The 43678-nt window shown below is 72.3% G+C and carries 37 protein-coding genes; 8 read left to right on the top strand and 29 right to left on the bottom strand.

Going from position 1 to position 43678, the window contains the following annotated elements:
• Nucleotides 1–133 precede the first annotated feature (133 nt).
• From fabG to ACFWRT_RS35735, 4 genes are all read left to right on the top strand, one after another.
• A complete protein-coding gene (fabG, locus tag ACFWRT_RS35750; protein ID WP_380955317.1) occupies nucleotides 134–916 on the top strand; it encodes a 3-oxoacyl-ACP reductase FabG in 783 nt (260 codons plus the stop codon).
• A gap of 20 nt (nucleotides 917–936) precedes the next feature.
• Complete coding sequence (locus tag ACFWRT_RS35745; protein ID WP_380955316.1) at nucleotides 937–1872, top strand: aromatase/cyclase; 936 nt, start codon at nucleotides 937–939, stop codon at nucleotides 1870–1872.
• Nucleotides 1873–1874: 2 nt separating this feature from the next.
• Nucleotides 1875–4232 (top strand): SDR family oxidoreductase, encoded by a 2358-nt coding sequence (locus ACFWRT_RS35740; RefSeq protein ID WP_380955314.1) that lies wholly within the window; start codon nucleotides 1875–1877, stop codon nucleotides 4230–4232.
• A 280-nt stretch (nucleotides 4233–4512) separates the two neighbouring features.
• Complete coding sequence (locus ACFWRT_RS35735; RefSeq protein WP_380955313.1) at nucleotides 4513–5424, top strand: alpha/beta hydrolase; 912 nt, start codon at nucleotides 4513–4515, stop codon at nucleotides 5422–5424.
• A gap of 66 nt (nucleotides 5425–5490) precedes the next feature.
• Here ACFWRT_RS35735 and metF read toward each other — a convergent pair whose 3' ends face one another.
• The 26 genes from metF to ACFWRT_RS35605 form a co-directional block, all read right to left on the bottom strand.
• Nucleotides 5491–6360 carry a methylenetetrahydrofolate reductase [NAD(P)H] gene (gene metF / locus ACFWRT_RS35730; RefSeq protein ID WP_380955312.1) on the bottom strand — a complete coding sequence of 290 codons (870 nt, stop codon included), beginning with the start codon at nucleotides 6358–6360 and terminating at the stop codon, nucleotides 5491–5493.
• Entirely contained in the window at nucleotides 6357–7340 is a 984-nt protein-coding gene (locus ACFWRT_RS35725; protein WP_380955311.1) for a carbohydrate kinase family protein, read from the bottom strand. The genes metF and ACFWRT_RS35725 overlap by 4 nt, the downstream gene beginning before the upstream one ends.
• Nucleotide 7341: 1 nt before the next feature.
• On the bottom strand, nucleotides 7342–8583 hold the full coding sequence (gene metK / locus ACFWRT_RS35720; RefSeq protein WP_380955309.1) for a methionine adenosyltransferase: 1242 nt from the start codon (nucleotides 8581–8583) through the stop codon (nucleotides 7342–7344).
• 57 nt (nucleotides 8584–8640) lie between these two features.
• Nucleotides 8641–9600 carry a Gfo/Idh/MocA family protein gene (locus ACFWRT_RS35715; protein WP_380955307.1) on the bottom strand — a complete coding sequence of 320 codons (960 nt, stop codon included), beginning with the start codon at nucleotides 9598–9600 and terminating at the stop codon, nucleotides 8641–8643.
• Nucleotides 9600–10982, bottom strand: coding sequence for an NDP-hexose 2,3-dehydratase family protein (locus ACFWRT_RS35710; RefSeq protein WP_380955306.1), 1383 nt, complete (start codon nucleotides 10980–10982; stop codon nucleotides 9600–9602). Before ACFWRT_RS35710 ends, ACFWRT_RS35715 begins: the two co-directional genes overlap by 1 nt.
• Entirely contained in the window at nucleotides 10979–12283 is a 1305-nt protein-coding gene (gene rfbH / locus ACFWRT_RS35705; RefSeq protein WP_380955305.1) for a lipopolysaccharide biosynthesis protein RfbH, read from the bottom strand. The genes ACFWRT_RS35710 and rfbH overlap by 4 nt, the downstream gene beginning before the upstream one ends.
• A complete protein-coding gene (rfbB, locus tag ACFWRT_RS35700; RefSeq protein ID WP_380955304.1) occupies nucleotides 12280–13296 on the bottom strand; it encodes a dTDP-glucose 4,6-dehydratase in 1017 nt (338 codons plus the stop codon). The genes rfbH and rfbB overlap by 4 nt, the downstream gene beginning before the upstream one ends.
• Complete coding sequence (locus ACFWRT_RS35695; protein WP_380955303.1) at nucleotides 13293–14360, bottom strand: glucose-1-phosphate thymidylyltransferase; 1068 nt, start codon at nucleotides 14358–14360, stop codon at nucleotides 13293–13295. Before ACFWRT_RS35695 ends, rfbB begins: the two co-directional genes overlap by 4 nt.
• Before the next feature lie 13 nt (nucleotides 14361–14373).
• A complete protein-coding gene (locus ACFWRT_RS35690; protein ID WP_380955302.1) occupies nucleotides 14374–14964 on the bottom strand; it encodes a dTDP-4-dehydrorhamnose 3,5-epimerase family protein in 591 nt (196 codons plus the stop codon).
• 3 nt (nucleotides 14965–14967) lie between these two features.
• Nucleotides 14968–16125: a DegT/DnrJ/EryC1/StrS aminotransferase family protein gene (locus ACFWRT_RS35685; RefSeq protein WP_380955301.1), complete on the bottom strand. Its 1158-nt coding sequence runs from the start codon at nucleotides 16123–16125 to the stop codon at nucleotides 14968–14970.
• Nucleotides 16126–16194: 69 nt separating this feature from the next.
• Entirely contained in the window at nucleotides 16195–16935 is a 741-nt protein-coding gene (locus tag ACFWRT_RS35680) for a class I SAM-dependent methyltransferase (protein WP_380955300.1), read from the bottom strand.
• A gap of 225 nt (nucleotides 16936–17160) precedes the next feature.
• A complete protein-coding gene (locus ACFWRT_RS35675; RefSeq protein WP_380955299.1) occupies nucleotides 17161–17427 on the bottom strand; it encodes a hypothetical protein in 267 nt (88 codons plus the stop codon).
• 127 nt (nucleotides 17428–17554) lie between these two features.
• Nucleotides 17555–19234, bottom strand: coding sequence for an MFS transporter (locus ACFWRT_RS35670; protein WP_380955298.1), 1680 nt, complete (start codon nucleotides 19232–19234; stop codon nucleotides 17555–17557).
• A 132-nt stretch (nucleotides 19235–19366) separates the two neighbouring features.
• Nucleotides 19367–20500 (bottom strand): nucleotide disphospho-sugar-binding domain-containing protein, encoded by a 1134-nt coding sequence (locus ACFWRT_RS35665; RefSeq protein ID WP_380955297.1) that lies wholly within the window; start codon nucleotides 20498–20500, stop codon nucleotides 19367–19369.
• Nucleotides 20501–20595: 95 nt separating this feature from the next.
• The gene (locus ACFWRT_RS35660; protein WP_380955295.1) at nucleotides 20596–21372 is read right to left on the bottom strand and encodes a class I SAM-dependent methyltransferase; all 777 of its coding nucleotides are present in this window, start codon (nucleotides 21370–21372) and stop codon (nucleotides 20596–20598) included.
• Nucleotides 21369–22685: a nucleotide disphospho-sugar-binding domain-containing protein gene (locus ACFWRT_RS35655; protein ID WP_380955294.1), complete on the bottom strand. Its 1317-nt coding sequence runs from the start codon at nucleotides 22683–22685 to the stop codon at nucleotides 21369–21371. Before ACFWRT_RS35655 ends, ACFWRT_RS35660 begins: the two co-directional genes overlap by 4 nt.
• 52 nt (nucleotides 22686–22737) lie before the next feature.
• Complete coding sequence (locus ACFWRT_RS35650) at nucleotides 22738–23451, bottom strand: putative quinol monooxygenase (protein ID WP_380955292.1); 714 nt, start codon at nucleotides 23449–23451, stop codon at nucleotides 22738–22740.
• A 22-nt stretch (nucleotides 23452–23473) separates the two neighbouring features.
• Nucleotides 23474–24340: an NAD(P)H-binding protein gene (locus ACFWRT_RS35645; RefSeq protein ID WP_380955291.1), complete on the bottom strand. Its 867-nt coding sequence runs from the start codon at nucleotides 24338–24340 to the stop codon at nucleotides 23474–23476.
• A 145-nt stretch (nucleotides 24341–24485) separates the two neighbouring features.
• Nucleotides 24486–25079 (bottom strand): NADPH-dependent FMN reductase, encoded by a 594-nt coding sequence (locus ACFWRT_RS35640; protein ID WP_380955289.1) that lies wholly within the window; start codon nucleotides 25077–25079, stop codon nucleotides 24486–24488.
• A 218-nt stretch (nucleotides 25080–25297) separates the two neighbouring features.
• A complete protein-coding gene (locus ACFWRT_RS35635; protein ID WP_380955288.1) occupies nucleotides 25298–26554 on the bottom strand; it encodes a nucleotide disphospho-sugar-binding domain-containing protein in 1257 nt (418 codons plus the stop codon).
• 44 nt (nucleotides 26555–26598) lie between these two features.
• Nucleotides 26599–27912, bottom strand: coding sequence for a nucleotide disphospho-sugar-binding domain-containing protein (locus tag ACFWRT_RS35630; protein ID WP_380955287.1), 1314 nt, complete (start codon nucleotides 27910–27912; stop codon nucleotides 26599–26601).
• A 22-nt stretch (nucleotides 27913–27934) separates the two neighbouring features.
• Nucleotides 27935–29254 carry a nucleotide disphospho-sugar-binding domain-containing protein gene (locus ACFWRT_RS35625; RefSeq protein WP_380955285.1) on the bottom strand — a complete coding sequence of 440 codons (1320 nt, stop codon included), beginning with the start codon at nucleotides 29252–29254 and terminating at the stop codon, nucleotides 27935–27937.
• 44 nt (nucleotides 29255–29298) lie between these two features.
• Nucleotides 29299–30198, bottom strand: coding sequence for an SCO6745 family protein (locus tag ACFWRT_RS35620; protein ID WP_380955319.1), 900 nt, complete (start codon nucleotides 30196–30198; stop codon nucleotides 29299–29301).
• A 118-nt stretch (nucleotides 30199–30316) separates the two neighbouring features.
• Complete coding sequence (locus ACFWRT_RS35615; protein WP_380955284.1) at nucleotides 30317–30532, bottom strand: acyl-CoA carboxylase epsilon subunit; 216 nt, start codon at nucleotides 30530–30532, stop codon at nucleotides 30317–30319.
• Between the two features lie 81 nt (nucleotides 30533–30613).
• A complete protein-coding gene (locus tag ACFWRT_RS35610) occupies nucleotides 30614–32158 on the bottom strand; it encodes an acyl-CoA carboxylase subunit beta (RefSeq protein WP_380955283.1) in 1545 nt (514 codons plus the stop codon).
• Nucleotides 32159–32509: 351 nt separating this feature from the next.
• Nucleotides 32510–33943 (bottom strand): MFS transporter, encoded by a 1434-nt coding sequence (locus ACFWRT_RS35605; protein ID WP_380955282.1) that lies wholly within the window; start codon nucleotides 33941–33943, stop codon nucleotides 32510–32512.
• An 887-nt stretch (nucleotides 33944–34830) separates the two neighbouring features.
• Between ACFWRT_RS35605 and ACFWRT_RS35600 the strand changes: the two genes are divergently transcribed.
• Genes ACFWRT_RS35600 through tpg form a run of 3 tightly spaced genes read left to right on the top strand, consistent with a single transcriptional unit; the run spans nucleotide 34831 to nucleotide 37896 of the window.
• Nucleotides 34831–35214, top strand: coding sequence for a hypothetical protein (locus ACFWRT_RS35600; protein WP_380955281.1), 384 nt, complete (start codon nucleotides 34831–34833; stop codon nucleotides 35212–35214).
• Between the two features lie 17 nt (nucleotides 35215–35231).
• Entirely contained in the window at nucleotides 35232–37337 is a 2106-nt protein-coding gene (tap, locus tag ACFWRT_RS35595; protein WP_380955279.1) for a telomere-associated protein Tap, read from the top strand.
• Between the two features lie 4 nt (nucleotides 37338–37341).
• Nucleotides 37342–37896 (top strand): telomere-protecting terminal protein Tpg, encoded by a 555-nt coding sequence (tpg, locus tag ACFWRT_RS35590; RefSeq protein ID WP_380955278.1) that lies wholly within the window; start codon nucleotides 37342–37344, stop codon nucleotides 37894–37896.
• Between the two features lie 203 nt (nucleotides 37897–38099).
• Here tpg and ACFWRT_RS35585 read toward each other — a convergent pair whose 3' ends face one another.
• Together ACFWRT_RS35585 and ACFWRT_RS35580 are read right to left on the bottom strand one after the other, a co-directional pair.
• Nucleotides 38100–39056, bottom strand: coding sequence for a hypothetical protein (locus ACFWRT_RS35585; RefSeq protein WP_380955276.1), 957 nt, complete (start codon nucleotides 39054–39056; stop codon nucleotides 38100–38102).
• Between the two features lie 266 nt (nucleotides 39057–39322).
• Nucleotides 39323–40969, bottom strand: a complete 1647-nt coding sequence (locus tag ACFWRT_RS35580; RefSeq protein ID WP_380955275.1) for a hypothetical protein — start codon at nucleotides 40967–40969, stop codon at nucleotides 39323–39325.
• 687 nt (nucleotides 40970–41656) lie between these two features.
• Between ACFWRT_RS35580 and ACFWRT_RS35575 the strand changes: the two genes are divergently transcribed.
• The gene (locus ACFWRT_RS35575) at nucleotides 41657–41788 is read left to right on the top strand and encodes a hypothetical protein (protein WP_380955273.1); all 132 of its coding nucleotides are present in this window, start codon (nucleotides 41657–41659) and stop codon (nucleotides 41786–41788) included.
• Nucleotides 41789–42709: 921 nt separating this feature from the next.
• Here the strand turns inward: ACFWRT_RS35575 and ACFWRT_RS35570 are convergent.
• The coding region (locus ACFWRT_RS35570) for a helicase associated domain-containing protein (RefSeq protein WP_380955272.1) at nucleotides 42710–43678 on the bottom strand (969 nt) is incomplete at its 5' end.

Below are 43678 nucleotides of genomic sequence, written 5' to 3'. Positions count from 1 at the left end.
CACTTCCTAAGTCCTTTTGTGTCCTCTTGGTGTGGGTTTTTTTTGTTTTATACCCCCCCCCCCCCCCCCCGCCCCCCCCCCCCCCCCCCCCCCCCCCCGCCCCTCCCACCGCCCCTTGTTTGGAGTAACCGTCATGCAGCAGGACAAGCCCGTCGCGCTCGTCACCGGCGCGACCAGCGGAATCGGCCTGGCAGTCGCCCGGCTGCTCGCCGGGCAGGGCCACCGGGTCTTCCTCGGCGCCCGCACCGAGGAGAACGTGGCCGCCACCGTCAAGGAGCTGCGGGAAGAAGGGCTGGAGGTCGACGGAACGGCCGTGGACGTGAGGTCCGGCGACGCGGTGGAGGCCTTCGTCCAGGCCGCCGTGGACCGCTTCGGACCCGTCGACGTCCTGGTCAACAACGCGGGCCGCAGCGGGGGAGGGGTGACCGCGGACCTCACCGACGAACTGTGGGACGACGTCATCGACACCAACCTCAACAGCGTCTTCCGGGTGACCCGGGCCGTGCTCAACACCGGCGGGATGCGGGCCAAGGACCGCGGCCGGATCATCAACATCGCCTCCACCGCGGGCAAGCAGGGCGTGGTCCTCGGCGCCCCCTACTCCGCCTCCAAACACGGCGTCGTCGGGTTCACCAAAGCCCTGGGCAACGAACTGGCACCCACCGGCGTCACCGTGAACGCCGTCTGCCCCGGCTACGTCGAAACCCCCATGGCCCAGCGCGTCCGCGAAGGCTACGCGGCCGCCTACCAGACCTCCGAGACCGCGATCCTGGAGAAGTTCCAGGCGAAGATCCCGCTCGGCCGCTACTCCACCCCGCAGGAGGTCGCCGGACTGGTCGGCTACCTCGCCTCGGACACCGCCGCCTCCATCACCGCACAGGCGCTGAACGTCTGCGGCGGCCTGGGCAACTTCTGACCACTCCAAGGAGGTTCACCATGACGACCCATCAGGTCGAGCACGAGATCACGGTGGCGGCCCCGCCCCCCACCGTCTACCGGCTCCTGGCCGACGTACAGAACTGGCCGCGCATCTTCCCCCCGACCATCCACGTCGACCAGGTCGAGCACGACGGCGACAACGAGCGCATCCGGATCTGGGCGACCGCCAACGGCGCAGCCAAGAACTGGACCTCCCGCCGCACGCTCGACCCGCAGGGCCTGCGCATCGACTTCCGGCAGGAGGTCTCCACCCCGCCGGTCGCCTCCATGGCAGGCACCTGGGTCATCGAGCCGCTGCCCGGGGCCGGCTGCCGGGTGCGGCTGCTGCACGACTACCGGGCGATCGACGACGACCCGGCCGGCCTGGCGTGGATCGACGAGGCCGTCGACCGCAACTCACGCTCCGAACTCGCCGCCCTCAAGGAGAACGTGGAACGGGCCCACGCCGCACAGGCACTGACCTTCTCCTTCGAGGACAGCGTCCAGGTCCACGGCAGCGCCGAGCACGTCTACGACTTCATCAACGAAGCCGGCCTGTGGTCCCAGCGCCTGCCCCACGTGGCGACCGTGCGCCTGACCGAGGACGAACCGGGTCTGCAGACCCTGGAGATGGACACCCGCGCCAAGGACGGCTCCGTGCACACCACCAAGTCCTACCGCGTGTGCCTCCCGCACGAGAAGATCGCCTACAAACAGGTCACCCTGCCCGCCCTGATGACCCTGCACACCGGCTACTGGACCTTCACCGAGGACGACCACGGCACCACCACCGCCTCCTCGCAGCACACCGTCGTCATCAACGAGGAGAACATCGCCCGGATCCTGGGCACCGACGCCACCGTCACCGACGCCCGCGAATACGTCCAGGGCGCACTGTCGGCCAACAGCCGCATCACCCTGGGCCACGCCAAGGACTACGCCGAGAAGCGCTGACGATGACGGCCCACCGACTCGACACCCACGCCATCGTCGTGGGCGCAGGCCCCGTCGGGCTGATGCTCGCCGGGGAACTGCGCCTGGGCGGGGCCGACACCGTCGTGCTGGACAAGCTCCCCAGCCCCACGACGGAATCCAGGGCCTCGACGCTCCACGCCCGCACCATGGAGATCCTCGAAACCCGCAACCTGCTCGCCCCGCTCGGCGACCTGCCCAACGAGCCGATGGGCCACTTCGGAGGCATCCCTCTCGACCTGTCCCTGCCCAGCCGCTACCCGGGACAGTGGAAAGTCCCCCAGACCCGCGTCGAGGAACTCCTCGCACACCGGGCCACCAGCCTCGGCGCCGACCTCCGGCGCGGCCACGAACTCACCGCCCTGACCGTCACCACCGACGCCGTCGAGGCACAGATACGCCTCACCGACGGGCGCACCACCCGCCTGCGCGCCAAGTGCGTCGTGGGCTGCGACGGCGAGAACAGCACCGTGCGGCACCTGGGCGGCTTCGCCTTCCCCGGCACCGACGCCCGGCGCCACCTGCTGCGCGCGGACATCGACGGCATCGACATCCCAGGCCGGCGCTTCGAGAGACTGCCCCACGGCCTGGCCATCGCCGCCCGCCGCCCGGACGGCGTCACCCGGGTGATGGTCCACGAATACGGGGCCCGGCCCCGCACCGCACCGCCCGGGTTCACCGAGGTCACCGACGCGTGGAAACGCGTGACCGGAGAAGACATCAGCGGCGGCCGCCCCCTGTGGGTCAACACCTTCGGCGACGCCTCCCGCCACGCCGCGCGCTACCGCGACCACCGCCTCCTCCTCGCCGGGGACGCCGCACACCAGCAGATGCCCATCGGCGGACAGGCCCTCAACCTCGGCCTGCAGGACGCCGCCAACCTCGGCTGGAAACTCGCCGCCCAGCTCACCGGACGCGGCCCCGACGGACTGCTGGACAGCTACCACAGCGAACGGCACGCGGTCGGCCGCAGAGTCCTGGACAACATCCGCGCCCAGGCACTCCTGCTGCTGGGAACCACCGAGGCCGACCCCGCACGCCAGGTCCTGGCCGAACTGCTCCGGCACGAGGACGCACGCCGCCACCTGGCAGGAATGATCTCCGGCCTGGACACCCGCTACGACGTCGGGCCCGGCACCCACCCCCTGCTCGGCGCCCGCCTGCCGCACCAGGAACTGACCACCCGCACCCCGGGGCCCGCCACCGCGGCCGAACTGATGCACGACGGCCGCGGCGTCCTGCTCCTGCCGCCCGGCGACACCGCACACCACCACACGCTGCGCACCGCCGCCCTCCCCTGGAAGGGCCTGGTCCACACGGCCACCACCGCCCCGCCCACCGGCCCCGCCGCCCCGGAACCCGGAGCCGCCGGCCCTGGCGCCCCGGCCCTGCTGGTACGGCCCGACGGACACGTCGCCTGGGCGGGAGAGGACCCCACCGGCCTCACCACGGCCCTGCACCGCTGGTTCGGCACCGCCGCGGCACCCGCCGCCCCACCCACCACGCAGACCTCTCCACCCCGGCCCCTCACACCGGTGAAGTCCCCTGCGACGCCACCACGGAAGAAGCGGAGTACAGACATGGGCAGGCTCAGCGCAAAGACCGCGCTCGTCACCGGCGCGAGCCGGGGGATGGGCCGGGCCACAGCACTCCGGCTCGCCCAGGAAGGAGCACTCGTCGCGGTGCACTACGCATCGAACGAGGAGGCGGCCGCCGACGTCCTGGAACGGATCGAGAAGGACGGCGGCCGCGGCTTCACCGTACGGGCGGAACTCGGCCCGGCCGGCGATGTCCACGAGCTCTTCCTGGGCCTGGAGAACGGCCTGCGGGAGCGCACGGGCAGCACCGGTCTGGACATCCTCGTCAACAACGCCGGCGTCATGGGCAACGTGAAACCCCAGGACACCACGCCCGAAGCGTTCGACCGGATTTTCGCGGTCAACGCCAAGGCCCCGTTCTTCCTCATCCAGCGCGCGCTGAAGAACATGCCCGACGGCGGCCGCATCATCAACATCTCCACCGGCCTCACCCGCTTCGCGAACCCCGACGAGATCGCCTACGCGATGAGCAAGGGCGCCGTCGAACAACTCGCCCTGCACTACGCCAAACTCCTCGGCCCCCGCGGTATCACCATCAACTCCGTGGCCCCGGGCATCACCCGCAACGACAACCCGGTCTTCGCCATCCCCGAAGCCGTGGAGCAGATGGCACAGCTGTCCACCTTCAACCGCGTCGGCGAACCCGGGGACGTCGCCGACGTCGTGGCCTTCCTCGCCACCGACGAAGCACGCTGGATCACCGGCTCGTTCGTCGACGCCACCGGAGGAACACTCCTCGGCTGACACACCCCCCGCCCACCGGCCGGCCGGACGACACCCCCCTGCCGCCCACGCCCCCCGCCGCGGCACCCGCCCGGCCGGCCGACCCACACCACCCGGTCCAGCGGCACGACAGACCGGGCACCGAGCCCCCGGCACCACCCCCTGGCCCCCCCGGTATCCCGGCACGCCCCCCGGGCACCCCGGGCCCCGGCCCCCCGGCACACCCCGCCCCGCTCGGCCCCTCCACCCCGCCCCCCGGGACGGTCCCGCACGCCCGACGATCCACCCTGGAGCGACCCGCATGGCCGAGCCCGCACCCCGCACACCCCCACCCACCCACCGCATCACCCTCGACGCGGACGGGCTGCCCCTGTCGGCACTGCTCGCCCTGCCCGAGCACCGGCCACCGCGCGCCGTGGTGGTCGCGGTGCACGGCGGCGGAATGCGCGCCGGCTACTTCGACAGCCGGGCCAGACCCGGCCACTCCCTGCTCACCCTGGGCGCCGAACTCGGCTACACCGTCCTGGCGGTGGACCGCCCCGGCTACGGGGCATCCGCCGCCCACCTGCCCCAAGGACAGAGCCTGGCCGACCAGGCGGCGACCCTGCACGCGGCCCTGGCCGGCTTCGCCCGCACCCGGGAACAGGGCGCCGGACACTTCGTCGTGGCGCACTCCAACGGCGGCAAACTCGCCCTGGCACTCGCCGCGGGCCACGAACCCGGCACCGGCACCGGCCTCGTCGGCCTGGACATCTCCGGCCTCGGCACCCGCCCGGCCGTCGAACCGCACGACCTGCCCGGCCCCGGCCGGCCGGGCACCTGGCGCCGGCACTGGGGCCCGCTGCGCCTGTATCCGCCCGAAGCGTTCGGCCAGTGCCGCGGCGTCGTCGCCCCCGTGCCCGCACGCGAAGCCCGGGAAGCGGCGCGCTGGCCGCAGATGTACCCCGCCATCGCCGCCCGGGTGAGCGTTCCCGTCCGGTTCACCTTCGCCGAGCAGGAACAGTGGTGGCACCAGGACGAACAGGCGCTTTCGGCGCTGCGCGCACCGCTGGCCGCCCCCCACGTCGTGATCGACCGTCAGCCCGACGCCGGGCACAACATCAGCCTGGGCTGGGCCTCCCGCACCTACCACCTGAAGGCACTGGCCTTCCTGGAGCAGTGCCTCCTGGCCCGGGAGACCGCGGCGCCCACCGCGCCGCGGACACCCTGCTGACCCGCAGGCGCCCTGCTGCCCCGCGGGCATCCTGCTGACAGACCGGGCGCCGGGCCGCCCGGTCTGTCAGGCGTGGGCGGAACCTGCCGGCGCACCGTGCGAGGCGGTCACGTTGCGGTGCACCTCCAGGGCCGCCGCGCAGCGGTTCAGGGTGATGTAGTGCAGGCCCGGTGCCCCCTCCGCGAGGAGCCGGCCGGCCAGGGCCGTGGCGTGCTCGACCCCGATCCGGTGGCCCTCGGCGGGATTCTCCCGGGCCGCCTCCAGCCGGCCGGCGAGATCCTGCGGGAAGGAGGCTCTGGACAGTTCGGCGAAGCGGCGGATCTGCCGGACGTCGGTGGCGGGCATGATCTCGGGGATGATCGGGGTGTCGCACCCCGCCGAGGCCACCCGGTCGCGCAGCCGCAGATAGTCCTCCGCACGGAAGAACATCTGCGTGATGGCGTAGTCCGCACCGGCCCGGCACTTGGCGACGAAGTGCCGGATGTCGCTGTCCCAGTCCGGCGAGCGCGGGTGCCGCTCGGGGAAAGCGGCCACCCCGATGGTGAAATCGCCCAGGGAACGCACCAGTTCCACGAGCTGGTAGGCGTGGGTGAAACCGTCCGGGTGCGGCACCCACGGCCCTGTGGGGTCACCGGGCGGGTCCCCGCGCAGCACCAGGACATCGCGGATACCGGCATCGGCGTACCGGCCGATGATGCGACGCAGCTCGGCGACGGAGTGACCCACCGCGGTCAGATGGGCGACCGGGCGCAGCGTGGTCTCGGTGGCGATCCGGTGGGTGACCTCCACGGTGCGCTCCCGTGAGGAACCGCCCGCACCGTAGGTGACGGAGACGAAATCGGGCCGCAGCGCCTCGACCCGGCGCACCGTCCTCCACAGGGCGGCGGCACCCGTGGCGGTCTTGGGCGGGAAGAACTCGAAGGAGTACGTCGTCATCGCACCCGCTCCAGCACCGCGCCGGCCTCCGCCGCGGCCGCGTCCCCGTAACGGGACGCCAGGGCCCGGGAAAGGTCCCGCGCCGTCACCGTGTACTCCTGCGGGCCGGTGGAGCCGAGCGCCGTCGTCGCCAGTGCGCAGCCGAGCCGGGCCGCGGCACCGGGGCGGAGCCGCTGGGCCAGTCCCGCGAGGAAACCGGCACGGAAGGCGTCGCCGACCCCGGTCGGATCGACCGGAGCCGCGCACGGGACGGCGGGCACCACCTCGTCCCCGGTGTCCCTGCGGGCGATCCGCACGCCCTGGGCGCCGAGCGTGGTGACCCAGGCCCCGACCCGCTCCAGGACCTGCCGCTCGCTCCAGCCGGTGCGTTCGCGCACCAGAGCCGCCTCGTACTCGTTGGTGAACAGCCACGCCGCGCCCTCCACCAGGCCGCGGGTCTGCTCCCGGGACAGCGAGGCGAGCTGCTGGGAGGGGTCCGCGGCGAAGGGGATGCCCAGCTCGCGGCACTCCTGCGTGTGCCCCGTCATCGCTTTCGGGTCGTTGGGGGAGACCAGCACCAGGTCGAGGCCGCCGGCGGCCTCGGCGACGGCACCCAGCCGGATGTCCGCGGCCTCCGCCATCGCCCCGGGGTAGAACGCGGCGATCTGGTTCATGTCCTGGTCGGTGAGGCACAGGAACCGGGCCGTCTGGCGGGTGGCGGACACCAGCACCGCGTCGGTGTCGACGCCGTGCTCCTTCAGCCGCGGGCGGTGGCCGTCGAAGTCGGCGCCCGCCCCGCCGACGAGCACCGGGTCCTGGCCCAGCACCCCCAGCCCGTAGGCGATGTTGGCCGCGACGCCGCCTTGGCGTACGTCCATCCCGTCCACCAGGAAGGACAGCGAGACCTTGTCGAGCTGGTCGGCCAGGAGCTGGTCGGTGAACCTGCCGGGGAAGGTCATCAGATGGTCGATGGCGATGGAACCGGTGACGGCGATCCGCATCTCAGACCCCGGCCGCCCGTGCGAGGGAGCCGGCCCGGTCGGTGCGCTCCCAGGTGAAGTCGGGGTGTTCGCGGCCGAAGTGGCCGTAGGCGGCGGTCTGCGCGTAGATCGGGCGCAGCAGGTCGAGGTCGCGGATGATCGCGGCCGGGCGGAGGTCGAAGACCTCACCGATCGCGTTCTCGATCGCCCGCCGGGGCACCGTCGCGGTGCCGAAGGTCTCCACGAACAGGCCGACCGGGTCGGCCTTGCCGATCGCGTAGGCGACCTGGACCTCGCAGCGGGTGGCGAGACCGGCGGCCACCACGTTCTTGGCGACCCAGCGCATCGCGTACGCCGCCGACCGGTCGACCTTGGAGGGGTCCTTGCCGGAGAAGGCGCCGCCGCCGTGGCGGGCCATGCCGCCGTAGGTGTCGATGATGATCTTGCGGCCGGTGAGGCCGGCGTCGCCCATCGGGCCGCCGATCTCGAAGCGGCCGGTCGGGTTGACCAGGAGCCGGTGGCCCTCGGTCTCCAGCTTGATGCCGTCGGCGGCCAGGGCGGCCAGGACCGGGCCGACCACCTGCTCCCGTACGTCCCGGGTGAGCTGCCCCTCCAGGCTGATGCCGGGGGCGTGCTGGGAGGAGACGACGACCGTGTCGAGCCGGACCGGGCGGCTGCCCCGGTACTCGATGGTGACCTGGGTCTTGCCGTCCGGGCGCAGGTAGCCGAGCGTGCCGTCCTTGCGGATCTGGGACAGGCGGCGCGAGAGCCGGTGTGCGAGGTGGATGGGCAGCGGCATCAGCTCGGGGGTCTCGTCGCAGGCGTAGCCGAACATCAGGCCCTGGTCGCCGGCGCCCTGCCGGCCGAGCCCGTCGTCCTGCGGGCCGGCGGCGGTGCCCGTGCCGGTGGTGGTGTCTCCGGCGCGCTGTTCGTAGGAGGTGTCCACGCCCTGGGCGATGTCCGGGGACTGCGCGCCGATGGAGACCGAGACACCGCAGGAGGCGCCGTCGAAGCCTTTGGCGGACGAGTCGTAGCCGATCTCCAGGATCTTCTCCCGCACCAGCTGCGCGATCGGCGCGTACGCGGTGGTGGTCACCTCTCCGGCGATGTGGACCTGCCCGGTGGTGATGAGCGTCTCCACCGCGACCCGGGAGGCGGGGTCGGCGCGCAGCAGTGCGTCCAGGACGGTGTCACTGATCTGGTCGGCGATCTTGTCGGGGTGGCCCTCGGTCACGGATTCCGAGGTGAACAGGCGGCTCGTCATGTCAGGGTCCTGTCGTCGGGTGGGGCAGCGGCGGCGGCGTACGGCGGTGGCCGTCCTTCACCGGGCGGCCTGCCGGATGTCCGCGAGCAGTTCGGCCTGGCGCCGGATGGTGGGGCTGTCCGGCACGGTCCCGGCCCGGGCGGCGGCGGCGAAGGCGCGGACGGCCGCGGCGACCTGGTCGTGGGCGGGCAGGGTGAGTTCCCTCGTCCCGTCGCCGTTCTCCAGACGGACGACGGGCACGTGGCCGGCGGGCGGGGTGAAGGCGTGGTCGAGGGTGATGCGGCCGTGGCTGCCGACGAGCTCGTACAGCGAGCGGTAGCCGTGGTCGAGGCCGAAGGAGAGCTGGGCGGTGACACCCTCGGGTGTCCGCAGCAGTGCGGCGCCCGCCGTGTCGACGTGCCGTCCGGGGCCGTTGGACAGCGCGGCTCCGGTGACCGACAGGTGCGGCCCGAGGAAGTGCAGGGCCGCGCGCAGCGGGTAGACGCCGGTGTCCCACAGGGCGCCGCCGGCCAGGTCGGGGCGGTGGCGGATGTCGTCGTCGGGCCGGGCCGGCACGGTGAACTCGGCGCGCATCGCCCGCACTGCGCCGACGGCGCCGTCGGCGAGGAGTTCGCCGACCGCCGTGTGCTGGCCGTGATGGACGAACATGACGTTCTCCATCAGGGCCAGGGACCGCTGTGCGGCGAGGGCGGTCAGTTCGGCGGTCCGGCCGGGGTCGGTGGCCAGCGGCTTCTCCACCAGGACGTGCTTGCCCGCCCGCAGGGCCGCCTCGGCCCAGTGGGCGTGCAGGGCCGCGGGCACCGGCACGTACACCGCGTCGACGGCGGGGTCGCCGAGGACGCTCTCGTACCCCTGGACGGCGCGGCACCCGTAGGGGTGTGCGGTCTCCCGGGCCCGGAGAAGGTCGCGGCTGGCCACGACGGAGATCTCCGTCTCCGCGCAGGCCGCCATGGCCGGCAGCATCCGCCGCCGGGCGATCCCGGCGCAGCCCAGGATCCCGATCCGGACCGGTGCCATCAGCAGGCCACCGCCCCGGTGTTGAGGCAGGCGAGCAGCGTGCGGGCCTGCACGTTGACGTAATGGCCGTGCTGGGCCAGGGAGTTGAGCTGGCCGGGGGTCACCCAGGCGTAGCCGGCCGGCAGGTCCGTGCCGAGGTCGTCGGCCGTCACGAAGAGGTAGCGGGACTCGGCGTTGAGGAAGCGGCCGCCCTCCTCGGAGTGCACGGCCTCGTACCGGATCCGGGAGGGGTCCGCGCCGAGCACCAGGTCCAGGAAGGGCGGCCGGGCGGCGGCGTCGAGGTGGGCGTAGTTGTGCGGGGTGTACTGGACCGTCGGCCCCAGTTCCACCGTGTCCAGGAATCCGCCTTCGACACGGGCGTGTGCCAGCAGGTGCGGGACGCCGTCGAAGTGCCGGGTCAGGAACGCGGTGACGCCCTGGGCGACCGGTTCGAACAGCGGCTGGCTCCAGCCGCCCACCTCCCGGTTGCTGGCCTCCACCGCCAGGGCCACGACACGGAAGTAGCGGCCCTCCTCGTGGCTGATGCTCCAGTCGTCGCGCTGCCAGCCGTTCACCTCACCCAGCGCGGTCCGCTCCGCGGTGATCTCGTGCCGGGCCCGTTCGCCGGTGAACCAGGACAGCAGCTCGGTGTCCGAGTGCACCGCCCGGCTGTCCTGGCAGCAGCCGGGCAGGGACGCCAGGACGGTGCGCGCGTCCATGTTGACCACGTTGTCCCGGGCGAGCAGTTCACCGAGCTGGCCCAGGGTCAGCCAGCAGAACTCGTCGTCCACGGGGACGTCCTCGTCCGTCTGGACGACCATGTTCCGGTTGGACTTGCGGTAGAACCAGGAGCCGTGCTCGGACTGCAGGACATCGGCGAGCACCTGGTTCCCGCCGGGCCGGGTGAAGTACTCGATGTACTTCACGTCCGCGCCCCGGTGCACCTTGGTGTAGTTGCTGCGGGTCGCCTGCACCGTCGGGGAGAGCTGCAGCAGGTTCGGGTTGCCGGGCTCCATCTTGGCCTGCATGAGGAAGTGCAGCACCCCGTCGAACTCCTTGGCGAGGATGCCGAGGATGCCCACCTCGGGCTGGAGGATCGTGGGCTGCTGCCACGGGGCCGCCGACCCGTCGCGCGTGTGTACCTGCAGCCCTTCCACGGTGAAGAACCGCCCGCTGCGGTGGACCAGGTTCCCGGTGTCCCGGGCGAAGGACCAGCCCTCCAGTGCGGAGAACGCGATCCGCTGGACCGCGAACCGGTTCGTCTCCCCGCGCCAGGCGAGCCAGGGGGCGAACCGCTCCGTGCTCAGCTGGACGCCCTCCCCGCGGCGGGCCCGCGACCGGGCGAGACGGTCCGCGCGCCCGCTGTCGTGGCGCGGGCGGAGCAGCCCGGCGGTGGTCGTCATCGGTGCCCTCCGGCGAACTCGCGCACCGAGGACACCACGTAGTCGATCATCTCGTCGGTGAGGCCCGGGTAGACCCCGACCCAGAAGGTGTGCTCGGTGACGAAGTCGCTGTTGGCCAGGGACCCCACCACCCGGTGCGGCACGTGGAGGTAGGCGGGCTGCCGGGTCAGGTTGCCCGCGAACAGCCGCCGGGTGCCGATCCTGCGGGCCTCCAGGAAGTCCGTCAGGGCGGCCCGGCTGAACGGCGCCGCGGGATCCACACTGATGACGAACCCGAACCAGCTCGGATCGCTGCCCGGCGTCGGCTCCGGCAGCCGCAGGTGCGCCACGCCCTCCAGCCCTTCGCGCATCCGCCGCCAGTTGCGCCGCCGCGCCGCGATGAAGCCGTCCAGTTTGTCGAGCTGGGTCAGGCCGAGCGCCGCCTGCAGGTCGGTGGCCTTCAGGTTGTAACCGACGTGGGAGAAGATGTACTTGTGGTCGTACCCCTGGGGCAGCCGGCCCATCTGGTGGTCGAACCGCTTGAGACAGGTGTTGTTCTTGCCCGGCTCGCACCAGCAGTCGCGGCCCCAGTCGCGCAGCGACTCCACCACCCGGTGCAGCTTCAGGTTCGAGGTCAGCACACAGCCGCCCTCACCCATCGTCAGGTGGTGCGCCGGGTAGAAGCTCACCGTGGTCAGGTCGCCGAAGGTGCCGGTGAGCGCGCCCTGGTAGGTGGAGCCCACGGCGTCGCAGTTGTCCTCCACGAAGAACAGGTCGTGGTCCTTGGCGAGCTGGGCGATCTCCGCGACCTCGAAGGGATTGCCGAGGGCGTGGGCGATCATGATGGCGCGGGTCTTCGGGCCGATCGCCTCGGCGACCCGTTCGGCCGTGGTGTTGTAGATGGTCAGGTCGATGTCGATGAAGACGGGGATGAGCCCGTTCTGCACGATCGGGTTGACCGTGGTGGGGAAGCCCGCCGCGACCGTGATGACCTCGTCGCCCGGCCGCAGCCGCTTCTCGCCCAGGACGTGCGAGGTGAGCGCGGTCAGCGCGAGCAGGTTGGCCGACGAGCCGGAGTTCGTCAGGTGTGCCTTGCGGCGTCCCAGCAGCTTGGCGAACCGTGATTCGAACCGCTGCGAGCGGGAGCCCGCCGCGATGTTCAGGTCCAGGGCCGCCTCGACGAGCGCCGCGCGGTCCTCGGCGTCCAGGACGGCGCCCGAGGGCCAGATCTCGGTGACGCCGGGGACGAAGGGACCGCCCGGCTGCTGGTCGGCGTGGTACTTGCGGGTCTCGTCGAGGATCATGGCTTTGTGGCTGTTCATGGGCTCACTCCTGTGCCTTCTCCGGTCCGGTCCTGCCCCGCGGCGCCCTCGTGCCCGAGCCGCTTCCACCAGTTGGGGTGGTCGCGGTACCAGGTGACGGTGTCCGCGAGACCCGATGCGAAGGGGACCTGCGGCGCATAGCCGAGGTGCTCGCGGATCTTGCTGTCGTCGAGCGCGTAGCGCAGGTCGTGGCCCTTGCGGTCGGCGACATGACGGACCGCCGACCAGTCGGCCCCGCACAGCCGCAGGACCTCCTCGGTGATCTGCACGTTGGACCGTTCGTCGCCCCCGCCCACGTTGTAGATCTCGCCCGCCCTGCCCCGGGTGAGCACCAGGTGGACCGCCCGGCAGTGGTCGTCCACGTGCAGCCACTCCCGTACGTTGCGCCCGTCACCGTAGAGGGGCACCTGCCGGCCCTCCAGGAGACGTGTGACGAACAGCGGGATCAGCTTCTCCGGGTGCTGGTAGGGCCCGTAGTTGTTGGAGCAGCGGGTGATCGACAGGTCCAGGCCGTGGGTGCGCCAGTGGGACCGGGCCACCAGGTCCGAGGCCGCCTTGGTCGCGGCGTAGGGGGAGTTGGGGGCCAGCGGCCATTCCTCCGTCCAGGACCCGTGGGAGATGGACCCGTAGACCTCGTCGGTCGACACGTGCACCAGCCGCTCGACGCCGGTCTCCAGGCAGGCGTCCAGCAGGGTCTGGGTGCCGCCCACGTTCGTCCGGACGAACTCGGCCGCGGACTCCACCGACCGGTCGACGTGGGACTCCGCGGCGAAGTGCACCACGGCGTCGTGCCCGGGCAGGACCTCCAGCATCCGCGGCAGGTCGCAGATGTCGGCCTCGACGAACGCCAGGCGCGGGTGGCGGGCGGGAAGGTTGTCCCGGTTGCCCGCGTAGCTGAGCTTGTCCACCACGGTCACCCGGGCGTCCGCACAGTCCGGGTACAAACCCTCCAGCAGGGAGCGCACGTAGTGCGAGCCGATGAACCCGGCTCCGCCGGTCACCAGGATTCTCATGCCGCCACCTCTATCCGGGTGTCGTCGCCGACGACGAGCCGGTGGTGGGAGGGCTCCAGTGTGCAGGCGCCGACCTGGGCGCCGCGTCCGATCAGGGAGCCCTCCAGCGAGGGGATGCCGGTGATCTCGGCCCGGTCGAGGATGATCGAGTCGGCGACCCGGGACCGCCGCAGCACGCAGTCGCGTCCCACCGAGGTGCCCGGCCCGATCCGGCTGTCCTCCACGACCGAGCCCGCCCCGATGATGACCGGGCCCTCGATGGCGGAGCGCACCACCCGGGCACCCGCCTCGAGCACGACCGTGCCCACCAGGGTGCTGTGGGCGTCCACATGGCCGGCGATGCCCGGTTTCAGGCCCGCCAGGATCCGCCGGTTGCACTCCAGGACGTCCTCGGCCCGCCCGGTGTCCTTCCAGTAGCCGCTGTACTCGCTCGCCCGCACCTCGCGGCCCTGGGTCACCAGCCACTGGATGGCATCGGTGATCTCCAGCTCGCCGCGCGGGCTGGGCTCGATCGCGGCGACGGCCTCGTGGATGGCCGGGGTGAAGAAGTAGACGCCGATCAGGGCGAGGTCGCTCTGCGGGTCCTGCGGCTTCTCCACCAGCCGCACGACCCGGCCTCCGGTGTCGAGCTCCGCCACGCCGAAGGCCCGGGGGTCGGGCACCTTGTGCACGATGACCTGGGCATCGGGGCGGTGCGCGGTGAACCGGCCGGCGACGTCCCCGACCCCGTCGGGCAGGATGTTGTCCCCGAGGTACATGACGAAGTCGTCGTCGCCCAGGAACGGCCGGGCCAGCGCCACACAGTGCGCCAGCCCCAAAGGCTCCTCCTGGGCGATGTAGGTGATGCGGGCCCCGAGCCGGGCACCGTCGCCGATCACCTCCGCGATCTGCTCGCCCCGGTCGCCGACGATGACGCCGATGTCGGTGATGCCGAGGTCCCGGATGTTCTCCAGGACGTGCTCCAGGACCGGCTTGTTCGCTACGGGGATGAGCTGCTTGGGCATGGAGTAGCTGAAGGGGCGCAGGCGGGTACCGGACCCGCCGGAAAGCACCAATGCCTTCATCGCGTATCTCTCCTCACGTGTTGGAGTAGGCGACACCGGCCTGCCACCGGGGCAGCCGCCCGGTGGCGGTGACCTCGGCCAGGGAAGGGGCCCCGGCGTCCTTGTCGGACATCAGCGGTGGCTGGGTGAACCCCCAGGGGAGGGCGAGATCGCGATCCAGCGGATCGATGTCGATCTGGGTGCCGGGTACGTAGAGGGTGGACAGCACGTAGCAGATGCGGGCGTCGTCGGTGAGCGTCAGGAAGCCGTGCCCGACACCTTCGGGGATCACCACGCTCCGCCCGGACCCGGCATCCAGCTCGGTGACGTGGTGGCGGCCGAACGCGGGGGAGCCGATCCGCAGGTCGACGATGATGTCGCGCAGCGCGCCCTGGACGCAGGTGACGTACTTGACCTGGCCCGGGGGGATCGCCACACCGTGCAGACCGCGCAGGGTGTTGCGGCCCGAGGTGGAGTAGTTGATCTGCCGCACGGGGAAGGGCCGGCCCAGCTCGTGCTCCAGGACGTCGGTGCGCAGACCCTCGTAGAAGTCACCGCGCCGGTCCACGTGGCGCCGGGGGGTGACGACCAGCGCGCCGGGAATGGCGGTCTCCTCGACGTGCATCCCTCACCCCTTGCTCCGCAGCTCCTGCGTATGGAATTCGACCGACTTGCGGAACTCGTCGACCACGGTGTGGACCTCGGTGTCGCTCAGCCCCTGGTGCAGGGGCAGCAGCAGCGTCCGGTCCGCGGCCTCCTCGGCGCCGGGCAGCGACATGTCCTGGACGCCGTAGAGGGGGACCCGGTGCAGGGCGGGATAGCGGAACGTGGTGAAGATGTCCCGCCCCAGCAGATCGGAGGCGACCTTGCCGCGGATGGCCGGGTCCATCTGCACCCAGTAGAAGTAGTACGAGCTGTCGTGCCCCTCGGGCAGCGGCGGCGGCACCCGCACCCCCTCCACATCCAGCAGGAGCTGGTCGTAGAGCGCGGCTATCTCACGCCGCCTGGCGACGAACCCGGGCAGCCTGCGCAGCTGCACGCTGCCGATGGCCGCCGTCACGTCGTTGCCGATGATCCTGCGGCCGAAGTGCTCGACGTTCGGCTCCCACCAGCGGTCGGACACCTTCGCGGCGTCGAACGCACTGGCCTGCTCCAGACCGTGATACGCCAACTGCCGCGCCCGCAGCGCAAGTTCAGGACTGCGGGCGTAGAAGGCGCCGCCGTCACCGGTGACCAGGACCTTCATCGAGTCGAAACTCCACGTGGCCAGATCACCGAACGTGCCGCACGCGGCACCCCCGGCCCGCGAGGCCACCGAGCACGCGGCGTCCTCGATGAGCGTGACACCACGCCGCCGGCACAGCGCGGCGATCGCGGCGACATCCCCGGGATAGCCGCCGTAGTGCAGCACGATGACCGCCTTCGTACGCGGCGTGAGCGCCCGCTCGACGTCGCCGGCCGTCGGGTTCAGCGTACGGACGTCCGACTCGCAGAACACCGGGCGCGCCCCGGCCGCCGCGACGGCGTTGGCCGCGGCCACGAAGCTCAGCGACGGCATCACCACCTCGTCACCCGGGCCGAGCCCGAGGAGCTCGGTGGCCAGGAACAGGCCCGAGGTGCAGGAGTTGATCAGCAGCACATGGCTCGGGTCGACCCCCAGGTGCTCGGCGAACTCCGCCTCGAAGGCCTTGGTCCGGGGCCCGCGCCCCGTCCAGTTGGTGGCGAAGACCTCCGCGACCGCGGCGGCCTCCTCCTCGCCCAGGCTGGGCTGGAAAACATTGATCACGTCATGTCTCCTTGGACCACATGAGGACTTGGCCGGACACCCCGCGGCCGGGCCACGGACACCGCTCGGCTACGGACGGGCCCCGACGAACAGGCCACGGCCGTTGGGACCGCCGGGGTGGTACTCCACCGGGCACCCGGCGTCCGCGAAGGCCGCCGTGTACTCCTGCTCGGTGAACAGCGACAGCACCTCGTACTCCGTGAAATCCTGGATGCCCCGCCGGTCGGCCACCGTGTAACGCACCTCCATCCGGCTGGTGCGCCCCTCCCGCACGGTGCGCGACAGACGGCTCACCGCCCGCCCCTCCTGCTCGGCCAGGCCGGCGGAGACGAACCCGTCGATGAACTTCTCCGGGAACCACCAGGGCTCCACGATCAGCACCCCGCCCGGGGCCAGATGCCGGCATATCGCGGAAGCGGCGGCCCGCAGCTCCTCCACGTCACGGGTGTACGACACCGAGAAACACAGGCACACCACGGCGTCGTACGTGACCCCCAGGTCGAAGTCCCGCATGTCGCCTTCGTGCACCGGCACATCGGGCAGCTTCGCCCGCGACAGCGCGCGCATGCCCGGTGACAGCTCCAGACCCTCGGCACGCCCGAAGTGCTCGGCGAACCGCGCGAGATGGGCACCGGTGCCGCTGGCGACGTCGAGGAGGGAGGCGGCCGCCGCGTTCCGCTCCCGGATCAGCCGCACGTAGTCGTCGGCCTCCGCCGCCCAGTCACGGCCGCGGGCCGCGTGGATGAACTCGTAGATCTCGGCGTGGCTGGTGCTGTAGGCCGCGGGGAACTCTTCCGAAACGGCGGTCATGACGCCTCCAACAGGCAGACAAAAGGGGATGAGTGGGTGCGGACCGGGGGCTCCGCGGACGGTGGAGGGACTGAACCTGACGGCGGGAGCCACGGCAGGTGGCCGCCCGGGGGACGGGCCGGGCGGAGATGCCCGGCCGTGAGGGCCAGGAGAAGCCGCGACGCACACGTCTCCCCCCGGGGAAGGAGGACCCGCACAGCCGATCCGCCTCTGCACCAAGGATTCTCATCGGGCCGGGACGGCCGAAGCAACGAAGTTGACGTAGGCCTGTAGGTACCTGAGGCGCCGTTGGCACTCGGCCGACGGCACCGCACCCACGCAGGCCCGGCCCGCGATTCCCACCCGGGCCACCCGGGCCACCCGGGCCACCCGGGCCACCCGGGCCACCCGGGCCACCCGGGCCGCCGCGCCCGCCGCTGCGGCCGCCGTGCCCGCCGCGGTCAGCTCAGCGACGCCGGACCGGCCGCCGGCCGCGCAGCGCCGCGCCCGCACAGCACTTCCCCGCCCGCCGGCGCAGCGAGCGCGCCGGCGAACGGGGAAGGGGAACCTCCCGGCCTCTCAGGCCGCACACCGGGAGGCCGCGTACACCCGCGCGTGACCCCCCGAAGGAGCCCCGCCGTCAGGAATCGCGCTTCACCTCCGTGCCGGGAGCCGGGGAAGGAGCGCCCGCCGCACCGGAAGCCGGGGAGGGAACAGGCTCCGTGCCGGGAGCCGGGGAAGGAGTGGCCTCCGTGCCGGGCGCCGCATCGCCGCCCCCGTGCCCGTGCCCGCCCGACCCCTTGGGCTGGGCCGGCAGATGACGGAGCATCACCGTGACGAACACGGCCACACACGTCAGCCCCACAGCGCCGATGACGGAGTTGGTGCGCAGTCCCGCCGCGAAGGCGCTGCCGACCGCGTCGAGGAACTCCTCCGACAGCGGCGCCGGCAGCTTCTCGGCCTCCAGGGCGGCGGCACCCACGGTCTTCTCGGCCCGGTCCACCACCGACTCCGGTGTCCCCTCGGGCACCCGGGAGCGGAACGTGCTCTGATACACGGCGGTCCCCACACTGCCGAGCACCGCGATACCCAGCGACAGGCCGAGCTCGGTACTGGTCTCCGAAGTCGCCGACGCCGCACCGGACTTCTCGGGCTCGACCGCACCGAGGGCGAGAGAGGTGCCCATGGCCATGAACAGCCCGAAACCGGTCCCCATCACCGCGAGCCCGACCACGAGCAGAGCGGCCCCGCTGTCCTTGTCGACCGTGGAGATGATCACGTGTCCGGCCGCGGCCGCCAGGAAGGCCGGCCCCATGATGAACGCGGGCCGGAACCGCTGGATCAGCTGCGGGGCCAGCATCGAGGTGGCCATGCCGATGGTGGTCGGGGGCAGCGTGCACAGCCCCGCCTGCAGCGGCGTCAGGCCCAGGACGCTCTGCAGGAACTGCATCAGGAAGAAGTTGATACCGCCGTTCATGAAGATACCCACGGCCAGGGCCACGATCGGCACGCTGAACGTGCGGTTGCGGAACATCGCGAGATCCAGCAGCGGATGGCTCAGCCGCCGCTGCCGCCGCAGGAACACCACCAGGATCACGATCCCCGCCGCCATGTACACGAACGCCAGCCGGCTCGCGCTGTCACCGGCGATCTGCTTCAGCCCGTAGACCACGCTCAAGACCCCCGCGAGGGACAGCGCCACGCTCAGCAGGTCGATCTGCCCCGGGTCGGGGTCCTTGTTCTCCGGCAGCAGGACCGGCCCCAGCGCGAGCAGCACCAGCATCACGGGAACGCCGAGCAGCAGCACCGAACCCCACCAGAAGCGCTCCAGGAACACCCCGCCGACCAGCGGCCCCACCGCGGTGCCGCCCATGAACGTGGCCATCCAGGTGGAGAACGCGAACGTCCGCTGCGCCGGATCCCGGAACATGTTGGACAGCAGCGACAGCGTCGACGGCATCAGGGTCGCGCCCGACAGGCCGAGCAGGGCCCGCATCACGATCAGCATCTCGGGGCTGTTGGAGTACGCTCCGATGGCCGACGCCACCCCGAAGACCGCCGCACCGATCAGCAGCAGCCGCCGCCGGCCGAACCTGTCGCCCAGGGTGCCCATGGTGATCAGGGTCCCGGCTATGAGGAACCCGTAGATGTCGGTGATCCACAGCAACTGGGCGCCGCTGGGGTTGAGATCCGCACTCAGGTAGGGGATCGCCAGGTTGAGCGAGGTCATGCTCAGCGCGAGGAGCAGGGTGGGCAAGGCCAGGACGGCAAGGCCGATCCATTCCCGCCGCCCGGCGAGAGGGGGCGCTTGCTGATCCATGATCGTTCTCCTTCGGACTGTGGTGCGGTGGTGGGCAGTGCGGAACACCCGGGTCGGTGCGGAACACCGGTCGGTGCGGAACACCTGGGTCGGTGCGGAACACCGGATCGGTGCCCCGCGGGCAGAAAAGGTTCAGCCGAGCGCGGCCTTCTCCAGCTCGGGCACGAGCGCCGGCGGCGCGGGCATCTGGGCGATCTGTACGGCGATCTCATCGGCGCGCTGCTTGAACCGCGCATCGGCGAGGATCTCCCGGCAGGCGCGCTCCACCGCCTCGTCCGTCGCCTCGGCCTCGGCGATCATGATGCCCGCGCCGTGATCGGCGAGCCGCTGGGCGGGCGGGGCGAACACCGGGGTCTCCGGGATGATCAGCTGCGGCACCCCCGCGTCGGCGGCCGTCATCGTCGTGGCGCCGCCCGAATGGTGCACGACCAGGTCACAGGTCGGCATGAGCGTGTCGAGGGGGATCCAGCCGGTGAGCACTCCGGGCATGGCCGCACGCAGTTCGGCGGCGACCGGATCGGGCGCGGGGATGACGACCTCGACACCCAGCGGCGCGATCCGGTCGTGGAGCGCGCGCAGAAACGCGAAGCCCCGCTCGTGGCCGGCCCGGCTCCCCGCGGTCAGGCACACCCGCGGACGGCCGGGCCGCTCGTACATCCACGGCTCGACGCGGCCCTGCCGGTTGCCGGGCCGCCAGCGCATCGGCACCACGTCGGGGGCGTCGGGATGCGCGATGGCCGGCGGGCAGATCCCGATCCGCAGCTCCGGCTCCGGCAGCCCCGTCAGGCCCAGCCCGGCCAGGTGCGGCTCCAGCACGCGCAGCGCTCCCGCGTCCGTGCCCGACCAGTCGTCCAGCGTCCATTCCTGCACCACGTACGGCACGTCGAGCGCCGCGGCCAGCAGCGGCGCCGCATAGCTCATCGTGCCGCCCACCACCAGATCGGGGCGCCAGCCGCGCAGCGACCGGCGCAGCCGGGCGAAGCTGTCGGCACCCAGCAGCGCGAACCAGCTCCCGACGTACTCCATCACCTGCCGGTGGTTGTCGAGGTCCAGGGGACCGGTGCCGGCCCGCGCGAGGTCCATGTAATGGGCTATCTCATGCTCGGCCGCCGCGAGCGCGGGCAGACCCGCGCTCGCGATGTAGGGCACCATGGCCTCGTTGCCGGCCATGAAGACCTCGTGACCGGCGCCGCGCACGGCGTTGGCCAGCGGCACGATCCCGAAGACGGTGGCCGGGCTGCCCGCGGCGATGAACAGGACCTTCATCCGTGCTCTCCTGACTGTGTCACTCGGTGGACAGGCGTAGCGGCCCTGGCCCGGGTGGTGCGCAAACGGCAGCCGCACCACCCCTGCCGGGGTGCTCAGAGCGCCGGGCGCTGCCCCCACACGGAGAACTGCAGGACGGTGACGTCGCGTGCCTGCGGACGGTCCAGCGTCGCGACGAACTCCGCCAGGTGATCGCCGCTCACCAGGCCCTGGTCGACCAGGGCCTGCCCGTGCAGCTCCATCCGGGTCCGCATCAGCTCGTTCTCGTCCGCGCCCTGCCCCGGACCCAGCGGCCGCACCCGCACGTCCACCGACGTCAGCCCGTACTGCGCCAGCCGGGCCGGCAGCCGCCGTGCGATGCGCATGTCGGCCCCGGCCGCGCGGAAGGTCCCGGTGTAGGCGGCGACGACGGAGCGCCCGGCGTCCTGGGGGGCGTCCTCGCTCGGCAGGAAGTAGAAGTCCTCCACCAGCAGCCACCCTCCGGGCGCCACCCAGTCGGCCATCCGGGCGAGCTGCCGCTCGGCGTGCGGGAGATGGGAGACCACGGCCCGCGCCAGCACGAAGTCGAAGGAACCCGGGCCGAACCCGGCCTGTGCCACGTCGAGTTTCCGGAACGTCAGGTTCGGTGCGGGGGAGGCGGAGCCGAAACCGGTGCCGTCGACGTCGACGGCCAGCACCTCACCGCGGGGGACCCGCTCGGCCAGCCAGCGGGACATCGAACCGCTGCCCGCCCCCACATCCAGACACCGCCAGGTGTCCGCGGGCTCCAGAGCGTCGATGATGGACGCCGTGTGGGGGTCGTAGTTGCGCTCCCACAGTTTCGCCAGGACCTCGTCGCCGCGCCGCGCCATGTTCTCCTCCTGGGCTGTCATGCCTGCATCCCCCTGGTTCCTGCCGTGGCCGCGGCCGGGCCGGTGCCACGGCCGCGGTACTCCTGGGTGAGCGCCTGGAGCGTGGGAACGACCTCCGCCGGGCTGGGGACGGACAGCAGGTCCCGGTGCAGGCCGGCCGCGCCTTCCTTGAGGGAGGGGTCGTTCACCAGGCGGTCGAGGTACTCGGCGATCGTCGGGGCCGACGCCGCGTGGGGGTCGATCACCAGGCCGGCGCCGGCCCGCTCGACGTACCGGGCGAAGTCCTGGTAGTAGTGGCTGTCCTCCGGCCAGATCAGCTGCGGCAGTTCATGCGGTACGGCCGCGGCCATGGTGCCCCCGCCACCGTGGTGGATGACGGCACGGCAGGTGGGCAGCAGCAGGTTGAGCGGCAGGTAGTCGATCAGCCGTACGTTGTCCGGGACACGGCGCACCTGGCGCAGCTGGGAGCCGTCGAGCGTGGCCACCACCTCCAGGCCGAGCTTCTCCGCGGCGCCGAAGAGCGCCTCCAGATCGATCGTGCTGTCGTCGGGGTAGAAGCTGCGCATCCCCGCCCCCAGCGACAGCGCCACCCTCGGCCGCCCCGCGTCCTCGTACAGCCAGGGCGGCACGACGGCCGAGCCGTTGAAGGGGAGCGGCCGGGAGTGGACGTAGCGCAGGTCCAGCGGCAGCCGCGCTCTGATCGCCGGCGAGTGGTCCACGGTCCACTGCCCCAGCAGCAGGTCCTCGTGGAACCCGATGCCCAGGCGCCGCAGTACGGGCTCCATCATCGCGGCCATGGGGTCGGCCTCACCGGTACCGCGCAACCGGTCCACCAGGGTCAGCCGGGCCCAGGCGAAGTCGTCGACCGACAGCACGACACGGGCGTGGGCGGCCCCCGACGCGTGCGCGGCCACCGCCCCGGGGAAGGACACCATGTCCCACAGCACCAGATCCGGCCGCCAGCCCCGCGCGAACGCCACGAGGTCCTCCACGACCGTGGTCGTGGCCGAACCCGTGGGCTCCGGGCTGAAGTAGCGTGCGAAGGCCTCCAGGAACGGCTTCGACGGCAGCCGCTGCGTCCCGCCCTGCGCCAGCTCCGGGGCCAGGGCGGCCTCCAGCCGCTCGTAGAGCCCCTCGCAGCTGCCTTTCGAGGATTCCACGAAACCCTCCCCGCCCACCGGCACGGCGAACAGCCCCAGCCGGCTCACGGCGTCGGTCATCTCGGGATGGGTCGCGACACGGACCTCGTGCCCCGCTCCCTGCAGGGCGCCGGCCAGCGGCACGACGGGATAGATGTGTGCCAGTGCGGGCGGCACCGAGAACAGGATTTTCATGCTGGCTTCCTCCGAAGTCTTCCCGGGCCGGTGCGCTGTGCGCCGCCTCGGATCACTGCCCCGGACGCGGCCCGGCGGGATGCCCCGCCCCGGCCGGCCGGCCGGGGCGGGACGGCTCGGCGTCGATCTGCGCGACCATCGTGCACAGCACGAAGCGCGGCGGCGCCACCTCCAGACCGGCGATGGCCTCACGCCCCTCGGCGTTACGCGGATCGCTCATGTAGGCGTCAAAGGCGTCCTCGTCCACCCACTGCGGGTAGTTGACGTAGGTACCGCCGTCCTCGCTGACACACGGGTCCGCCGCGACGAACCCCGAGAAGCCGCTCTTCCACTCGCTGCTGCGCAGCAGCAGCCCGGACAGCTTCCGCGCGTTGTCCGCACTGCCCACCTGCCGCGTCGCCACGACGACCAGCCCCGGCCGGCGCCCCTTCGCCGGGCCCTCGATGCCCGGTGCGGGAACCCCCCGAAAGGCCGACACCGGCACCCGGCCAAGACGCTCGGCATACCGCAGCACCCGCCCGGCCGGACCGCCGAGGGCGGTGTCGGGCCGCTGCGCCCCGTCCCACTCGCCGCGCACCACCACGGCGGTGGCGTCGAGGCTCAGATGGACCCGGGCCGAACGGAACCCGGGGGAGTGCCGGGTGTAGCGCCGCAGCAGCCGTGCGCTCGCCTCGGCGATCCGGTGGGCGTCGGCGGGCGTGCGGGCGCCGATCTCGTGGAAGGTGACGTAGCCCGCTGCCGGAGGGGGATCGTTCGTCGGTGGCATGGCTTGCTCCAGAACCTGGCTGTCAGCGGAAGTCGTCCGCGTGCTCCGCGACCCACTGGCGGAACGTACGGGGCGGCCTGCCGAGCACCTCCGCCACCGTGCCGGTGACGGTTTCGGGGCGATCCACGAGCATCGCGAAGTACTCCAGTGCGCCGTCGGCGTACGAGGGAGGCCAGCCGGCGTCGACCATCGCGCCGCGGGCGGCCTCGTGCGGGACGTCCTCCCACCGCAGGCCCTGGCCTGTCTCCTCGGCGATGATCTGCAACTGGGCCGCCTGGCTCAAAGCCTGGGGCCCGGTCACCACGTACCGCCGGCCCGCGTGGCCCGGCCCGGTCAGCGCGCGCACGGCCACCGCGGCGACATCGGCCTCGTCGATGGGGGAGCGGGACGCCGCCCCGTAGGGGGAGCGGACGACTCCGCCTGCGCGGATCTGATGGGACCAGCCCATCCGCACGTTGCACGCGAACCCGGTGGTCTGCAGGAACGTCCACTCCAGACCCGACTTCTCGATCTGTTCCTCGAGGTAGGCGTGGCACCGGTTGTCCACCGGTTCGAGACCGATGTGCACACCGATCGAGGAGACGAAGACGACCCGGCGCGCGTGCCGGCCGATCTTCTCCAGGACGGCGGGGACCGTGTCCACGCCGAGCGTGAAGAACGGCCACATCAGGAAGACGGCGTCGACCCCCGCCAGGGCCGCGTCCAGCGAGTCGGGGTCGGCGAGGTCGCCGTGGAATATCTCCGCGCCCTCGGGTATCCGGCCGGTGTTCGGGTCGCCCTCCAGGACCAGTGCCCGCGTCCGCACCCCGGCTTCCAGGAGCTGGGCGACGGCGTGCGGTCCGACGTTGCCGGTGGCCCCGGTGACGAGAACGGCCTGCTGAGGTGTCATGTCTCCCCTTCGCTGATGGGTGGGAAGGCACGGACGGCTGTCGTGTCCTTCTGGCCGGTCATGACCGGGCGGGCGGCATGAGGGGGTGCCTCACGCCGCCCGTTCCGGCCGCAGGAGGTCCGTCCGGGGGCGGATGGGCCCGCGGTCAGTGCGTGTACGGCGCCTTCGTGCGGGCGTCGCGCAGCGCGATCCCCCACCACAGGAGCTGGTTCAGCAGGTTCTTGGCGGCCGTCTCACTGCCCTCCGGGCTTGCCGGCTTGCCGTCGGCCTCGAAGTCCGCCCAGCTGTTGTGGAAGCTGATCACGTCCCGCACGGTCGTCGCGTGCACCTCGGCGAAGATCTGCCGCAGGTGCTCGGCGGCCCGCAGCCCTCCGCCCTGGCCGCCGTAGGAGACCAGGCCGACGGGCTTGGCCTTCCACTCGTCGAGGTACCAGTCGATGGCGTTCTTCACCACCGGGGACGTGCTGTGGTTGTACTCCGGGGTCACCACGACGAACGCGTCCGCTTCCGCCAGCTTGGCGCCCAGCCGGTCGACCACTTCCTTGGTCGAGGCCTCGGGCTCCTCACCGAAGTCCGGCATGACGAGCGGCAGCGTGAAGTCGACCAGGTCGATCTGCGTGACGTCGATACCGCCATGCTTCCTGGCCTGGCCGGCGAACCAGTCGGCCACCGTCGGAGCGAACCGTCCTCCGCGCACACTGCCGGTGATGACGGCCAGTTTGATGGGCGCGTCCTGCATGGTGACCTCTCTCAGGGTTGGTACGGCCTGCGGCATGGCTGCTGGCGACAGCCGGTACCGGCTCCCCTCCAGTCTCATCGCCCCTGGTCGGCGCAACAAGAAACTTCACGAAGAGTTGTAGAAGAAGCGCCCGGAAGAGGGGAAGTCCGCCTGCGGCCGTGTCAGTTGACCGGCCGGTCCACGACCACACCGGGGCACCCCGCCCCCTGGTGCGGGGGTCACCGGCGGTGACGCATCACCACGTTCTCCAGGACCGCGACGAGGTCGTGCGGCGTCGGGGTCGCCATCATCTCCTCCCGCAGCACCCCCGCGGCCCGCCGGTAGGACGGGTCCGTGAGCACCCGTTCCAGATGGCCGCGGACCTCGGCGGCCGAGCTGTCGCGCTCCCGCAGCACCACACCCGCACCTCGGTCCTCCAGATAGCGGGCCACGTACAGCTCACCCCACTTCGGCGCCAGGTTGACCACCTGGGGCAGCCCGTGGGCGACGGCGGTGGCGAAGGTGCTGTCGCCGCCCTGGTGGACGACGGCCGTACACGTCGGCAGCAGCATCGACAACGGTACGTACTCGACGGTACGGACGTTGCCGGGGACCGGGCCCGCCTGGGCGAGCTGGTCCGGGTGCACGGTGGCGACGACCTCGCAGTCCAGGTCCGCCACCGCCTCGAACAGCGTGGGCAGGCCCACCGCGCTCTCGCGCTCGGTGACGCTGCGCGCGGTGCCGCCCCACGTGACGCACAGCCGCGGCCGCTCCGGCGCCCCGTGCAGCCAGCCGGGCACCGCCGCGCCGCCGTCGAAGGGCACGTACCGCATCGGCAGATACGTGTGCGCGACGGCCGGCCGCATCCGCTCGGGAACGGTGCTGATGCTCCACTGCCCCGTGATCAGGTCCTCGCCGAACTCCAGGCCGTGCCGCCGCCAGGCAGGGAGCAGCGCGCGGACCCACGGGTCGTCGCCGGCGCTCCCGCCGTCGCGCAGCGCGCGCTCCACCGCCTTGGCCCGGAGCAGGCCGATGTTGTCCGAGGCCCACAGCAGCCGCCCGTGGGCGGCACCGCAGGCGCGGGCGGCCACGGCGGCGGGCAGGAACAGCGGATCCCAGATCACGAGGTCGGGGCGGTAGGTCCGGCAGTGGTCGACGAGCTCGTCCACGATCGACCGCCCACCCGGCGGCCTCGGGCCGAAGTAGTCCGCGACCAGGTCGCGCAGCAGGGCCTCGTGGACGTGTTCCCAGGCGTCGGGGGCGTCGGGGTCGAGCGCGATGCCGTCGCTCTCGGCGGAGTCGTCGAGCAGCTCCTGGGATTTGTCCAGGACGTCGCCGAGCAGCACCGCGTGCATCCCCGCACCGGTGATGAGGCCCTCGGCGTTGGGGTGGCCGGCGAAGCGGACGTCGTGGCCGGCCGAACGCAGGGCCTGGGCCAGCGGGATGTTCGTCCGCACGTGGCTGGACAGGGGGATGACGGCGAACAGGACGCGCATGGAAGCCCTCCGGGTGCGGTGGTGTGCGGTGGTGCGGCACGGGTTCAGAGCGGGGCGGGCGCGGGCGGGCGGTGCCGTCGCGTCAGTTCCTCCAGGGCGGGCACGATCGCGTGCGGGGCCGGCGCCGCGGCCATGGCCTCACGCAGCCGCCCGGCTCCCGCCCGGAACGAGGGGTCCTCCAGCACCTGCCCGACCAGGGTCCGCAGCAGCTCGGGGGTGCAGTGCGCCTCGCTCACCCCGGTGCCCGCACCGCTGGCCCGCAGGTGTTCCAGCAGCGCGTCACCGTTGCCGAGGTCACGGGGGACGATCACCTGCGGCACCCCGTGCGCGACCGCCGCCGCGAAACTCCCCACGCCGCCGTAGTGGACCAGGGCGGAGCACGTCGGCAGCAGCCGGTCGAACGGCACGTAGGAGAGGGCCCGTACGTGACGTGGCAGCGCGGCCTCACCGCCGAGCCGCTCGGGAGCGAGGGGCACCACCACCTCCATGTCCGGGCCCCGGCCCAGGGCGGCGACCACGTCAAAGAGGGCGGAGCCCGCGAACAGCGGTTCCCCGGCACCGTCGTCGGCGTCCACGCTCAGACAGACCCGCGGCCGGCGCCGGGGCCCTGTGACCCCCTCCGGCACCGGCCCGTCGTTGCTGTAGGGCACATGACGCACCTTCAGCCTCCCGGTCTGCAAAGGCAGTTGGATGTCCGCGGCGGTCGCCTCGATGGTCCACTGCCCGAGCACCATGTCCCTGGTGTACGCGAGCCCGAACCGCGCCGCCGCCGCTGTTGCCAGCGCCACCTGGGGGTCCTGGCCGAGCCCCGGACCCAGTTCACGCCGCCACGACACGAACTGCTCGGCGGCCCAGCCCAGATAGTCCAGCCCCCAGGTGAAACGTGCGTGCGCCGCGCCGCAGGCGTGGGCCGCGACCGCCGCCGTCGGCACCGTGAAGTCCCACACCACCAGGTCCGGCCGCCAGGAGCGGGCGAACTCGACCAGCGCCTGCACCATCGGAGGGCCGCCCTCACGCCGGTCCGGGGTGAAGTAGTACGCCTGCACGGGCAGGAACTGGCGCCGCACGAACGACCAGTGCGTGGCGTCGGGTTCCGGCAGCGACAGCAACGCGGTGATCTCCCGCAGCCGTTCCTCCTGCCTCCGCCACAGCGGGCTGTCCGCCCACCGCGGGGTGTCGCGCCACTGCGCCTTGGACCCGAGGTCCACCGGCCTCAGACCGGCGCCCACGATGGTCTGCTGCTCCTCGGTGGCGCTGGCCACGGCCACCTCGTGCCCTGCCTCGCGCAGCGCGCGGGCCAGCGGCACCAGCGGATACAGGTGGGAGGCGTAGGGGAAGAACGTGAAGAGTACGCGCACGGGTCCGTCCTCTCCGGACAGGTCATCGGGCCGTCGACGGCGAAGGCGACGGCGAAGGCGACGGCGAAGGCGACGGAGACCGCGACGGCGACGGCGAATCCGACGGCGAGGCCCGGCCGCGCCGCCGGTGCTTCTGCGTCAGCTCCACCAGCAAGGCCACCAGACCGTCCGGCCCCGGCACCGCGGCCATCTCCGCGCACAGCGCGTCGGCGCCCGGCCGGAACGACGGCTCCTCCAGCAGCCGCCTGACCCCGCCGGCCACCGAGGCCCCCGACAGCCCCGCGTCCCGGGGCAGGAACAGGCCCGCACCCAGCTCCGCCGCGTACAGGCCGTAGTCGGCGTAGTCACCGCCCTGCTTGGGAATGATCAACTGCGGGACCCGTGCGGCTGCCGCGGCCGTGAACGTGCCCCCTCCGCCGTGATGGATGACCGCCGAACACGTCGGCAGCAGCAGGCTGAGCGGCACGTAGTCGACGGTACGGACGTTGCCCGGCAGCCGCCCCAGCACACCCAACTGGCCCTTGTCCAGTGTGGCGACGACCTCGATGTCCAGGTGTCCCAGCTCCGCGAGGATCTCCGCCACGGGAAGCGCGTCGTCGGCGAAGAACTGCCGCCCGCTGACCCCGAGCGTCAGGCACACCCGCGGCCGGGACGGCGGCCGGTGCAGCCACCCGGGCACCGGCCCCGCCCCGTTGTAGGGAGTCCTGCGCACCGGCACGTAAGCCAGATCCACCGGCAGCCTGATCCGCTCCGGCGTGGGATCGACCGTCCACTGCCCGACCAGCAGTTCCTCGCCGAAGTCCTGCCCGGCCCGCTCCAGCGCCGGACGCATCACCTCGGCCATCAGGTCACCGGCCGGCCCGTGCGCCACCCCCGCCCGCTCGGCGAACCGCTGCCTGCCCCAGGCGAAGTGGTCCTGCCCCCACAGCAGCCGCGCGTGCGCGGCGCCGCAGGCCCGCGCCGCCACCGGGGCCGGGAAGAACAGCGGATCCCACAGGACGAGATCCGGCTGCCACGAGCGGGCGAACCCGGTCATCGCCTCGATCATCGTCGGCCCGCCCGAGGGCCCCGGCAGGGCGTAGTAGTCGGCGAACGGGGCCAGCATGTACGGATGCAGCGCGGCCCGCAGCTCCTCCTCCGCCGCACCCAGCGCCAGCGTGTCCATGATCCGCAGCAGGGCGGGGTCACCCAGGGCCCGGTGCACGGAAGCCGCCAGATCCGCCTCGGGTCCCAGCGGCACGGCGAACAGCCCCGTCGCGGTGATCGCCTCGGCCAGGCTGGGATGGGAGGCGATGCGCACCTCATGGCCGGCGCACTGCAGCGCCCACGCGAAAGGGACCACCGGAAGCAGATGGGCCGGGGCCGGAATGACCCCGAACAGGACCCTCACCGGCCCCCGCCCCCCGACGCCCCCAGCTCGCCGGTGAAGAAGGGGCGCAGCGCCTGCGGGAACGCCCCGGCGCGCACCGCCACCGCGACCAGCCCCTCCGCCAGCTCCGTCAGCCGCTCCACCCCGCGCTGCCCCAGACGCTCGTACGGTGCCAGATCGAGCCGGTCGGTGGTGTCCTCCAGCTCCCGGCGCAGCCGCCGGCCCGCCCCGGTCAGGGACCCGTCGGTGCTCATCAACCCCCTTTCGTACAGCCGCCGTTCAGCCCCCGACCAGTCCTGCTGGGTCCAGCCCCGTTTGGACATGACGATCTCCTTCGGCATCCCCGCACCGCTCGCCGAGTGCGACACCAGAGCCTCCAGACCGTCGATCGACAGGTGCGTCAGCGCCGCGATGTGCCCGTCACCGCGATGCTCCCGCAACTGTGTGGCGGCCAGCCACAGAGCCAGATGCGGCTTCTCGGGCACGGGCAGGGCGGCGTGCGCGGCATAGAGCGGACGCCCCGGCCCGATCCCCCCTCCGGCGGCCCGGAGCGCGAGCTGTGCGGCCTCGGCCGTTTCCGCGCCGGCGGTGAGCGACGCGCCCAGCAGCCGGCGCAGCGTGGCGTCCGCGGCCCGCAGCCGGGCGGCCACCACCGCCTCCGGCGCCGCCAGGTGCCACACGCGCGGAATGTGCCGGGCGACCAGGTCGTGCCGGAAACTGTGGAACACCGCCGTGACCGTACCGGCGCCCACCTGCCCCAACGCGGCCGCGCGGGCGGCCAGATAGCAGGCCGTCGGGTCGCCGATACCGTACCCGGCCAGCTCCTCGCCCAGGTCGGCGCTGAAGTAGACCGTGGAGTGCAGGGCGTTGAGCGAGGCGTGGCAGCGGCGGACGGCGGCCCGGGACACCGGGGACATGGCGATCAACCCTTCCGTCATCGTTCCGGACACCTGCTTCCCTTCAGGACGGACCCCGCCGGCCGCCCGCCGTCCAGGCAGCCTCCCCGCACGGCCGCCGACGCGCGCGACGCCCCCGTCACTGGTGCTCCTGCCAGGTACGCGGCCCGGCGAAGGGCGCCCGCCGGTCCGGACGCGACCAGCGGGCCACGCTGCGCGTGCGGCCCCGCGGGTCGCCGTGCCCGGCCCCCGCGGGCCGCACCCGGGCGAGCAGCACGGCGGTGAGGGCGGCCAGATCGGTCGCGTCGGGGACGCCCCTGACCACCTGGATGAGGGGCTGTGCCGGGTCGGTCATGATCACTCCGATCGGTCGGTGCGAGAACCCCGCCCCGCCCCGCCCGCGCGCCGCACGGCCGGGGCAGGGGCAGGGCCGGGGTCACTGCGGCGGATTGCCGTGCTTGCGCTGCGGCAGGTCGGTGTGCTTGCTCCGCATCATCTCCAGCGAGCGGACCAGCACCGCCCGGGTGTCACGGGGGTCGATCACGTCGTCGACCATGCCGTGCTCGGCCGCGTAGTACGGGTGCATGAGAGCCGTCCGGTACTCCTCCATCCGCCGCTCCCGCACCGCGTCCGGGTCGTCGGCCGCGTCGATCTCCCGCCGGAAGATGACGTTGGCCGCCCCTTCCGGCCCCATCACGGCGATCTCGTTGGACGGCCAGGCATAGGCCAGATCCGCGCCGATGGAACGGGAGTCCATCACGATGTACGCACCGCCGTAGGCCTTGCGCAGGACCAGCGAGATCCTCGGGACGGTGGCGTTGCAGTACGCGTACAGCAGCTTGGCGCCGCGCCGGATGATGCCGTTGTGCTCCTGGCCCACACCCGGCAGAAACCCCGGCACGTCGACCAGGGTGACGAGCGGAATGTTGAACGCGTCGCAGAACTGCACGAACCGCGCGCCCTTCTCCGAGGCCCCGATGTCCAGCACCCCGGCCAGCGACGCCGGATTGTTGGCCACCACCCCCACGCTCTGGCCGTCCAGCCGCACGAGCGCACAGACGAGGTTGGCCGCCCACGCCGGGTGCACCTCGAAGAACTCCCCGTCGTCGGCCACCTCCTCGATCACCGCACGCACGTCGTACGAGCGGCCCGGCTCGTGCGGCACGATCTCCACCAGCGCCTCCGTCGGCCGCTCCGCGGGATCGGCGCACGGCACGACAGGCGGCAACTCGCGGTTGTTGGACGGCAGAAACGACAGCAGGTAGCGCACCTCGGCCAGACAGGTCTCCTCGTCGTCGTACGCGAAGTGCGCGACGCCCGAGGTCCGCGCGTGGACGTCCGCACCGCCGAGCCCGTTCTGGGTGATCTCCTCACCGGTCACGGCCTTGACCACATCGGGGCCGGTGATGAACATCTGCGAGGTGTTGCGGACCATGAACACGAAGTCCGTCAGCGCCGGCGAGTACGCGGCGCCGCCCGCGCACGGCCCGAGCATCACCGAGATCTGCGGGATGACGCCCGAGGCCCTGGTGTTGCGCTGGAAGATCCCGCCGTAGCCCGCGAGCGCGCTCACCCCCTCCTGGATACGCGCTCCCGCACCGTCGTTCAGCGACACCAGCGGGGCCCCGGCCGCGAGGGCCATGTCCATGAGCTTGTGGATCTTCGCGGCGTGCGCCTCGCCGAGCGCACCTCCAAACATCCGGAAGTCGTGCGCGTAGACGAACACCGTCCGCCCCTCGACCGTGCCCCAGCCGCTCACCACACCATCGGTGTACGGGCGCTTGTGCTCCAGCCCGAACCCCGTCGCCCGGTGCCGCCGCAACTGCTCCACCTCGGTGAAGCTCCCCTTGTCCAGGAGCAGCCCGATGCGCTCGCGGGCGGTCAGCTTGCCCTGGGCGTGCTGCCGCTCGGTCGCCGCGTCACCCGGGCCCCGGCAGGCGGCATCCCTGATCCTGCGAAGTTCCTCCACCCGATCCTCCACAAGCGCTCCTCAGCGATCATCCGCGGGGGTCTTCCCGCCGGCCCGGACACGACCTGCGCACCGTCCGAAAGCCACGGGAAGACCAGGAAAAAACTGCGGCGCACGGTCCGCGGCGCCCTGCCGCCACCCGGCCGCACGGCTCACGCCGGCCGGGCCCGGCCGGCCGCGGCACCCCACCCGCCCGGACCCGGCACGGAAAAGGGACAGCACCGACCCGGCACAGGGCGGTACGCGCACCCGCGCCGAGCAGGACACCCCCGCCCGCGGGAAACACGGACACCCGGCCGCGGCGAGCGCGCGCAAGCGCACGAACCCGCACCGCCGCTCGCACCGCCGCAACACCCCCCACGGTCACCCCCCTTCCCCGGCCACGCGGCCCGCCCGCGGCGGGCGCGGCAGCACCCCCCGGAGCCCGGCCAGGAAACCCAGCAGACCGACCCCCGCCACGAACGCCATGGCCGCCCGGGGCGGTCCGCCCGCCCCCTGCCCGTCCGCCAGCAGAGCGGTGACCACGGCCAGAACCACCACAGCACCTATCTGGACCGCACTCTGGTACAGACCGCTCGCCTGCGCCCGCACAGCCGGAGGCACACTCGCGGCGGCCTGCATGTTCAGGGCGGCGAAGGCGAGCACGAACCCGGCCGCCACGAGCAGCAGCGTGGGCAGCACACCGCCGACGTACGGATCGGGCACCGGCCGCCGCAGATACAGGACATAGCCGATGAACGGCAGAGCCGAGCCCACCGCGACGAGCCGGGCGGTGCCGAACCGGCTCGCCAGACGACCGGAGAACAGCGCCGTCGCGGCCAGCGGCGCGCTCGCGGGCAACAGCGCCAGCCCCGTCTCCAGCGGCCCCCAGCCCGCGGCCCGCAGCTGGAACGTGAGGATGAACAGCAGCCCCAGATAGGAACCGTTGAGCGCGCCCGCGCCCAGGGCCGAGCGCAGCAGGACACGGCCGGCGGGCCGGTCAGGGCGCAGCAGCGGCCGGGTCGCGGCGCGCTCGATACGCGGAATCGCCGCCAGCAGCCCCAGGCCCACGACGAACGCACCGATCACCCGCGGGTCCTGCAAGCCTCCCGCCGGCAGGGACACCAGGCCGTAGGCCAGCGCCAGCAGACCGCCGGTCAGGGCGCAGGCGCCGGGCAGGTCGAGGTCGCGCACCCGCAGGCGGGCAGCGCCGCGCGGCGCGTGGTCCGCCGGGATCAGCCGGCGGCCCGCGACGAACAGCAGCAGGACCACGGGCGCGGGGAACGCCATCGTCCAGCGCCAGCTCACCTCGGTGAGCAGCCCGGACAGCACCAGTCCCACGGTGAAGCCGCACGCGCCGAAGAAGGCGTAGACCGACAGCGCCCGGGCACGTGCCCGCCCCTGCGGGATCACCGTGGACAGGATCGCCAGTCCGGTCGGCGCGGTGAGCGCCGCCGCGAAGCCCTTGACGAAACGGGTGGCCAGGAGCAGCGCGGGATCCTCCACCAGCGCTCCCGCCAGGGACACCGCGGCGAAGACCAGCAGGGCGGTCAGATAGACGCGGCGCCTTCCCAGCAGCTCCACCAGCCGCCCGCCCAGCAGCATCAGCCCCCCGAACCCCAGGGCGAAGCCGCTCATGGCCCACTGCACCTCGGGCAGCGAGAGCCGCAGGTCGTCCTTCATCACTGGCATGGCCACGACCATGACGGACACTTCGAGCGCGTCGATCAGCATGTTGGAGGCGAGCACGAACAGCAGACCGCCCCTGCGCGGGTCCTTCGGCGGGACGACGGCCCCGGGCCTGATCGGCAAGGTCATGATCCTGATCCAGTCGCAGAGAACTCCGGTCAAGGCGTTGCGGCAAGGGGAACCGGCGCCCGGCAGGACGCCCGGCGCAGAAGCCCTCGGTGCCGAGGGCGCCGGTCCGGCGGCCGCACGTGCGCCCGTCCGGACGCCGGGGGCCGCCGCGCCTGAGCCGACGGCACCCTGGCTGCGGACACCGGCCGGCATGCGCCGGGGCCCTTGGTCACTTGGCGGGTGGGACAGTGCGGTGGAAGCCGGCCTCCAGCTTCTTCATCCGCCCCGTTCCGCCGCAAGGCCACTCCGGTCAACTCTCCGTGAAGTTGCGCCAAGTGCTCGTGCAGATCCGCCGGCCACCCCTCGACCCGGCGGGGGACCCACCGCCGAAGAGCCCGGGGCACGGGCCCGGAGCCGGCACCGACGCACCGCCCCCCGGAAGTACGCCACCCGCTCGCACCGTGGACAAGGCAACGCCGCGACGGAGCACCGCGAGCTGACGGCCCGCGCGATCTGACGCCGGGGGAGCGGGCCGGACCTGCGGCAGGGAGAGGGCGGCACGCCGGCCCGATGGGTTCCCGGCCCGCCCGCCCGGCCGGCGCAACCAGGTACGGCCGGGCACGCCGGCCACCGCCCAGACGAAAGACCGAACCCGCCCGATCCGCAGACACCGACCTGCCGGACGGGCAGGAGCGGCCGGCCCGCGCACCTCCGAACGCCGCGCCCGTGCACCGGATGACGGCCCTGCACGCGCACCGCACCGCACCGCACCGCACCGCACCGGACCGGGCGTGCGGGCGGGCGGCGGATCCGGCCGCCCCGCACCACGCCACCACCGCCGGCCTCTCCACAGCATCAACAGGACAACGAACCGTTGTTCCATTGTCCGCATGCGATAGGGTGGCCGGATGCCGCAAGACTCCCGCCGGCAGGCCCGTGAGCGACTGTCCGCCCTGGCCGCGGCACCCGCCGACGACACCACGGCCGCACGCCGAGTGGAGCAGGACGCATCACTGATCGGGCAACTCCTGGCCGCCGCAGGCGAGCCGTACAGGGACGGGCAGCAGCCGGGCGCCACGGCCGCCGAGGTCGGCGCCGCACTGAGCCTGTTCGAAGGAGTACGTGAACAGCTGGACCGGCTGGAGACCCAGGTGGTCATCGAGGCCCGGCGCCGCGGCATGGACTGGCGGCAGATCGCCCGGCACCAGGGCCTGAACTCCTCCCAGGCCGCCTCCCAGCGCTACCAGCGGCTGATGACCCGGCTCGAAGAGATCCGCCAGGGCGTGCGGTGAGCGAGGAGGAATCGCAGATGACTGACCAGCCGCCGCAGTTGTTCACCGCGGTCGACTCCCTGCTCGCCGCGGTCGACGACGGCACCGTGCTGCCCGTCCCGGCCGAGCGCGCGCGGCTGCGCGAAGCGGCCGGCCTCACCCCGGCCGCCGTCGCACAGGCACTGGGCGTGCGGGTGGCGAGCATCACCGCCTGGGAAGCCGGCCGGGCCGAACCCCGCGGGGAACGGCTGGAAGCCTACCGCCGCCTTCTGGAAGGCCTGGCCCACCGCTATCCCGCCACCACCCCGCCGCCGGCTCCTACAACGCTCCCCGCCCCGCCCCCACCGGCGGAAAAGACCCCCGGCGCACCACCCGCCGCCGCAGCGGCCCCCGACACACATGCCACGCCCGCCCCCCGGCGCCCGCCCGGCCCCCCACACCGTCCGGCCACGAGGAAACCCCGCACACCCGCCGGTGCCGATCCACGGTTCCCGCACGGCCCGCTCGCCGTCCTGGACGGCGACGGCCGCGCCTACGGCAGCGGCGGCATCGTCCTGGACTGCCCGGCCGCCACGATCCCCGAACTGGCTCAGTGGACGCTCGCCGAGTCCGGGCTGGGCGCACCGAAACTCCACCGCCACGGCAAGGACGCCGACCCGCTGATCGTGCTCACCACGGCAGCCGCGCTGAAGCTCGGCCTGCCACAGCGCCTGGAAGGCCAGGAACAGCGCCGGTCTCTGCGCCTGCCCCCCGACCACCCCGTGGTCGCACAAGTAGCACACGCCCAGTGGAAACTGACCCAGCGCGGGTTCGGACCATGGGCACGGATCTACCGCACCGCCCAGGGGCGCGAGAGGCGCTGCGTCCAGCTCGCGATCCTGCCCTGGGACGCCCTCGACCCCCGCTCCTGGCCCGGCGTCGCCGACATGGACCCGGCCGGCATCGCCCACGTCCTCGCAACGTACGCCCAGCGGGTCATCACCCCACGCGGCTCCACCGCCGTCTGCGGCCTGGAACTGATGACCGCCCTGCGCCCGCCCACCCGCGCCGTACGCGACGAGGCCACCGGGAACTGGATCCCCGGCCACAACCCCGGCTCCCTGGGCACCGCACCGGTGGACCCGGCCCCGCCCGAGGCCACCCCGGAACATCCGGCCGTCGTCAACAGCGGCTGGAAAGGCGGCTTCCTCAACGAAGAGGCCTACCAGTGGGTGCGGCCGGTGGAACAGCTCAGCGACGAGGAGTGCATGCTCCCCTACGCCATCGGCCTCGACCTGAACACCGCGTTCCTCGCCGCCGCGGCCCGCCTCGACGTCGGCCTGTCCGCCCCCGACCACTTCCCCACCCCGGCGTTCAACCCGAAGATCCCCGGCTCCTGGCTCGTCGACCTCACCCACATCGACCTCGACCCGCGCCTGCCCTCCCCGTTCACCCCCGACGGCACCCGCCCCACAGAACCCGCCTGGTACCAGACCCACACCCTCGCCTACGCCCAGGAACTCGGACACGACGTCCACCCGATCGAGGCATACCTGCGCCGCGAGACCGGCGCCTACCTGGACCCGTGGCACGACCGCCTCAGGACCGCCTACCTCGACACCCTCGCCGACCTCGGCATCACCCGGGACCTGGACGACCGGGCCTTCCTCACCGCGATCGAACGGCACCAGCGGACCGACCCGGCCCTGGCCGCCGTCCTGTCCGCGATCAAAGCCACCGTCAAGGGCGGCATCGGCAAGCTCCGCGAACGCCCGCAGGGGCGCCACCACCGCCAAGGCGAACGCTGGCCGGCACTCGAACGCCCCACCTGGCGCCCCGACATCCGCGCCGCCGTCATCAGCAAGGCCCGCGTCAACATGCACCGCAAACTCACCAACATGGCGAACATGACAGGCCGCTACCCCCTCGCCGTCCTCTCGGACTGCGTCGTCTACCCCTCACCCGGCGACAGCCCCCTCGACGTCCTGCCGTACACGGCCTCCGGCCAACCCCAGCCCGGCGCCTTCCGCCTCGGCCCCGCCCCGGGCCTGACGAAACCGGAAGGCGTCCAGCCGATGCTGTGGGCGGTCGACCTCATGGAACAGGGCCTCAACCCGGCCCGGCACATCAAGGGCGGCGACGCCGTCCACGACGCGGGGAAGTGAAGCGGTGGGGGAGATCGACGACGCTCTCGACCGCGCCGAGCAGGAAGCGTTCACCAAACAACCGCCCAAGACCCTCAAAGGCCAGATCAACTACCTGATCAAGCAACTCGGAACGACCAAAGCGGTGGCAGCGGAACTCGGCATCACCGCCGACTCCGTCAACCGCTACCGCCGCGGCGCCCGCAAACACCCGCCCCGCCACATCCAGAACCGGATCGACACCGCCGTACGCTCCCGCTGGCAGCCCCGCATCCGCCGACGCCGCCGGCACACAGCGGCCAGCACCGGCGGCATCACCATCGAGACCCGCGCCCGGTTCGGCTACCGCGCCCCGGCCGGCGCCACGGACGACGGACGGATCCGCCGCCTGACCGTCCACCTCCCCCCGGACTACGCACGCCGCCTGTTCGACGCCCGCGAGCAGGCCGCGGACGACCAGTACCTGCGCGACATCGTCGCCCAAGGGCTGCAAGAGGTGTACTTCACCGACGGCGGCCGCCGCGCCACCGGCCTCGAAGTGGACCTCAACGACATCGACTACATCGACGTCTCCTTCTGACAACGGCCTTCGGCAACCCGCACACCTCCCCCGAGCAGGCCGACGCGCAAACTGGTTTCCGCAGACCGGGCAGCACGCACAAGACGGCACAACGCCATGACGGACACACCGCACCCCGTACCGCACACAGCCCGCGACGTCACGGCACACCGCCGATGACGCAAAGCCCGCCGGCCCGACGGAGGTGACGGGCCGGCACACGGCTAGATCGGCAGGGCCGCCTGAGCCTGCCGCTTGGCCGAGGCCTTCTGCACAGTGAGGAAGTCCTTGACGGCCGGCCGGCTCAACAGCAGAGTCACGGTCCGGGGCTTGGGCCGATGCCCGCCGGTCAGCTCGGTCAGGAAATCCGTGGTGACGATGCGCCGCGCCGGCGCGTCGTGCACGTCGTCGAGGACCCGCTGCTCCAGCAGGCGCGCCGCAGTCTCGTCCAGAGCGTGCTCGATCGCCCGGTAGGCGGCCACAGCATCCTGCGCAATCGCCTGCTGAGCACGGGCGAGGGCCTGCCGGAGCAGCCGGTGGTGAAGCCAGTCGCCGTCGCCACCGGGGGCCGGGAACGCCTCCGCGGCAGCATCGATGCGCTCACCGGAACTGCCGGCCGAGATGATGGCAGGCATCTTCTGCAGCAGACCGGCGATCCGTTCCACCTCACGCGGATCCGGCTCATCCGACCGAAACGCCGGTTCGGGCCGCTCCTGGTCGATGTCCTCGCTCAGCACCTCCCACCGCCCCCGCAGGTCGCCGGCCCAGGACGCGGACACCTCCCACTCGTGCACCACGCTCTCCACGACGAACGCGAGCCGTACGGCCTCCACCTCACCGCCCCGGCACCGCGCCGCCGCGAGCAACCTGTCCGCCCGCTGCCGCAGGGCGGCCGGCACATCGCCGCGCCCCGCAAGCGCCGCATCATCCCCGCCCTCCTCCCCGTCCGTCGTCAGCAGGACGAATTCCTCCGCGTCGAGACGGTCGAGGTCCCAGTACAGGACGCGGGCCCCGCAGGCCACGGCCAGTTGGGCCACACCCTCGGCGTCGTAGTCGCCCTCCCCGAGGACCGCCCGCAGACCCGTGTCACCACCCACGGATGCCGAGATCAGCTGCAGCCCGTGCCGCCCGGCCAGCCCGGGCAGCGCATCGACGACCTTGCGCAGGTCGGAAACACCCATGGAACAACCTCCAGCATGCCGTGATCACCTTCCGGCGCCGACCGTAGCCCGCTGCCCGCCGGGCCAGGAGCAGGTCACCCAAACCCCCTCGCCCGGCAACGGTTTGAGAGACCATAAGAGTGCTCCAGGAACCCACCGAAACGATCCTTCACCCTCCCGCACCCTGCCCCGCCCCCACCGCGCCACCCTCTCGGCATCCCCCCGAACACAAGACCGCCAGGCCAGGACGCACCCGGGCCACCGGCAACCGGCAGAACCCCGACGCGCTACGCAGGCTGATCACTCATACGGTCGATGAACTGCCCGAAGGACTCGTCGAACCGGACCTGCGACTGCGACTGCGACGTCAACGCCTCGACCACAACGCTCCACCGCACCGGGTCGTCCCCGCACACGCGCACCAGCACATCCGCCGCCACGGGCCGGTCGTAATAGCTCAGCACGATATGGGCACGTACCTGGCGAACCAGCGCATCGGTGCGGTGACGCGACCCGATGACCGCGTACTCCACCTGGTCGAAGAAAGAGCCCTGATGCTCCCTGACCGCATCGAGCCAGGACTGCATCACGGCTTCCGGGTCCGCACAGGAGTCGAGCTCCTCATCCGTCAGAAGACGGGGCACTTCCTGCTCTTCCTGGGCAGGACTCGGCCTGTGCCGGACAGCCGCCTCCTTGAGCCACACCGGAACCGCCTCATCATAGGTACGAAGCCACTCAACCTCAGCCAGATGGAGACGGCCCAGCTGATCGAGGACCAGACGCCGCTCGAGACGCGGGTTCCCGGCCAGAGCCGCAAGGGCGCTGACCCGGCTGTCATCACTCAGGAGACGCTTCGGCGCGAGGGGCTCAGGCCCACCGAACGGCAAAGGGCGTTCGACCGCCGCAGGCCGGGGCAGCTGTGCGACGGCCTCACACACCTTCGCCAGACTCCTCCCGTCGCCGCTCGTCAGAGCGAGGTCACAAGCAAGGGACACCACCTCGTACGGCCCACAACTCCGCAACCTCCTGGCGTGCAGCAGACCCCCGACCCTGACGCAGTACGCGGCCGCCTCCTGCAGAGCCCCAGTCGCCATCTCCGACAGCCGAGGATGCCGGACAACACGCCGGGCGATACTCCGCAACCGCTCACGCTGGCTCCTCCCCGGCACCGGGAGCTCCGCCCACTCCGGCAGCGCCAGAACCGGCACACATGCGGCCAGAACCTCATCCGAGAGCTTCTCGGTCTCCACACAGTCCAGGAGAACGTGCTGGACCACCCGCCCGAACCCCTCGTCCCGCGTCAACTCCAGCCACCGGTCCGGGCACCGCTCCAGCACCATGCCCACCGTGCTCCACACCGGCCACCCCGACGGCGCCCAACAGCCCCCCTTCGTCCCAGCACTCACCCTCGCGAAGGCCTTCAACCGCACGGCCATCAAACCCAAGCCCCGGCGCAGCACCGCATCGACCAGCCACCCCGGCGCCACCGGAAGCCGACCCGGATCAAAGCCCGGCCGCAGACTCTCCACCGCCAGAACAACCCCGAGCAGATCCTCCTGTCCCAGAGACTCGACGAGCTCGATCACCAACTCCCGGTGCACGTCATGCGACGCCAGCGCAGCCAGAAGCTCAGGATCAGCCGGACGGCAACGAAGAACAGCCGTGACATCCCGCGAACCCAGCACACCCCGACGAACGAGATCAGGAAGCCACCTGGGCGACGCCGCGATCAAACGATCACGCAACCCCTGATCACCGACCCGACCGAACAACGACGGCAGCGCCTCCCCGAACACATCCTCCTGCCACCCCCGAGCGAAACCCTCACCACCAGGAAGCAACCCGTCGACGACCGCAGCGAACGCCGCCTCCGGCAAATCCTCACGCTGCGCCAACCGCACCCACATCCGGTACTCCGTACCGTTCACCGCCATGACAACCTCCCCTGCCCCGACCGCTGTTACGACAACAACCGTAGGACGCGCGCCACCGACCCCGAAGACACCTACGAAGACTCAGCCACGCACCCCGAGGAGACCGGACCCATGCAGCCACCGACCCCGCGACCTCAGCGTCACACGGCCGAGCGGCCGTCGACCGACCCCAGGACAAGACGAAGCACTACCGGAAACCCTCATACGACCCGCCGCCCAGCCCACACCCTCAGCAACCACCACGACCGCACCCCGAGCCGCCGGCCGGAAGAACCTCGATCGAGGCCTGAACGAACCCGCCCGCGCCACCGACACCACCGAACCCGGCTGCGCGACACAAGCCCGCACGTACACGAGCACCACGACGAGAACGGCACCCTGAACGGGTACACGGTCGCCACGCCCAGCGACCGCACCGACCACAACAGCAGACCCGTCACCCCCCCCCGCCGGACGCACCGAAGGCGCCGATGACGTCGCCGCCCTGGGCGACCTCCTGACCGTAGCCGCCGCCACCACCCCGAACGCCATTCGCGACCCCGGCACCGGCCCAGGGTGCGACCAGGTCGGGGGCAACGCACTGAGCATCGCGGGCATGGGCTACAGGGTCGGCGGCTACGTCGGAAGCGCCGACCCCGGCGGCTGGGACTGGCCCTGAATCAGCCACTGAAACCTCAGGGAGAAACCGTGGAACTGCTCCATCTCGCCCAGGAGAAATCCGGCTTCTGGCCCACCGGAGCCATCATGATCGTCGCCATCACCGTCATCACGGTGGGCATCGGCATCTGGCGCACCCGCAAGGCGAAGGAGGAAGGGTGAGAGGCAGAGCAGCGGCATAACGTGGAGGGCCGGCACTTCAGTGCCGACCCTCCACGCGTGACCCGCTCACGGCAGATCCAGCCGAGAAGCTGCGGAACCCCCAAACGCACGAAGTGGCCCACCGCCCCGGGTGGTGCTGTGGGCCACTTCGTGCTGTGCGCCCCCCGCGTGGATCCACGAGGCGCGCTACCTGGATGACGACCTGCTCAGCATCTCCGCCGCTGCCCGCGTCGCACCGGACGCGCCATACCCCCACCCTCCCCGGTCCAGGCGCCCGGAGGCGGACCGCACCGCCCGGACGGCATTCGGCTCGCGCACCCCCTTCGGGGAAGGGGGTGCGCAGCTAACCCCGCTTCACCGCAGAGTGCTCCCACCAGTCCCGACCACCCGGTTGTCCAACCACCGCGAATCCGCCCCAACACCCGCCCGACAACGGGACCCTTCCGCCCCAAAACCAAATCGCGAGGGGATGCGGGGCTTACCCCGCCCCATCGCAGTGTGCTGCCACGGGTGCCGATGACGTACCGGGCGACGGCGGCCGGGACCGAGAGCTGGCCCCGGGTGGGTTGTTCCGGGCGGGGGCTGGAGGGGTTGCTCCCGACGTTGCACCGGAGGTCTGAACCCCCCTTGCGCCGGGCAAGCGCGCCGACACCTCTTGTCCGCGTAGCCGGAGGAAGAGGTGTTCTCCTCCTCGGGGCGACGGCCGGTGGCGCGGCCGGGATGCTGTCGAATGGTCGGTGCAGCCCACTCACTACGTCCGGCCGACTCCTCCTCTCAACTGCCGATGCTGGCGTGGGGGCTGTCGGCCGGTGGGCGCCGGCCCAGAAAATGATGTTGGGCCGGGGACGGCCAGCGCTCTGCACGTCCCCGCCCCGCCCTGCCTGACAGAGGATGCGCGAGCCGCTTGCGGTGGGGGAGCGCTCACACCGCCTTCGCCCATTCCAGCCCCAACCCGGCCAGTCGCTGAAGCTGCTCGCCGGTGAGCTTGGCCCGGCGGCTCTTCACGTTCGACAGCCATACCCCAAGTCTCACGGCCGTCCCGTCGGGCAACTCCTCGGACCAGGACCTCGCCACCACTACCGTCCCCTCCCGAGCCGCGTACTGGGCGAGCGCGGCGGCCCCCTGCTCGAACGCCCCGGTCCGCGCCCCGCCCGCCGCCCGCCGCGGCTTCGCCGCGACGGCGACCGGCTTCCTCTCCAGCGGCCGGACACCGAGCTGGACCAAGCGCTCACGTTGCCCTGCGGACAGCCGCTCCCACCCGTCCCGTTGGGCGGCCAGCCACGCGCCCGCGTCGAGTCCGTTCACCATCGCCCCGGGCTCCACATACCCGAGCACGCTTCCCGGCGCCGCAAGGCCCTTCAGGGCGGCGTAGTGCCGCTGCCAGTCGATGGGCCAGTCCGGGTTCCAGTCCGGGTCGATCCCGGCGAGCTGCGCCGCACGCCGCTGCGCCCGCCCCTCGTCCTTCCCGAGGCCGTTCTTCTTCCGCGCGTTGGCCAGCCACTGCCCCACCGGCCGGTCCATGATCATCGCCGTGACCGGCACCGCGAGCGTCCCGTACGCGACGAAGTACGCCTTCGCCGCACCGAGGTTCTCCTCCCACGACGCGTCCGCCGGATCCCACACGACGTCCAGAGCCTCCAGGTCCTCGGCCCGCTCGGGCAGCATCGTCCCGGCCCGCATCGCCCGGCGCTGATCGGACAGCCATCGCCCCAGCGGGAACCCGCCCCCAGCCCCCACACCACCGCCCTCACCCCGTACGCCACCGCCCTCGACGTGGTTGTAGGGCACGGCGAGGTCACCCTCCCGCTTCCGGTACGCGACCGCCGCGCGGTGTCCCGCCCGCCAGTTCGCGTGCTCCGGCTCGATCAGGTTGTACTCCACCATCCTGGC

Origin of the sequence: Streptomyces cyaneofuscatus, from assembly GCF_042718795.1 — a bacterium.
GTDB classification, from domain to species: domain Bacteria; phylum Actinomycetota; class Actinomycetes; order Streptomycetales; family Streptomycetaceae; genus Streptomyces; species Streptomyces cyaneofuscatus_A.
The sequence above is the reverse complement of the archived record's forward strand: the minus strand, read 5'-3'. Positions and strand labels throughout refer to the sequence as shown.

Bases quoted from the DNA above. Each gene is read 5' to 3' on its own strand.
- fabG (WP_380955317.1), top strand. From the start codon at position 134: ATGCAGCAGGACAAGCCCGTCGCGCTCGTCACCGGCGCGACCAGCGGA.
- ACFWRT_RS35745 (WP_380955316.1), top strand. From the start codon at position 937: ATGACGACCCATCAGGTCGAGCACGAGATCACGGTGGCGGCCCCGCCC.
- ACFWRT_RS35740 (WP_380955314.1), top strand. From the start codon at position 1,875: ATGACGGCCCACCGACTCGACACCCACGCCATCGTCGTGGGCGCAGGC.
- ACFWRT_RS35735 (WP_380955313.1), top strand. From the start codon at position 4,513: ATGGCCGAGCCCGCACCCCGCACACCCCCACCCACCCACCGCATCACC.
- metF (WP_380955312.1), bottom strand. From the start codon at position 6,360: ATGACGACGTACTCCTTCGAGTTCTTCCCGCCCAAGACCGCCACGGGT.
- ACFWRT_RS35725 (WP_380955311.1), bottom strand. From the start codon at position 7,340: ATGCGGATCGCCGTCACCGGTTCCATCGCCATCGACCATCTGATGACC.
- metK (WP_380955309.1), bottom strand. From the start codon at position 8,583: ATGACGAGCCGCCTGTTCACCTCGGAATCCGTGACCGAGGGCCACCCC.
- ACFWRT_RS35715 (WP_380955307.1), bottom strand. From the start codon at position 9,600: ATGGCACCGGTCCGGATCGGGATCCTGGGCTGCGCCGGGATCGCCCGG.
- ACFWRT_RS35710 (WP_380955306.1), bottom strand. From the start codon at position 10,982: ATGACGACCACCGCCGGGCTGCTCCGCCCGCGCCACGACAGCGGGCGC.
- rfbH (WP_380955305.1), bottom strand. From the start codon at position 12,283: ATGAACAGCCACAAAGCCATGATCCTCGACGAGACCCGCAAGTACCAC.
- rfbB (WP_380955304.1), bottom strand. From the start codon at position 13,296: ATGAGAATCCTGGTGACCGGCGGAGCCGGGTTCATCGGCTCGCACTAC.
- ACFWRT_RS35695 (WP_380955303.1), bottom strand. From the start codon at position 14,360: ATGAAGGCATTGGTGCTTTCCGGCGGGTCCGGTACCCGCCTGCGCCCC.
- ACFWRT_RS35690 (WP_380955302.1), bottom strand. From the start codon at position 14,964: ATGCACGTCGAGGAGACCGCCATTCCCGGCGCGCTGGTCGTCACCCCC.
- ACFWRT_RS35680 (WP_380955300.1), bottom strand. From the start codon at position 16,935: ATGACCGCCGTTTCGGAAGAGTTCCCCGCGGCCTACAGCACCAGCCAC.
- ACFWRT_RS35670 (WP_380955298.1), bottom strand. From the start codon at position 19,234: ATGGATCAGCAAGCGCCCCCTCTCGCCGGGCGGCGGGAATGGATCGGC.
- ACFWRT_RS35665 (WP_380955297.1), bottom strand. From the start codon at position 20,500: ATGAAGGTCCTGTTCATCGCCGCGGGCAGCCCGGCCACCGTCTTCGGG.
- ACFWRT_RS35660 (WP_380955295.1), bottom strand. From the start codon at position 21,372: ATGACAGCCCAGGAGGAGAACATGGCGCGGCGCGGCGACGAGGTCCTG.
- ACFWRT_RS35655 (WP_380955294.1), bottom strand. From the start codon at position 22,685: ATGAAAATCCTGTTCTCGGTGCCGCCCGCACTGGCACACATCTATCCC.
- ACFWRT_RS35650 (WP_380955292.1), bottom strand. From the start codon at position 23,451: ATGCCACCGACGAACGATCCCCCTCCGGCAGCGGGCTACGTCACCTTC.
- ACFWRT_RS35645 (WP_380955291.1), bottom strand. From the start codon at position 24,340: ATGACACCTCAGCAGGCCGTTCTCGTCACCGGGGCCACCGGCAACGTC.
- ACFWRT_RS35640 (WP_380955289.1), bottom strand. From the start codon at position 25,079: ATGCAGGACGCGCCCATCAAACTGGCCGTCATCACCGGCAGTGTGCGC.
- ACFWRT_RS35635 (WP_380955288.1), bottom strand. From the start codon at position 26,554: ATGCGCGTCCTGTTCGCCGTCATCCCCCTGTCCAGCCACGTGCGGACG.
- ACFWRT_RS35620 (WP_380955319.1), bottom strand. From the start codon at position 30,198: ATGTCCCCGGTGTCCCGGGCCGCCGTCCGCCGCTGCCACGCCTCGCTC.
- ACFWRT_RS35615 (WP_380955284.1), bottom strand. From the start codon at position 30,532: ATGACCGACCCGGCACAGCCCCTCATCCAGGTGGTCAGGGGCGTCCCC.
- ACFWRT_RS35605 (WP_380955282.1), bottom strand. From the start codon at position 33,943: ATGACCTTGCCGATCAGGCCCGGGGCCGTCGTCCCGCCGAAGGACCCG.
- ACFWRT_RS35600 (WP_380955281.1), top strand. From the start codon at position 34,831: ATGCCGCAAGACTCCCGCCGGCAGGCCCGTGAGCGACTGTCCGCCCTG.
- tap (WP_380955279.1), top strand. From the start codon at position 35,232: ATGACTGACCAGCCGCCGCAGTTGTTCACCGCGGTCGACTCCCTGCTC.
- ACFWRT_RS35585 (WP_380955276.1), bottom strand. From the start codon at position 39,056: ATGGGTGTTTCCGACCTGCGCAAGGTCGTCGATGCGCTGCCCGGGCTG.
- ACFWRT_RS35580 (WP_380955275.1), bottom strand. From the start codon at position 40,969: ATGGCGGTGAACGGTACGGAGTACCGGATGTGGGTGCGGTTGGCGCAG.